Below are 57671 nucleotides of genomic sequence, written 5' to 3' on the forward strand. Positions count from 1 at the left end.
TTCGATAAGTTTCTAGCACTGTTAGCATTTCCAGAACGAGTCGCATACTGATAACCTTCCAATGACTCTTGATAAAGACCTAAGACCTTCGAATAACTTGCGTAATCTCTTCCCGCCAATGGATGGCCCTGCTCCATAGCACACTTGTACATCGCCCTCATGATATCGCCACCATTGGGCACATACGAAAGCAGTTTACCAATGTAGTATTGGGCGTCCGGATTCCCCATGTCGGCAGACCGGCGAAAATACGCTCTGGACGCAGCGACGTCCTTCTTCACGCCATAACCCAATTCTAGATAATGTGCCATATCGTAGTAAGCACCAGGAATTCCCATTGCAATAAAATGTTCGGCCAAATCGATAGTTTCCTTGCTGGTATCTGGGGAAGTGGCTTGTCCAACTGACAGAATATATTGCAAATTAGTCGCCGCTTTGTAATGGTCGTGAGCAGCAGCGATGCGATAATAGCGCGCAATTTCGTCGTAGTCCTTCTTACCTTTTAGTTTCTCCAAATAGAGAGAATAACGATAGAAAAGATCTGCGTCTTTTTTCAATGGAGGCAGAAACTTCACCTCGTGCACACATTTAAATTCTAATCTCGAGTAAGCAAAATCCACCTGTGATGCGTCTGGCATATCTTTCTCCTTTTCTGAGCACGCAGCCACAACAAAACATAAAAATAAAATAACCCATAATTTTTTCATATTTGCCCAAATTTTTCCTGGCTGAACTTTCCTGCAAAAACTCAACCACCGAAGCGGTGGGAGACAGTGGAGTTGCACCGCTATTTCTTTGCGAGCCTGACCCTTTTTTAATTACATTTCGCACCTTCAGGCCGTTAATGTCCGCACTGGAAATACCCGCGTTATCCTTATCCGGAAATTCCCTTTCCAACTGCGCCACCTTGGCGCCGCCTTGGCTAAATCATGCACAAAGGTTTGGTAGTAGTGAGCAGCCGCTACATCGCGATCGACATCCCGCACTTTCTTGAAGATCCCCGCATTGACGCTGGCCAACCGCTCGGTTTGCCTGGCCTGCTCAAGCGCGGCGATGGGTTGACGAGGGGCTAGCAGGTCGACATGGGTTTCTTTGTGCCAGGCCTCGCAAAAGTTGTGGTTCATTTCGGGGAGATCTGTTGTGAGTGGGCTTGGCGAAAACTGGCTAGGGTTTTCTATCAGACAGGGATAATCCGGTGGAGGGAGCAAGCCCCTTCTCGGCGCTGAGTTTTTCGATCAGTTCGGAAGACGGAATGACTGGAACAGCAGAGTCGCGTTCACGTTTCCATTGGAAAGTGCCATCCCATTCGGGGAGGACTGCTGGTGGAAGTGGGACGATTTTATCCAAGTCTGGAACCTTAGCCCCTAGATGTTCGTGACGCGTCAGGAAATCACTGATTTTGTTATATCGGCTGACTCGTTCGAGATCTCTTTCAAGTGCGAGGTAATAGAGCCTCGTAGAAGCGGGCGGCCCCTCGAAAGCGTTCGCCAGAGTATTTGCACTTGTGTCGCTTCCATTTCGAATTGCAGTCTGATAACTTTTTACGGACTCACTATAAAGACCCGAAACCTTTAAGTAAGACGCATAGTACATCCCCGCAGACCGATGACCTTGCTCCATCGCACACTTATACATTGCAAGCATGACATCTGCGGTATTTGGAACGCTAGAAAGAAGCCTGCCTATGTAATACTGAGCTTCAGGACTGCCCATATCAGCAGCCCTTCTAAAGCAAGCTTTGGAAGCAACAACATCTTGTTTAACGCCATAACCTACCTCAAGGTAATGCGCCATATCGTAGTAGGCGCCCGGAATTCCTTTTTCTACAAAATACTCTGCTAGATCGATAGTTTCCTTACTGGCATGAGGCGAACTGGCTTGACCTGTCGACAGTAAGAGTTGCAAATTAGTGGCAGCTTTGTAGTGATCATTCGCAGCGGCGATTCGATAGTAGCGTGCAATATCGTCATAATTTTTCTTCCCCTTGAGTTTTTCCAGATAAACACCATACCGGTAGAGATTATCCGCATCCTTGTTCAATGCAGGTAAAGAGCCCTCCTCATGTACACAGTGAAATTTTAACCGCGCGTAAGCAAAGTCTAGCTGCGAGACATCAGGCATGTCTTCTTCCTTTTTTGAACAAGCCGAAATCAATAAATACAGACAAATCAAAATATAAGCTTTCTTCATGATCAATCCAAGTTCTTCCTAACAGGACTGGACTGTAAAAACTCAACCACCGATGCAACAGGAGAACTTGATGACACTGAAGAATCTTCCGTCGAACTATTCATGCGCGCACTATTATTCTCCACGAGAATTTCCTCCCAACTTTTGTACACTGTTGACATCTGACCTCCAATGACACTACCCCCCGTATGCACCCCAAACAAATGCTCCCGCAACGGCCGAGTAATCGCCGGACCCTCAATACAAATATTCAACTCACTGTCCACCTGCATACTGCGCGTATTAATGTTCGCCGACCCCAGCGTGGTAAAGACGTCATCAACAATCATCAACTTGCTGTGCACATAGACATCCATCCAGTTGTCCGGCGGTGAGTCCGGCGCAACCAAGGTACAGATGTGCACCTTGAGTCCATTAATTTCTGTATTGGAAATACCCGCGCTGTCCTTATCCGGAAACTCCTTTTCCAACAGCACCACTTGGGCGCGTGCCTTGGCCAGATCGTCCAATAAGGTTTTGTAATAGTGAGCCGCCGCTACATCGCGATCGACATCCCGCACTTTCTTGAAGATCCCCGCATTGACGCTGGCCAACCGCTCGGTTTGCCTCGCCTGCTCAAGCGCGGCGATGGGTTGACGAGGGGCTAGCAGGTCGACATGGGTTTCTTTGTGCCAGGTCTCGCAAAAGTTGTGGTTCATTTCAGGAAGATCTGTTGTGAGTGGGCTTGGCGAAAACTGGCTAGGGTTTTCTAACCGTCAGGGGTAATCCGGTGGAGGGATCAAGCCCCTTCTCGGCGCTGAGTTTTTCGATCAGCTCTGGAGACGGAATGACTGGAACAGCAGAGTCGCGTTCACGTTTCCATTGGAAAGTGCCATCCCATTCGGGGAGGACCGCGGGCGGAAGTGGGACGATTTCATCCAAGTCTGGAACCTTAGCCCCAAGATGTTCGTGACGCGTCAGGAAATCACTAATACTGCTATACCGAGCCACTCTCTCTGTATCTTTTTCAAGACCAAGGTAGTACAAATCATCGGAAGCAGGTGGTCCTTTGAATGCACCAGCCAGACTATAAGCGCTCATATCATCGCCGTTTTTAATTGCTATTTGATAGCTCTGTAGAGATCCGTGATAACGCTCCAATTCCTTCAGGTAATTCGCGTGCTTCCTTCCAGCTTCTTTATTACCCTGATCCATCGCGCACTTGTACATCGCAAGCATCACATCGGCGGCATTGGGCACAGAGGTTAACAGTTCAGCAATATAGTACTGTGCGTCCGGGCTGCCCATATCGGCAGCTCTTCGAAAATAGGCTCTGGACGCAGCAACGTCTTGTTTAACACCGTAACCCATTTCGAGATAATGCGCCATGTCGTAGTAAGCCCCTGGAATTCCTAAGGCAATATAGTATTCGACCAAATCGATAGTTTCCGTGCTCGCGTCAGGGGACCGCGCCTGTCCAGTAGACAGTAAATATTGCAGGTTGGTTGCGGCTTTAAAGTGATCATGTACCGCAGCTATACGGTAATACCGTGCGATCTCATCATAGTTTTTCTTACCTCTGAGCTTCTCCAAGTAAAGGCTATAGCGAAAGAAAATATCTGCTTCCTTGTTCAGTACAGGTAGCGAACTATCCTCATGCACGCAATGAAATTCAAGTCTCGAATAGGCGAAGTCAATCTGCGAAGCATCAGGCATAGCTTCTTCCTTTTCTGAACAGGCCGAGGTAAAAAACAATAAAATAAAACATAGTTTCTTCATCTTAATCCAAGTTTTTTCTGGCCGGGCTTTCCTGCATAAACTCAACCAGTGAAGCAACAGGAGATTTTAGTTTCTGTGCAGTTTCTTTCTGCAAACCAAGCCCCCTCCTTGCTTTATTCTGCTCTATAATTTTCTTCCATTTCTTATAGATTTCTGACAACTCCTCCCCACCCCCAACCTCCCCGGTATGCACCCCAAACAAATGCTCCCGCAACGGCCGTGTAATCGCCGGATCCTCAATACAAATATTCAACTCACTGTCCACCTGCATACTGCGCGTATTAATGTTCGCCGACCCCAGCGTGGTAAAGACGTCATCAACAATCATCAACTTGCTGTGCACATAGACATCCATCCAGTTGTCCGGCGGTGAGTCCGGCGCAACCAAGGTACAGATATGCACCTTCAGGCCGTTAATGTCCGTACTGGAAATACCCGCGCTGTCCTTATCCGGAAACTCCTTTTCCAACAGCGCCACTTGGGCGCGTGCCTTGGCCAGATCGTCCAATAAGGTTTTGTAGTAGTGAGCCGCCGCTACATCGCGATCGACATCCCGCACTTTCTTGAAGACCCCCGCATTCACGCTGGCCAACCGCTCGGTTTGCCGGGCCTGCTCAAGTTCGGCGAGCAGGTCGTCGCGCCGCTCGGCCCTGGCCACTTCCGGCATCAGTTGTGGGCGCCCCAACTGCTTCAACATTCGGAACGTATTGACCGAGCCATCGCCCATGGCTTCCTGAGAGGAATTGGTCACGACAAAGAGGTAAAGCGGTCCGTCCGTCTCAAGGTCGCGGCCACCGTCGAGGAGGTTTTGCACCACGCTTTTGATCTTTTCCGCCAGCGGTGGCCAGCGGAAATACTGATTCTCGATGTAGATGAACTGGGTCATGTTGTTGACGGACTTCAGGTAGAGCTGCTCGATGTCTCTCTTACCTTCCTGGCTTTGGGTCCGGAGTACCTGCGCCATGACTGGTACGCCATGCCCTGGCCGTACGTGCAGTTGAGCGGCAATGGGTTGACGCGGGGTCAGCAGGTCGACATGGGTTTCTTTGTGCCAGGCCTCGCAAAAGTTGTGGTTCAGAAATTCCAGCACCGGGCCGGTGACTCGACTGGAAATGTCCTGCCGGGGCGTGGCGCCGTTGCGGCCGAACTGTGCGTGGTGACGTTCGTGACTGTGACGGTCATTGTCCCAATAGGCATCCAGGGTGTTATGCCCCATCACGAACCCCACGGCGATCTCCGGTTTTTCATAATCCACCAGGACCATTTTCTGGTGGTGGGTCGGCTCGGCAACCATCGCCACCGTACCCATGACTTTGTTGGTGGTGCTGCGCTCCTGATCCAACGCGTTCATCGCCAGCCGCCAGGCAATTTCTGCACGGTCCAGCAAGCCGAAGTCGCGGGTGACGAATTCGATGTTCCTGATGCCCAGGGAGGGATCATTGCCCCACATCAGCATGCGAAAGAAACGTTGCCCCAGCTCGATCGGACCGGTCTCCGCCCCGGTGTAGGCAAGCCTGATCTGGCGATACCACAACTTGTCATATTCGACTTGCTCGTCGTTGCGGTTCTGCTTGTACTTGCCGAACCAGTTCGTGACGTTGTCGCCGGGGGTCATGTTCTCTGAAGTCTGGGCGACGCGCAGCGAGTCGTACCAGCACAGGATTCGGACCTGGACACCTTCATTGGCTTTCTTGATCAGCAGATCACCGATGCGCAACGAGCTGGTGTCGCCCCGCTTGAAATACATCGACGGCTGAAAACCCCAGCAGATGATTTCCACGCTGCTTTTGGCCGCCATGATGGCGTCATACACCGCGCCGAACGCACGTTCGCCATTCACCAGCGGCTCGAAGGTGGCCGGAACAGGTGGGTACTCGGTGCATTCCACGAACCAGGGTAAATTGAGCTGGCACGAGTCGGTCTGGCGGGTGGCGATCGGGGTGGTGATTGAGGGTGTGGCCATGGTCAAGCCTCCGGTTTCGGCGAGTTCAGTTGGGTGTAGGCCTGGCGAAACCGGCTACGTTCTTTCTGCGCGGAGATGTCCGGATGAGGCTGACTTTCGTGTCGATGGAAGCCTTGATTGGCACGTTCGGCGTTGTCCGGATCACCCAGGTACTCACCGCCCACCGGCACGTCGTAGCTGACGCCGTTAGCGAGTTCGATGCGGTAGCGGGAGGTGGTGACATGATGCTCGACTGCGAACCGGCCGCTGGCATCCATGACGCCTTTGCCTACCTGCGCACCGTCGGCGAAGACCGTGTACGGCATGCCCTTCCACGACTGATAACCTGCGGCGCTGCTTTGCCCAGCCAGCAACGTGAGGGTCTTGCTGATCGAGGCTGTCGGCCACGCCGGGTTATCGCGGTTGAGTTGCGCCGGCCCACCAATGGTTTTTTTCACGCCCTTGACATCGACGGTGCCGGGCGCATGGATATCGATGTTGCCGTCTTTGATACGGATGTAGGCGCCACCGCTGGTGAGCAGGATCTCATCCTGCGCGGCAATCTCGACGGTCCGGGCGGTGGACGTAATGCGCACGCTGTCCCTGGCGGTGAGCTCGATGCGATCGTTCTGGGCCTGGATTTCGATATTGCCTTTGGCCGCAAACAATTTGGCGCCAGCGGCTTGGGCGAACAGGCTGATACTTTCAGCCACGCTGGCCAGCAATGATTTGCCGCTGGCGAGGTTGATGTCCTCCCCTGTCGAGAGGGTCAATTGCTTGCCGCTATGCAGGTGGGTGTTTTGCGGCGTGGCGGTGGCGATGTCGGCCGGGGCCGAGGCGATCAGCAGCGGTTGGCGGTAACCGGTCGTCTGGCCACGGCCACCGTTGCTGATCGCCGCCTCGGTGTCGCCCGCATTGCGCAATTGCCCTGTGGTGCCGGCCATGCCTTTTGCTGCGCTGCCATAGTTCAGCTGAGTGTCGGCGTTCAGTTGTTCGAGGCTGTCGACGCCTCCTTGCATCGGCAAGGCATTGTGCTGCCGAGCGGCCTCGGACAATGACTTGACCCGCTCTTGTGCGTTCGTCAGTTGCTGCCGGGCTTCTTGAACATCGAGCTGACCGCCTTGCGCGTTGTTGCGCGGCCATGTGCTGAGGTACAACCCTTGCTGTGCGCGCAAGGCGCCATAGGCATCGGTGCGCAGTTCAAAACCGGCGCCACGCAAGGCGCCACGCTGATTGCCCTGCTGGTCGATCAGATAGCCGAGGTTCAACTGGCTGTGCCCGTGACTGCTGTGGATCTGGGTACGGACCTGGCCCGTGGAATCGTCCATGACCCACTGGTTGTAACCCCGCCCCTGAATTTCCTGGCTTTTATAACCACTCATCAAACCGCTCGAGTGCCAGGCGGGCTTATGCCCGCCATAGACCTGACCCATCACCAGGGGGCGGTCGATGTCATTATCCAGGAAAGTGATCACGACCTCTTCCCCTGAGCGTGGCACGTTCACACTGCCCCATCCTTCGCCACTGCTGGCCTGCATCATGCGCAGCCAGCATGAGCCCAGCTCACCGTCCTTCACCAGACGATCCCAATGAAAACGCACGCAGATTCGATTGAGGTTGTCGGTAAAAACTTCGCGACCGCTCGGGGTCACGACCACTGCGGTCTGCGGCCCGGGATTGGCTGGCTTGGCATGAGCGAACGGGCTGCGATAGGCCATGTCCAGGCGCTGGGTCTCGAATCGGTTTTGATAAATACCCTCACCGCCCGCAGCCAGCATCGACTTCCCTTGCCCCGTCTCGAAAAGCGCTCTCAGGCTACCGGGTGGATTGATCCGTTGCGTGCCGACTGGCAGGTTGCTCTGGGCGAAGAACTCGACGGCGATGATCAGGAATTGGCGGTCCTTGCGCGTCTTCATTTCATACAACGGATGTTGGGTCAGCTCGAAGCCATGGCCTGGTTGCATCTGGCGTACGCCACCCTGGCCATGAATGCGTCTGGCAGCGGATTCGTCCTGTTCGATCTGCACACGGCTGAGCCAGTCGCCACGGTCGAGGTTCTGCCAGGCATATTGCCCACGGTATTGATAACGTTCGAGATCCGCCGGCGCCGATGCGGCAGGCAACGCCAGCGCTTGTGCGACTTGTGATCGGGCATGACAGAAATAGTCGTTGCTGCTGGATTGCACTACGCCATTGAGCAAGCGAGTACCGGGGCTCCATTGGGTAATGCTGTCTTGCTGGGCGGCGGCTTGTTGGGTGTGAAATCTCAAGGTTGGCGGGTTCAGGGTCGGCAAGAACAGGACACTGTCGGTGAACACGATGCAGTGGCTGTCGACTTGATGTTCCACATACCAGAACAGGCCTTCTTGCTCGCACCAGCGCTGGACGAAGTGCGCGTCGCTCTCGTTGAACTGGGTGACATAGGACAGCAGCGGATAGTCCCGTGACAAATCAAAGCGGTAGGCACCATGAGCCTGGCTGTAGCGTTGGAACACCTGGGCGAGGATGTCCGGGAGATTCACCTCCTGCCAGATCCGGCAATCCACCCGGTATTCCAGCAGGCTGAACCAGGGCGCGAAGACCAATTGCCAGTCGTCAAGACCGCCATCGCTGCCCAGGTAACGCACGCTGTCCACCCAGCCATGCCTGGGACTCAAAGTGCCGTCGTCGAGCTTGATGCTCAGTTGGACGGCCTGGCCAATGAGTTGCTCCGGGTCGAAAGCCGGGGTCTGGTTGATCACATCGACCGTATAGCGAGGCACCTGGCTCAGTCGCTCTTGGGCATGGGCTCGCAGGGCGAACAGTTCTTGCCCTTGGGGCGTCGTCAGTTGCAACAAGCGTTCGGCCTGGCTCAGCGGCTGGCCGTACGGGGCCGTCACGGTGTCAGTGATTGAATCCACCTTTCAAAACTCCTTGTTTTCATTAGTCCCTGATGCTTGCGCCGATCAGCCAGCCTTGAGTCTGGTCGGCCTGGGTGCGATCCAATATCCAGACGGCACTGTCGGAGTCAGCGCTGGCGGTCAGCCAGGCGAGGCCTATCTGCACCCATTGCTCGGTCACAGGCCCGAACCGTGCGCCGATGAGGCTGAGGCGAATCTGTCGCTCGAGGTCCAGGGCCGGCAGAAAACCCCGGGCGTATCGGTTGAGCTGGTTGAGGCGTTGACCCTCCAGCGCGCCATCGCCGATCAACCCCTTCACTCGCGATGGATCAATGGCCGTACGCTGGCTGAGTGCTGTCATCAACTGTTCAAGTGTCTGCGTGTCGTTGCGATCCTGCGCGGTGCGCGGGGCGTGGCTCAGACTGATTGGAGCAAACAGCTTCAGAAGACTGTCGGGCTGCAGCTGCGCTGTTTTGGATTCGCGGCGCAGCAACACCGCGCTAACCGCTTCGCCAGCCAGCTGATCAGGCAAACACGCCGATAGCTGCTCCTTGCAGGCCCAGGTGTCCAGGCTCAGGCACAACAGGTATTGCGCGCCGGCACTGCGGGCAAGCACCTCGGGCAACCACAGCGCCGGGACTTGCGTTTGCAGGTCGAAACCACGGTGTGGCAATAGCGCACGGGGCCATAGGCTCACGACTCGATCAAGCCAGTCCATTGCGCGGACAGCACTTGGCACGAACAACACAACCTGCGTGTTGGGCCAATCAATGGAATCCCGGAAGGCCGGTGCCCATTGTTTCAAAGCCGCCTGCAGGATTTCGCTGGAGCGGCCCGGCGCGTTGATGTCTGGACGCTCGGCTGCCGGGGTCGCGAGTCGGCGAACAGGCCGGCGCAGCCCGCGCTCATCGAGCAGGCGTGGGTCGTGAGAAAAGTCGGAGGGTAAACCGGCCAGCTCGCTCGCTGACAACGGTGCTTCAAAGGCGCCACAAGGTAGCCAGACCCAGGCTCGCACAATGCTGGCGCAGGTAGAGGCAAAATCACCCTTGGGACATCCTGCTTCTGCCAGGCGTTGCTTTTCCTGCTCGGCCAGGCGTCGCTCGGATATTCGATCGAAAAGACTGGTACGGGTTGTCATCTCTGATCCTTAGAGAACGCCGGTGTCCTTTTGCGTAGCAACCAACCGCGCACCGCAGGCAGTCAGGTCCCCGTCACGCGCGACCGCCCTGTCATCGTCCAGCAGGGTTTCGTCGCCACTGCCAATCGTGCATTCCCCATGGGGGCAAGACACGCGATCGCCGACTCGCGCAATCGCGAGACCATTGATAAAAGTAGAGGGGGATCCTTCAACCACCCGGCCCCCATCAGAGGTCGGGTCGTTGAAAACGATGATGGGTTGCATGATGGACGTCCGTGTTTGAACAGGCGCGAGTCGATTCGCGGAACCACACCGTACTAACGGCCAACCAGTGTCACAAGTCGGCACATTCCGTAAATCTTGTAGCCTGGGTCCTAGGACGGCGTAGTCCGCGTCCTAGGACCATCAACGCCGCCTCAGCCGGGGTCAGGCCGCACACCCGAAAGTGTTCCGCCCCAGAAAGACGTCACGGTACGCAGTGATGATTATTGATCGGCAAACTTGATTGCGCGGCGCATTCGGTTCAGGTGCTTCAACCCTTCGATGATCAATACCACCACGGCCAGCCAGATCGGCAGGTAGGTCATCCACTGCCCCGGTTTCAGGCTGTCACCGAGCAACAGCGCCACGGCGACCAGCAGCACCGGTTCGGCGTAGCTGAGCAGCCCGAACAGACTGAAAGGCAGCAGCCGACTGGCGAGGATATAAGCATACCCAGCCGCCGCACTGACGATGCCCATGAGCGGAACCAGCCAGTACAGCGCCGGCCGTTGCGCGCCGATGTCGGCCAACGGCTCGCCGCTGAGCACAAACCACAGCGCCGCCGGGATCATCAGCAGCATGTCCAGCCACAACCCGCCCAGGTTGTCCGTGCCGAGGCGCCGACGCAATACGAAGTACAGCGGATAGCCAAGCGCTACGACCAGCGTGGTCCAGGAAAATCCGCCGGTGCGGTACAGCTCGTTGATCACACCGATGGCGGCGAATACCGCTGCGATTTTTTGCAGGTGCGACATGCGCTCGCCATACACGATGCGCCCGGTGATCACCATCGTCAGCGGCAACAGGAAGTAGCCCAGCGACACGTCCAGACCATGGCCATTGAGCGGCCCCCACATGAAGATCCACAGTTGCACCGCGACCAGCGCACTGGTGAGCAGCACGCCGACAATCAGCCTGGGTTTTTCACGCACGCGCCGATAGATCTGCGGGACCCATTTCCAGTCGCCGGACAGGCAGATGAACAAGGTCATGAAAGGCAGCGAAATGAGCATTCGCCAGCCGAAGATTTCCTGACCGTTCAGCGGGGAAAGAAGAGACGTAAAGTAATACAGAACGCCAAACAGAAATGATGCGGATACCGCAAAAACAACACCTTTAGACACAACAGCCTCGACAAAAACCGCATGAATCGAATTGAAATCGAGATCACTTAAAAGTGCGAGATTACTGATAGGCAAGCATTAAACGCGACAAGGCAGTCATTGCCATACTTCAACTTTACGGTTGGTATTTTCAGCAACAAGAATCAGGCACAGTTATATGTTTTTTATTATATTGCGCAAAGTTCATCCGGCACGTTATCGAACCCGACTTCGGTTATTGATAGAAGAACACCCAGTACGAGTGCTTCCAGGTAAAACGCTGCAATCGCGCAAAATGCTCGCTGCGATTGAGTTAGAGCCCTGATTTTAAGGGCTTTCGCCTGCACCAGAGCGGGACAGGACGAATGGTTTGTTACGGTTGACGCTTATTCACAGGCCAATAGATTGCCAGTTGGCCTGACGACAGAGAATATAGAAAATGACCGAATTAGTCCAATAAAAAATCGTAGCCTGCGCAAGCGTTGACTCGCGCCTGCACCCTGCGATTTTGAACTTGTTGCTGATCGCTTAAAATGGCTCAGCTGTTTTTATGCAACTTACTCATCAACTCCGCCTCGGCCTGGGTCAAGCCGCAGGACTGAGTCAGTTCATTGACGCTCGCCCCCATGCCCACCAGGCGCGCCGCCTGGGCGAACGACAGGCTCGATGGGTCACGCTGTTCCAGCTGCGTCAGTTTGTCCGGCAACGGCCCGACCACCGCGCGCAATTCCTGCAGGTCCTGCCCCATGCGCACGTTGCTGTTCTGGTAGTCGTCGACGCGCTTGGCCAGGTCCTTGATGCGTTGATCGCGCAGCGCATCGCCCCCGGCCTGTTGCGCGGCGACCAGCTTTTGCGCGCGAACGTAGGCCAGGAACATCGCCAGCGTGCCTGCCCACAAGAGGAACAGGACAACGACCGCCACCTCAAGCATCAATCAGATGTTCTCCAGGTCCGACCATTCTTCTTCGCTCATCATCTTGTCCAGTTCGACCAGGATCAGCAATTCGTTGTTCTTGTTGCACACGCCTTGAATGAACTTGGCGGACTCGTCGTTACCGACGTTCGGCGCGGTTTCGATTTCCGACTGACGCAGGTAAACCACTTCGGCCACGCTGTCGACCATGATCCCGACCACTTGCTTGTCGGCTTCGATGATGACGATACGGGTGTTGTCGCTGATCTCGGCGTTCATCAGGCCGAAGCGCTGACGGGTGTCGATCACGGTAACCACGTTGCCGCGCAGGTTGATGATGCCCAGCACGTAGCTCGGCGCGCCCGGGACCGGGGCGATTTCGGTGTAGCGCAGGACTTCCTGAACGCGCATCACGTTGATGCCGTAGGTTTCATTGTCCAGCTTGAAGGTGACCCATTGCAGGATCGGATCTTCGGAACCTTTTGCGGACGACGCCTTATCATTCATACCCTGATCCCTCGATAAACCGCCCTGGCGGTGTGTGTTCTGTGCGGCGGCATGCAGTGCCGCCTTCTGTTGTCATGTAGTTTCTAGGTCGGGCCGGCTTTGCTGCCGCCCATGTGCTTTGCCCCGCCGCTGGCAATCAACTCGGCCAGTTCGGTAACGTCGAGCAACGCACACATGTGTTCAATCACCGTGCCTGCCAGCCACGGCCGCTGACCGCGGTGGCTGCGCCATTTGATTTCGTTCGGGTCCAGGCGCAGCGAACGGCTGACCTGATGCACCGCCAGTCCCCACTCGTAGCCCTGCACCGAAATGACGTATTGCAGGCCCTGGCGGAAGTCATCGCGATAACGGTCGGGCATGACCCAGCGCGCGGTATCCAGCACCTTCAGGTTGCCGGCCTGGCTCGGCAGGATCCCGAGGAACCAGTCCGGCTGACCGAACAGCGGTGTCAGTTCGTGACCGGCCAACGAATAGATCGAACCCAGGCACACCAGCGGCACCGCCAGGGTCAACCCGGCGACATCGAACAACAGGCATTCGAATGGCTCGGCGGCCCATGAAGGACGACCGTTTGCTCCAACCGTTGGTGGCGTGGTACCGGGCGCCTGATGGACGTCGACTACCGGCGGTACCAGGGTTTGCGGTGGTGGCGCGAGGCTCGATACGGCTGCCGGCACCGCTGTTGGCGCGGCATCGATCATGACCGGCGTATTTGCGAGCGCGGCAAGCACTGGCGTGGCGGCCACAACGGCTTTCTGCGCATCAAGCGCCTGCTCTTCAAGCACTGCCGCCTGGAATTCATCCAGCGCACTGTCGTCTTCGACCACCTCGGGGACGTCTGCCGTGAGCTCGTCGGTCGCGTCCATCAGCAAGTTGTCCAGATAGGACTGTAGCGCCAGTTGCGGACGTGAAGTGATCTTTGCCGGCCTGTTCACTAACGCCCACCCATTGTAGGAGCGAGCTTGCTCGCGAAAAACCTAAGCGCGCCGCGGGGTGTCAGGTTTCCAGCGTTATCGTTGACGACCATCGCGAGCAAGCTTGCTCCTACAGCGAAGAACCTGAGCGCGCCGCGGGGTGTCAGGTTTTTTGCGTTATCGTTGACGACCATCGCGAGCAAGCTTGCTCCTACAGGACTCGGGCTCATCTCAGGCAACCTGCGGGACGAGTTGTGCCGCCAACAGGTGCTTGAGCAAGGCGCGATAAGCGAGGACGCCGCGGCTCTTGCCGTCGAATTGCGAAGGCGTCATGCCGGCAAGGCTGGCATCGCGCAAGCGGGTGTCGACCGGGATGTGGCCCTGCCAGATTTCCTCGGGGTACCTGTCGCGCAACAGCCGCAGCGTCCCGAGGGAGGCCTGGGTGCGACGATCGAACAAGGTCGGCACGATGCTGTACGGCAGCGCCTGGTTGCGTGAGCGGTTGATCATCGTCAGGGTGCTGACCATGCGCTCCAGGCCTTTGACCGCCAGGTGCTCGGTCTGCACCGGGATCACCAGCTGCTGGCTCGCCGCCAAGGCATTGACCATCAGCACGCCGAGCAACGGCGGGCTGTCGATCACGGCGTAATCGTAGTCCTGCCACAACTGCGCCAGGCTCTTGGCAATCACCAGGCCCAGGCCGCTCTGGCCCGGCGACTGGCGCTCGAGGGTCGCCAGGGCGGTGCTCGAGGGCAGCAGCGAAATGTGTTCATGGCTGGTGGACAACAACAGCTGACCGGGCAACCCCGCGGGCACGCTGCCCTTGTGCAGGAACAGGTCGTAGACGCTGTGTTCCAGCTTATCGGGGTCATAACCGAAGTAACTGGTCATGGAGCCGTGGGGGTCGAGATCGACCACGACCACGCGCTTGCCCGCCTCGGCCAGTAACCCGGCTAAAGCGATGGAGGAAGTGGTTTTACCGACACCACCCTTTTGATTGGCGACTGCCCAGACTCTCATTGGATTGTTCCTCCCGGCCGAGCGGCTCGACCGAGAAATAGCTCAGGGTATTAATGCGGGTGACGGAGAATTGACGGCACTCTCTCGTCCCGGCGACTTGATCGGGGTCGGTGCAGTTTGTGTGCCAGCACGCCTCAATGCGGCATCCGGTTTGGCATGGGCGGTTCCGGTGCCGGTCAGGCTGCGACGTATATCGAGATTTCGCGACACCACCAACACCACGCGACGGTTGCGCGCCCGCCCCTCGGCGGTCGCGTTATTGGCCACCGGCTGGAACTCACCGTAACCCACCGACGCCAGACGACCGGGGTTCACCCCCTGCATCGCCAGCATGCGCACGATGCTCGCCGACCGGGCCGAGGACAGCTCCCAGTTGGTCGGGTATTGCGCGGTGCGGATCGGTCGATCGTCGGTGAAACCTTCGACATGGATCGGGTTGTCGAACGGCTTCAGGATCGCCGCGACCTTGTCGATGATGCTGAACGCGATATCGCTGGGCATGGCGTCGCCGCTGCCGAACAACAGGCTGGAATTGAGCTCGATCTCCACCCACAGTTCATTGCCGCGCACGGTCATCTGGTTGGCGCTGATCAGGTCGCCGAACGCCGCGCTGATGTCAGCGCCGATGCTTTTCAGCGGATCGTTGGCGGCCGGGGCGATGCCCGCGTCGATCTGCTCGCTGTCCTTGACCAGCGGCTTGGCCGGGTTCATGGTCCTCGGTCGTTCGTCGCCGATGGGGATCGGCGTGAGCGCGCGATCGGCGTCGGTGAAGACGCCGATCAACGCTTCGGAAATAACCTTGTACTTGCCTTCGTTGATCGAAGAAATCGAGTACATCACCACGAAAAAGGCGAACAGCAAGGTGATGAAGTCCGCATAGGACACCAGCCAGCGTTCGCGATTAACGGGCTCTTCAGGTCGCCGGCGACGCGCCATTGTCCATGACCTCCCTCAATCCATGAAGCCGTGAAGCTTCAACTCGATCGAGCGAGGGTTCTCACCTTCGGCGATCGACAGGATGCCTTCCAGCAGCATTTCGCGGTATCGCGACTGGCGCAGGGCGACGGACTTGAGCTTGGCGGCAATCGGCAGCAGGACCAGGTTGGCACTGGCCACGCCATAGATGGTGGCGACGAAGGCCACGGCAATGCCGCTGCCCAATTGTGACGGATCGGCCAGGTTGCCCATGACGTGGATCAGGCCCATCACCGCACCGATGATGCCGATGGTCGGCGCGTAGCCGCCCATGCTTTCGAAGACTTTGGCGGCCTCGATGTCGCGGTTTTCCTGGGTGTAGAAATCCACTTCCAGAATGCTGCGGATCGATTCCGGCTCGATGCCGTCCACTAGCAGTTGCAGGCCTTTGCGCGAGTAGGTGTCGGGTTCGGCGTCGGCCACCCCTTCCAGGCCGAGCAGACCTTCCTTGCGTGCGGTCATGCTCCAGCCCACCACGCGATCGATACCGCCGGCCAGGTCCAGCCGCGGCGGGAACAGGATCCAGACCAGAATCTGCAGGGCGCGCTTGAAAGCGCTCATCGGCGACTGCAGCAACGCCGCACCGACGGTCCCGCCGATGACAATCAATGCCGCCGGGCCGTTGGCCAGTGCGCCGAGGTGACCGCCTTCAAGGTAGTTGCCGCCGATGATCGCGACGAACGCCATGATGATCCCGATCAGGCTCAGAACATCCATCAGACACACGCCTCGACCAGGTGCCTGCCAATCTCGTCCAGGCCATACACCGCGTCGGCCAGTTCGGCTTTGACGATGGCCATCGGCATGCCGTAGATCACGCAGCTGGCTTCATCCTGCGCCCAGATCGAGCTGCCGCTCTGCTTGAGCAGGCGCGCACCTTCGCGACCGTCGGCGCCCATGCCGGTCAATACCACCGCCAGAACTTTGTCGCCGTAGGACTTGGCCGCCGAACCGAAGGTGATGTCCACGCACGGCCGGTAGTTCAGGCGTTCGTCACCCGGGAGGATTTTCACCGCGCCACGCCCGTCGATCATCATCTGCTTGCCACCCGGGGCCAGCAGCGCGAGCCCCGGACGCAGCAGGTCGCCATCCTCGGCTTCCTTGACGTGGATGCGGCAGAGCTTGTCCAGACGCTCGGCGAACGCCTTGGTGAAGGCTGCCGGCATGTGCTGGATCAACACGATCGGTGCCGGGAAGTTGGCCGGCAACTGGGTCAGCACCCGCTGCAGGGCCACCGGGCCGCCGGTGGACGTGCCGATCGCGACCAGTTTGTAGGCTTTACGCTTAGGCGCCGGCGACGACGATGCCGGGGCGTACGCACGTGCCGGAACCGGAGCTGGAGCCGGTGCCGGACGCGCAGGCGCGCTGCTGCTATAACTGCTGACGCTGGAAGGCGCAGGCGTCGGCGCTGCGACCGGAGCCGGAGCGCTATAGGCGCCGACACGCCGGTTACTGCGCGAGATGCTCAGGATCTTCTCGCACAGCAGCTGCTTGACCTTCTCCGGGTTGCGCGAGATGTCTTCGAAATTCTTCGGCAGGAAATCCACCGCGCCGGCGTCCAGCGCATCCAGGGTGACCCGGGCGCCTTCATGGGTCAGCGAGGAGAACATCAACACCGGGGTCGGGCAGCGTTGCATGATGTGCCGCACGGCGGTGATGCCATCCATCATCGGCATCTCGTAGTCCATGGTGATCACGTCCGGCTTGAGGGCCAGCGCCTGATCGATCGCCTCTTTGCCGTTGGTCGCCGTGCCGACCACCTGGATATTCGGATCGGCTGCAAGAATTTCCGAGACGCGGCGGCGGAAAAACCCCGAATCGTCCACCACCAGGACTTTGACTGCCATAAACACTCCATATGGACGGAGCAAGGCTCAGTCGCCCCGCCCCGCCAGAATCAAATACGCCGCGTGGCGTAACGCTTGAGCATGCTCGGAACATCGAGAATCAGCGCGATGCGGCCGTCACCGGTGATGGTGGCGCCCGACATGCCCGGGGTTCCCTGGAGCATTTTGCCCAATGGCTTGATCACCACTTCTTCCTGGCCCACCAGTTGATCGACGACGAAGCCGATCCGCTGGGTGCCCACCGAAACGATCACCACATGGCCTTCGCGCTGCTCTTCGTAAGCGGCGGAGCGGACCAGCCAGCGCTTGAGGTAGAACAGTGGCAGCGCCTTGTCGCGCACGATCACCACTTCCTGGCCGTCCACCACGTTGGTGCGCGACAGGTCGAGGTGGAAGATCTCGTTGACGTTCACCAGCGGGAAGGCGAACGCCTGGTTGGCGAGCATGACCATCAGCGTCGGCATGATCGCCAGGGTCAGCGGCACCTTGATGACGATCTTCGAGCCCTGGCCCTTGGCCGAGTAGATGTTGATCGAACCGTTGAGCTGGGAGATCTTGGTTTTCACCACGTCCATGCCCACGCCACGACCCGACACGTCGGAGATCTCGGTCTTGGTCGAGAACCCCGGGGCGAAGATCAGGTTGTAGCACTCGGTGTCGCTCAGGCGCTCGGCCGCGTCCTTGTCCATCACCCCGCGTTTTACCGCGATGGCACGCAGGACGTGCGGGTCCATGCCTTTGCCGTCATCGGAGATCGACAGCAGGATGTGGTCGCCTTCCTGCTCGGCCGCCAGAATCACCCTGCCGCCACGGGACTTGCCCGCGGCTTCGCGTTCTTCCGGCGATTCGATGCCGTGGTCGACGGCGTTGCGCACCAAGTGCACCAGCGGATCGGCCAGGGCCTCGACGAGGTTCTTGTCGAGGTCGGTTTCTTCGCCGACCAGCTCCAGGTTGATCTCTTTCTTGAGCTGGCGCGCCAGGTCGCGAACCAGGCGCGGGAAGCGTCCGAAAACCTTCTTGATCGGTTGCATCCGGGTCTTCATGACCGCGGTTTGCAGGTCGGCCGTGACCACATCGAGGTTGGACACGGCCTTGGACATGGCCTCATCGGCGCTGTTGGCGCCCAGGCGAACCAGGCGGTTTCGCACCAGCACCAACTCGCCGACCATGTTCATGATTTCATCGAGCCGCGCGGTGTCGACCCGCACGGTCGTCTCGGCTTCGCTGGCGTGTTTCTCGGCCGGCGGCGCCACCGGGGCACGCGCAGGCGCTGGGGCGGCCTTCACGGCTTCGGCTTGTGGCCCGGGAGCTTGTGGCTCGACGGCTTTGGCGACCGGTTTGGGCGCTGCAGCCTTGGCGACCGGTGTGGCCACCGATGCACTGGCACCGGCAGCGATGCCGATCTCAGAAAACTTGCCTTTGCCGTGCAGCTCGTCGAGCAGCGCTTCGAACTCGTGATCGGAGATCAGTTCGCTGCCCACCGCTACGGCCGTTGGCGCCGCCGGGACTGGAGCCGCAGCGATCGCCGATTCCAGCGCCTCGACCGCGAAGTTGCCCTTGCCGTGCAGTTGATCGAGCAGTGCTTCGAACTCTTCGTCGGTGATGTCGGAGCTGTCGCCTGCCGCTTTCGGCGCGGCCGCTGCGGCAGGCACTGCTGGCGCTGTGGGCGCAACCACGGCGTCGACGGCGAACCGGCCTTTACCGTGCAATTGATCGAGCAATGACTCGAACTCGGCATCGGTGATTTCGTCGCTGACCGGCGCAGTGTTGCTGACCGGTGCCGGAACGGAAGGCGCCGCCTCGGCCTGCGCCTTGATCGCGTTCAGCGAGTCCAGCAGTTGTTCGAATTCATTGTCGGTGATGTCATCCGGCACGCTGTCAGCCACAGGCGCCACGGCGGCAACCGGTGCCGCTGCGTCAGCCGATTGCGGCTCGGCCAGACGCGCCAGGGCCGCCAGCAACTCAGGCGTGGCGGCCGTGACCGGGCTGCGTTCGCGGACCTCGGTGAACATGCCGTTCACCGCGTCCAGCGCTTCGAGAACCACGTCCATCAATTCCGAGTCGACGCGACGCTCACCCTTGCGCAGGATGTCGAACACGTTCTCGGCGATGTGACAGCACTCCACCAGCTCGTGGAGCTGGAGGAAGCCGGCGCCTCCTTTTACAGTGTGAAAACCGCGAAAAATTGCATTGAGCAAGTCCGCATCATCCGGTCGGCTTTCAAGCTCGACCAGTTGTTCGGACAGCAGCTCTAGAATCTCGCCGGCTTCAACCAGGAAATCCTGAAGGATCTCTTCATCGGCGCCGAAGCTCATTAATGGGGTGCTCCTAACAGGTCTTAAAATCCAAGGCTGGAAAGCAAATCGTCCACATCGTCCTGACCGGACATGACGTCTTCTCTTTTATCGGCATGAATCTGCGGACCTTCACCCTGAGAGAGCTGTTTTTGCGGATCTTTTTCTGCCCGCATCGCTTCACGGTCATGTTCGATGCCCGCAAAGCGGTCCACCTGGCTGGCCATCAGCACGAGTTTGAGCAGATTGCTTTCAACTTCGGTGACCAATTGAGTCACACGCTTGATCACTTGACCGGTGAGGTCCTGATAATCCTGGGCGAGCAGGATATCGTTGAGGTTGCTCGACACAATGCGGTTGTCGGCACTGCTGCGTGTCAGGAAACCGTCGACCCGCCGGGCCAGTTCGCGGAACTCTTCAGCCCCGACTTCACGACGCATGAACCGTCCCCAGTCCGTGCTCAGCGCCTGGGCTTCCTGGCTCAGGCTGTTGACCAGCGGCGTGGCGTTCTCTACCAGGTCCATGGTGCGGTTGGCCGCGGCCTCGGTCAGCCTGACCACATAGCCCAGGCGCTCGGTGGCGTCCGTGATCTGGGACACTTCCTCGGCTTGCGGCATGTGCGGGTCAATCTGGAAATTGACGATCGCGTTATGCAACTCGCGGGTGAGCTTGCCCACCTCCTGGTACAGGCCGCGGTCACGGGTCTGGTTGAGCTCATGGATCAGTTGCACCGCGTCGCCGAACTTGCCTTTTTCAAGGCTTGCGACCAGTTCGACCGCGTGTTTTTTCAGGGTCGATTCGAAATCGCCCTGTGAAGATTCTTTTTGCTCCATAGCTCCCCCGTGGCGCCGTTGCTCAACCAATGCGTTCGAAAATCTTCTCGATTTTTTCTTTCAACGCCTGGGCCGTGAAGGGTTTGACCACATAGCCGTTGACACCGGCCTGGGCCGCTTCGATGATCTGCTCGCGCTTGGCTTCAGCGGTCACCATCAGCACCGGCAGGTGCTTGAGCTTTTCATCGGCACGCACGTGGCGCAGCAGATCGATGCCGGTCATGCCAGGCATGTTCCAGTCGGTGACCAGAAAGTCAATGCTGCCGCTGTTGAGCATCGGAATGGCCGTGGTGCCATCATCCGCCTCGACCGTGTTGGTGAACCCAAGGTCACGCAACAGGTTTTTAATGATCCGCCGCATCGTTGAGAAGTCATCAACGATGAGGATTTTCATGTTCTTGTCCAATTCGACCTCCAAGCAGTCTTAAACGCGCCCAGCACCTGGACGCGCCATTTCAATCAATCCGGCGATGCACTCGATGACTGTCTGGAACACAACAGATCGCGACCGGCGCAGTTGAACACCGCACCAGCCACGTTCGCAGTGTCCCCAACACTGCCTTCAGCGCGCTCGCCACTCCCCCAAACGCGCCCGCAAACGGGCCGCGCACTGGCTGTGTAACTGGCTGACCCGGGATTCGCTGACCCCCAGGACCTCGCCGATTTCCTTGAGATTGAGCTCTTCGTCGTAGTACAGCGCCAACACCAGTCGCTCACGCTCAGGCAAATTGGCAATCGCGTCCGCCAGCGCCGCCTGGAAGCGTTCATCTTCCAGGTCGCGCGACGGCTCCGGATGTGCACTCGCGCCGTCCTCGTGCAGCCCTTCGTGTTCGCCGTCCTGCAACAGATCGTCGAAACTGAATAACCGGCTGCCCAGGGTGTCGTTCAAAATCCCGTAATAATCGTCGAGACTCAATTGGAGTTCGGCCGCAACTTCGTGATCTTTAGCGTCGCGACCGGTTTTAGCTTCAATCGAGCGAATCGCGTCGCTGACCATGCGGGTATTGCGGTGGACCGAACGGGGCGCCCAGTCCCCCTTGCGCACCTCATCGAGCATCGCGCCGCGGATTCGGATGCCCGCGTACGTCTCGAAGCTGGCGCCTTTGCTGGCGTCATATTTGGTCGACACTTCCAGCAGGCCGATCATCCCGGCCTGGATCAGGTCTTCGACCTGGACACTGGCCGGCAGACGCGCCAGCAAGTGGTAAGCAATGCGTTTGACCAGTGGCGCGTAACGCTCGATCAGCTCGTACTGCACGTCACGCGCCGACTGCTTGTAAAAGTTGTAGCCACTGGCTGTCATAGCACCGGTCCTGCGGTTTGTTGCACCAGGCGTTCGACGAAAAACTCCAGGTGCCCGCGGGGGTTGGCCGGCAACGGCCAGGTATCGACCTTCTGTGCAATGGCCTTGAAGGCCAGGGAGCACTTGGAACGCGGGAAGGCTTCATACACGGCGCGCTGCTTCTGTACGGCCTTGCGCACGCTTTCGTCGTACGGCACGGCGCCGACGTATTGCAAGGCGACGTCGAGGAAGCGATCCGTGACCTTGGTCAGCTTGGCGAACAGGTTGCGACCTTCCTGCGGGCTCTGGGCCATGTTGGCCAGGACGCGGAAGCGGTTCATCCCGTAATCGCGGTTGAGCAACTTGATCAGGGCGTAGGCGTCGGTGATCGAGGTCGGTTCGTCGCAGACCACCAGCAACACTTCCTGGGCGGCGCGCACGAAACTGACGACCGACTCGCCGATGCCCGCCGCGGTGTCGATCACCAAGACGTCGAGGTTATCGCCGATATCGCTGAAGGCCTGGATCAGGCCGGCATGTTGCGCCGGGCTCAGATGCACCATGCTCTGCGTGCCGGACGCGGCCGGGACGATACGAATGCCGCCGGGGCCTTGCAACAGGACGTCGCGCAGCTCGCAGCGGCCTTCGATCACGTCGGCCAGGGTCCGTTTCGGTGTCAGTCCCAGCAGGACGTCGACGTTCGCCAGCCCCAGATCGGCGTCCAGCAGCATGACTCGCCGGCCGAGCTCCGCTAGAGCCAGGGACAAGTTCACTGACACGTTAGTTTTCCCGACGCCACCTTTGCCGCCGGTCACCGCGATCACCTGTACGGGATGCATGCTGCCCATGTTATTTCTTTACCTTGTCTTGCATAGACGGAGGCCACATTACTGGCTGCGCGTTCACCAACGGAACAATGCATGGCAGACCATCGATGTAGGTACAAAAACTATTCATTAATACCTCAGCCGACCCGCTTGGTCGGGCTGTGATAAATATCAGCGAACATATCAGCCATGGCTTCCTCGCTAGGTTCTTCCTGCATTTGCACGCTTACTGCGCGGCTGACCAACTGATGACGCCGCGGCAGATGCAAATCATCGGGAATCCGCGGGCCATCGGTCAGGTAAGCCACCGGTAAATCATGGCTGATGGCCAGGCTCAACACCTCGCCCAGGCTGGCCGTTTCATCCAGTTTAGTCAGGATGCAGCCGGCGAGCCCGCAGCGCTTGTAACTGTGATAAGCGGCCGTCAGCACCTGTTTCTGGCTGGTGGTGGCCAGGACCAGATAATTTTTTGACTTGATGCCGCGCACGGCCAGGCTTTCGAGCTGCATGCGCAATGCCGGGTCGCTGGCCTGCAGGCCGGCGGTATCGATCAGCACCACACGCTTGCGCAGCAAGGGATCGAGCGCCTGCACCAACGATTGCCCCGGGTCGACGTGCGTCACCGGCACATTGAGGATGCGGCCGAGGGTCTTGAGCTGTTCCTGGGCACCGATCCGGTAGCTGTCCATGCTCACCAGCGCGATATGCTGCGCGCCGTACTTGAGCACGTAACGGGCCGCGAGTTTGGCCAGGGTGGTGGTCTTGCCCATGCCCGCAGGGCCGACCATGGCAATCACACCGCCCTCTTCCAAGGGTTCGATCTCCGGTATGTTGATCATCCGCGCCAGGTGCGCCAGCAACATGCGCCAGGCCTGACGGGGCTCTTCGATGTCGGGAATCATGTCCAGCAGATCCCGGGACAACGGGCCGGACAGGCCGATGCGCTGCATGCGCCGCCAGAGGCTGGCCTGGGCCGGACGGCTGCCTTGCAGCTGGTTCCAGGCCAGGGAGCCGAGTTGCACTTCCATCAGTTCGCGCAGGCTGTTGAGCTCGAAACGCATCGAGTCGAACGCACGTGGGTCGACGCCGCCGGATGCAGGCGCGGCAGGCGCGGGTTCAGGGCGCGCAGGCTCGGCGAAAGTCGGTTCGACCAGCGGCTCGGCGGCAGTCAATGGCAGGCCGGCGAACAACTGGCGATTGGTGCCCTTGTCGCTCTCGCCTTCGCTGCGCAGGCTCAGTTCGGCCTGGGCGGTGACGATCCGCGACTGGGTCTTGCGCAGCTCGTCTTCGAGCTCCATGTTCGGCACGCGCGGCGCCAGCGCCGACAGCTTGTAATCCAGGGCAGCCGTCAGCTCGACACCACCGGCGATCCGGCGGTTGCCGATGATGGCGGCGTCAGCGCCCAGTTCATCACGAACCAGCTTCATGGCCTGACGCATATCGGCGGCGAAAAAACGCTTAACTTGCATGAACCCTTACCTCAGCCGTTGGGCCCTACTGTCGCAACGATGGTCACTTGCTTGTTGTCAGGGATTTCCTGATACGCCAACACATGCAAACCCGGGACGGCGAGTCGGCCAAATCGCGAGAGCATCGCGCGAACCGGGCCGGCTACCAGCAGAATCACCGGTTGACCTTGCATTTCCTGGCGCTGCGCCGCTTCGATCAACGAACGCTGCAGCTTTTCAGCCATGCTTGGTTCCAGCAGAACACCCTCTTCCGAGCCTTGTCCCGCCTTCTGCAGACTATTGAGCAATATCTGTTCCAACCTTGGCTCCAGCGTGATCACTGGCAGCTCGGAGTCAGTGCCTACAATGCTTTGGACGATTGCGCGGGACACGCCAACCCGCACGGCAGCCACCAGCGCGGCGGTATCTTGACTCTTGGCCGCGTTGTTCGCGATGGCCTCGGCAATGCTGCGAATGTCCCGCACCGGCACCTGTTCGGCCAGCAATGCCTGCAACACCTTGAGCAACTGCGACAGCGAAACCACGCCCGGCACCAGCTCTTCGGCCAGTTTTGGCGAGCTTTTTGCCAGCAATAGCATGAGTTGTTGCACTTCTTCGTGGCCGATCAGCTCACTGGAGTGCTTGTACAGAATCTGGTTCAAGTGGGTTGCCACCACGGTACTGGCGTCGACCACGGTGTAACCGAGGGATTGCGCCTGGGCACGCTGGCTGACTTCGATCCAGACCGCTTCCAGGCCGAAAGCCGGATCTTTGGCGTTTATGCCGTTCAACGTACCGTAGACCTGCCCCGGGTTGATCGCCAGCTCCCGATCCGGGTAAATCTCCGCTTCGGCCAGGATCACCCCCATCAGGGTCAGGCGATAGGCGCTCGGCGCCAGGTCGAGGTTGTCACGGATATGCACCGTCGGCATGAGGAAGCCGAGGTCCTGGGACAGCTTCTTGCGCACGCCCTTGATTCGCGCCAGCAACTGCCCACCCTGGTTGCGATCCACCAGCGGAATCAGGCGGTAGCCGACTTCCAGGCCGATCATGTCGATCGGGGTGACGTCGTCCCAGCCCAGCTCCTTGGTTTCCTGGGCGCGGGCCGGCGATGGCAGCAGCTCCTGCTGACGCTGCACCTCTTGCAGGGCCTGCACCTTGACCGTGTTCTGCTTCTTCCAGAACAGGTACGCGCCGCCGCCGGCCAGGGCCGCCATGCTGAGAAAGGAGAAGTGCGGCATGCCCGGCACCAGGCCCATCACTGCCATCAGACCGGCCGCGACCGCCAAGGCTTTCGGCGAGGCGAACATCTGGCGATTGATCTGCTTGCCCATGTCTTCGGAACCGGACGCACGGGTCACCATGATCGCGGCGGCTGTCGATAACAACAGTGATGGCAATTGCGCCACCAAACCGTCACCGATGGTCAACAACGCGTAGACCTTGCCGGCTTCGCCGAAGGTCATGCCGTGCTGGAAGATCCCGACCGCCACGCCGCCGATCAGGTTGATGAACAGAATCAACAGGCCGGCGATGGCGTCACCGCGCACGAACTTGCTGGCACCGTCCATGGAACCGTAGAACTCGGCTTCCTGGGCCACTTCGGAACGTCGGGCCTTGGCCTGGTTCTGGTCGATCAAACCGGCGTTCAAGTCGGCGTCGATCGCCATCTGTTTACCGGGCATGGCATCGAGGGTGAAACGCGCGCTGACCTCGGAAATCCGCCCGGCACCCTTGGTCACCACGACGAAGTTGATGATCATCAAGATCGCGAAGACCACGATACCGACCACGTAGTTACCGCCGATCACCACCTCGCCGAAGGCCTGGATCACCTTGCCGGCGGCGGCGTGGCCGTCCTGGCCGTGGAGCATCACCACCCGCGTCGAGGCCACGTTCAACGCCAGCCGCAGCAGCGTCGCCACCAGCAGGATGGTCGGGAACACCGCGAAATCCAGCGGGCGCAAGGCGTAGACGCAGACCAGCAGGACCACGATCGACAGCGCAATGTTGAACGTGAAAAACACGTCCAGCAGGAACGGCGGCATCGGCAACATCATCATCGCCAGCATGACCAGCAACAACAACGGCACGCCCAGATTGCCCCGACTCAGGTCGGCAACGTTCGTGCGAGCAGTGTTGAGTAACTGAGAGCGATCCACCGGTTTTTCCCCGTGCCTTTGAAGCAAACTTTTGACGCCAGATGCAGGCGCAGAGCGGCTACTGCAAGAAACCTTCCAACTTTTGCGGAGGGTTGAAACAGAGGGGTTTAATCGGGATTTTTTAGTGTCAGGGCCGACCTCTTCGCGGGCAAGCCCGCTCCCACAAGGTTCTGTGTCGACCGGTGATTTTGCGGTGGTCCCCGATCCTGTGGGAGCCGGGCTTGCTTGCGATGAGGCCGGCACTGCTGCCACCCATCTCCCGAAAAATACAAAATCTGAGCGGCTGAAGGCTGCGATCTTTTGATCTTAAACATCCGTGTTTAAACGACATCTCCAGACACTTACAGAGCCTACACATTCTTGCGCCGCAGCCTACGACTGCATCAGAATCCGCCGGCTTGTGCGCCTGAGGGCCGGGCTCTATCGTTTCTCGGTCGCTGAAAAGCAGCGATCGGGTTTGGTAGCCCGCCGCTCACACATGGCGCACAGCGTCACCTTGTCCAAGTGCTTTATCGGCACTTGTTTTTATGGTGGCTGTGCGCAGGGCGCCCTCGGGCGCGCCGGTTTTTCCATGTGGGCCGGTCTACCAACCTGCGTATGGCCGCCGCCTCTCGTTTGGTAGCGAAGGTGATGGCTCTTCCCATTACATATGGAGTTCCATCTATGTTCAAAGTAACGCCCAACCCGCCGGAAACCGATGCCGTTTCCCCAGACACCTCGATCGACTCGCAAAAACTCCACGAAGCCGCCGACCGAGCCCTCGATGAGTACATCAATCTATCCGCCCGCATAAACGCCACGGAGCGCAAGCCCAGCACGATGTTTGTGATTGCGCCCGGCATCGACACCGAAAGCCTGTTGGCCCACGCCTGCGAGTCGCTGGCGTCGGCCAGGGTCGTGGCGGATGACTTTGCTGCAGGGCTGAAAGGTTCACAGCGCCATACGATGCTGGCCATTTCGCAGATGATCATGCTCGGCGAATTGGCGGTGAATCGCGCGCTGGATAACCTCGATCCGCAGGGTTAGACAGAGTGATGCGGGCTTGAGTCAAAGCGCAATCCCTGTGGGAGCGGGCTTGCTCGCGAAGAGGGAGTGTCAGGCGGCACTGATTGCGCCTGACACTCCGCTTTCGCGAGCAAGCCCGCTCCCACAGGTTTTTGTGTATGGCTGACTGGTTTGGGGCTGGTCAGGAATCGCGGCGCAGGTCCGGCGGAATCGGCAGGTCATCCTTGAGCGGATCCGGGCGTTTGCCCTTGCCTGCGCGGTGCTGGCGGATCTGGTAGACGTAGGCCAATACCTGCGCGACGGCCAGATACAGCCCGCCCGGGATCTCTTGCTCAAGCTCGGTGGAGTAGTAGATCGACCGCGCCAGCGCCGGGGATTCGAGCAGCATCACCTCGTTGGCCACGGCAATCTCGCGCATCTTCAACGCGAGGAAATCACTGCCCTTGGCCACCAGCGTCGGCGCCCCGCCTTTGTCCGGGTCGTATTTGAGCGCCACGGCGTAGTGGGTCGGGTTGGTGATGACCACATCCGCATCAGGGATTGCCGCCATCATCCGCCGCTGGGACATTTCGCGCTGCAACTGGCGAATCCGTTGCTTGACCTCCGGCCGCCCTTCCTGGTCCTTGTGCTCGTCGCGAATTTCCTGCTTGGTCATCTTCAGTTTCTTGGCGGTTTCCCACAGCTGCACCGGCACGTCCACCGCGGCGATGATGATCAGGCCGCAGGCCATCCATAACGTGCTCCAGCCGACCACTTGCAGGCTATGGATGATCGCCATGTCCAGCGGTTCATGGGCGATGCGCAGCAGGTCGTCGATGTCCGAGGACAACACCGCCAGCGCCACGAACAGGATGATGAAAAACTTGGCCAGGGCCTTGAGCAGTTCCACCACGGCCTTGGCCGAGAACATGCGCTTGAGGCCGGCGCCGGGGTTCATCCGGCTGAACTTGGGCGCCATGGTGCCGGCGGAGAACAACCAGCCGCCCAGGGAAATCGGACCGATCACCGCCGCCAGCAACAAGGTGATCATTACCGGCTGGATCGCCAGCAAGGCAATCAGCCCCGAGTGCAGCAGGTAGGTGCCCATGGCGCCCTGGTCCAGCACCACCTCCCGCGGCAGCGTGAAGTTCATGCGCATCAGTTCCATCAGTTCCTGGGCCAGTGCACCGCCGAAAATCAGCAGTGCGCTGGCACCGGCGAGCATGATCGCCAGGGTGTTGAGTTCCTTGGAGCGGGCAATCTCGCCCTTCTCCCGGGCGTCCTTTTTCTTTTTCTCCGTGGGGTCTTCTGTTTTGTCCTGACCGCTTTCGCTCTCTGCCATGACTCAGCGCGCCCGTGCCAGTTCGCGTAACCACTGCAAGGCCTCGGAGGCCAGCGGTTGGTACTGATTGATGATGTCCGCCAGCCCGACCCAGACGATGAACAGCCCGAGCACCAGGGTCAGCGGGAAGCCGATGGAGAAGATGTTCAGTTGCGGCGCCGCCCGGGTCATCACGCCAAACGCGATGTTGACCACCAGCAACGCGGTGATCGCCGGCAGCACCAGCAACAGCGCAGCGCCCAGGACCCAGCCGAGCTTGCCGGCCAGCTCCCAGAAATGATTGACCACCAACCCGCTGCCGACCGGCAAGGTGGTGAAGCTCTCAGTGAGGATTTCGAACACCACCAGGTGGCCGTTCATGGACAGGAACAGCAGCGTGACCAGCATGGTGAAGAACTGCCCGATCACCGCCACCGACACGCCGTTGGTGGGATCGACCATCGAGGCGAAGCCCATGCCCATCTGAATGGAAACGATCTGCCCGGCAATGACGAAGGCCTGGAAAAACAGCTGCAAGGCGAACCCCAGCACCGCGCCGATCAGGATCTGCTCGGCAATCAGCAACAGCCCGCTCAAGTCCAGCGCATTGACCGGCGGCATCGGCGGCAGGCCCGGGACGATCACCACCGTGATGGCCAGCGCGAAGTACAGGCGCACGCGCAGGGGCACCAGGGTCGTGCCCACGATCGGCATCACCATCAGCAACGCCCCCACGCGAAAGAGCGGCAACATGAACGTCGCCACCCAGGTGCTGATCTGGGTATCGGTCAGCTGCAGCAGCGACATGGTCTAGCCGATGACCTGGGGAATACTGCCGTACAACTGCAGGATGTATTCCATGAAGGTCTGCACCAGCCACGGGCCGGCGACGATCAGCGTCACCAGCATCACCAGCAGGCGCGGCAAAAAGCTCAGGGTCTGTTCGTTGATCTGGGTGGCGGCCTGGAACATCGCCACCAGCAGGCCCACCAGCAGACTCGGGATCACCAGCACGGCCACCATCATGGTGGTCAGCCACAGCGCTTCGCGGAAGATGTCGACCGCCACTTCCGGGGTCATGGCGACACACCGCCGAAGCTGCTGGCCAAGGTGCCGATGATCAACGCCCAGCCATCCACCAGCACGAACAACATGATCTTGAACGGCAGGGAAATGATCAGCGGCGACAGCATCATCATGCCCATGGCCATCAACACACTGGCCACGACCAGGTCGATGATCAGGAAAGGAATGAAGATCATGAAGCCGATCTGGAACGCGGTTTTCAGCTCAGAGGTGACAAAGGCCGGCACCAGAATGGTCAACGGCGCCTGATCCGGCGAAGCGATGTCGGTGCGCTTGGACAGGCGCATGAACAGCTCCAGATCGCTGCTGCGGGTCTGGGCCAGCATGAAGTCCTTGATCGGCACCTGGGCCTTGGCCACGGCATCCTGGGCCGAGAGTTTTTCCGCCAGGTAGGGTTGCAAGGCATCCTGATTCACCCGGTCGAACACCGGCGCCATGATGAACAGGGTCAGGAACAGCGCCATGCCCGTGAGGATCTGGTTCGACGGCGTCTGCTGCAGGCCCAGGGCCTGGCGCAGGATCGAGAAGACGATGATGATCCGGGTGAAACTGGTCATCAGCATGACGAACGCCGGGATGAAACTCAGCGCAGTCATGATCAGCAGGATCTGCAGGCTGACCGAGTATTCCTGGGCACCCTCGGCATTGGTGCCCAGGGTAATTGCCGAGATCGACAACGGGTCGGCGGCGAACGCCAGCGGCGCGGCCAGCATCAGGGCCAGCGTCAAGACGATACGTAACGCAGCCATTACTGCTTATCCTTCTGATCCTTGCCCATCAGCTCCATCAGGCGCAGGGCAAATTCGGGGGTGGTCTTCTCGGTGCTCGGCACCTGCACCGGCTCCTTGAGCACATGCAAGGCGGTGATGCTGCCGGGGCTGAGGCCGAGCAGAATCTGCTCGTTGCCGACCTGCACCAGCATCAGCCGGTCCCGCGGGCCGAGCGCGCGGGAACCGATCAGCTCGATCACCTGCCCCTTGCCGGCCGGCCCGGCCTGCTGCACCCGGCGCAGCAGCCAGGCGAGGAAGAAAATCAACCCCAGCACCAGCAGCAAGCCGAACACCAGCTGGGTCAATTGCCCGGCCACGCCGCTGCTGACCGCCGGTGCCGCCGTCGTGGCAGCCGCCACCGGCTCGGCCGCCAGCACATTGAACGGCAAGGCCAGCGCTGCCCCTAGAAGAACCCCAAGAACCTTTTTCACTCAGCGCAGCTTCTTGATGCGTTCGCTTGGGCTGATCACGTCGGTCAGGCGGATGCCGAACTTCTCGTTGACCACCACCACTTCGCCGTGGGCGATGAGCGTGCCGTTGACCAGGACGTCCAGCGGCTCACCGGCCAGGCGATCGAGCTCGATCACCGAACCCTGGTTGAGTTGCAGCAGGTTGCGGATGCTGATATCGGTGCTGCCGACTTCCATGGAGATCGACACCGGGATATCGAGGATCACGTCCAGGTTCGGACCGTCCAGGGTGACCGGATTGGTGTTTTTCGGCACGCCGCCGAACTCTTCCATCCGCAGGCGGTTGGACGACGAATTGACCGCATCGGCGGCCAGCAAGGCGTCGATGTCGTCCTGCCCGTCACCGGCTTCTTCGAGGGCCGCAGCCCATTCATCAGCCAGTGCCTGGTCGTCCTGGGTATGCATATCGTTAGCCATCATGTGTCCTCGGCGTGCACCCCTTTCAACGGGATGCCGTCAGTTAAAAGCGAATGTGCTGCGCGCCGGTCAACGGCGCTCGATCGGCTCGATCACCTGCAACGCGAGGTTGCCTTTGTGCGAGCCCATCTTGACCTTGAATGCAGGCACGCCGTTGGCGCGCATGATCATTTCTTCCGGCATCTCGACCGGGATGATGTCCCCCGGCTGCATGTGCAGGATGTCCCGCAGGCGCAACTGGCGACGGGCAACCGTGGCCCCGATCGGCACGTCGACATCCAGCACGTCCTGGCGCAGGGCGTTGACCCAGCGCTCGTCCTGATCGTCGAGGTCCGACTGGAAGCCGGCGTCGAGCATTTCGCGCACCGGCTCGATCATCGAATAGGGCATGGTCACGTGCAGGTCGCCGCCGCCGCCATCGAGTTCGATGTGGAAGGTCGACACCACCACGGCCTCGCTCGGGCCGACGATGTTGGCCATGGCCGGGTTCACTTCCGAGTTGATGTACTCGAAGTTGACTTCCATGATCGCCTGCCAGGCTTCCTTCAAATCGACGAAGGCCTGCTCGAGCACCATGCGCACCACGCGCAGTTCGGTTGGGGTGAACTCTCGCCCTTCGATCTTGGCGTGACGGCCGTCGCCGCCGAAGAAGTTATCCACCAGCTTGAACACCAGCTTGGCGTCGAGGATGAACAGCGCGGTGCCGCGCAACGGTTTGATCTTGACCAGGTTGAGGCTGGTCGGCACGTACAGCGAGTGCACGTATTCGCCGAACTTCGTCACCTGCACTCCACCGACGGCGACATCCGCCGAGCGGCGCAGCAGGTTGAACATGCTGATGCGGGTGTAGCGGGCGAAGCGTTCGTTGATCATCTCCAGGGTCGGCATGCGTCCACGGACGATGCGATCCTGGCTGGTCAGGTCATAGCTTTTGACGGTGCCGGGTTCGGCAGCGATATCGGCCTGTACCAGGCCATCGTCGACACCGTGCAACAGCGCGTCGATCTCATCCTGGGACAGCAGGTCCTGCACGGCCATGTCGTGTTCCTACTGCAGTACGAAATTAGTGAACAGCAATTGTTCGATGACCACTTTGCCGAGTTCTTTGTGCGCCACTTCCTGGACGCTGGCCGTGGCTTTCTGCCGCAACATTTCCTGGCCGACCGGCGAGGCCAGGGTGGCGAAGTCCTGCCCGGAGAACAGCATGACCAGGTTATTGCGGATCACCGGCATGTGCGCCTTGAGTGCTTCCAGATCGGCCTGGTCGCGGCCGAGCATGGTGATGCTCACCTGCATGTAGCGCTGACGGCCGTTCTGGTTGTAGTTGGCAATGAAGGCCGGCAGCAGGGGCACGAAAATCGCCGGCTGCTTGCCGCTGTCCACGGTTTGCGGCGCGGCGACCGGCGTGCTCCGGGGGCTGTGCATGAAGTACCAGGTGGCCCCCACGGACAAGCCGATCGCCAGCAGCAGGGCAACCACTGTCACGATGATCAGCTTGATCTTGCGTTTGGTTGCGGGGTCTTTAACCGCGTCTTCGCTATTCGCCATGCCAATAATCCGTCACTAATCGGGGTTTCACAGTTGCAGGCTTGGCAAGAGCAAGTGTTATGCCATGTAGGAGCTGGCTTGCCAGCGAAGGCGGCACGTCAGTCGATACGTGTATCAGCTGACACACCGCGCACGCCCCTGTAGGAGCTGGCTTGCCAGCGAAGGCGGTGTGTCAGTCGATAGATGTATTGGCTGGTATACCGTCTTCGCTGGCAAGCCAGCTCCTACAGGGGGGGGTGGGCTTGATCAGGCGTAGTAGTCGACTGCGCTGGAGCCGATGATGCTGGTCGTGCTGGCCGCCACTTCGGCGACTGTTGGCGCACGCTCGTCATCCATGGCATCGAGGCGACCATCGCTGGCGCCGGTCCGCCCGCCGTGACTTTGCCGGGCCTGGTCCTGCCCTTGCTGCGAACCACGGGACTGGTCGGACACGTTGACATCCACCTGGCCCATGCCCTGCTGCGCAAACATGTCGCGCAGGCGATGCATCTGCCCGTCGAGCGCTTCGCGGACGCTGGGATGCGCGCTCATGAAGGTGATCTGGGTCTGCTGGTCCGGCACCATGTTCACCCGAATGTCGAGGCGCCCGAGTTCGGCCGGTTGCAACTGGATGTCGGCCGCCTTGAGGTTGGCGCTGGACAGGTACATGACCCGGTTCACCACCTCTTCGGTCCAGCCACTTTGATGCAGGGCGATCGGCTGGTTCACCGGCAAGGCGTTAGCGGTTTTCGGCGTGGCCGCCTGGGTCAGCGCCGCCAGTCGGTTGGCGAAATCGTCGACCCGGGTATCGCTGCTGGCGGTCTTCAAGTCTTTCAAGCCGTCATCGAGCAGGCCGCTGAAGGTCTTGTCCCCGCCCTCGGTGCTGTCCTTTTCCGCCTGCACGTCCAGCATGCTCGCCGTGCCGGCGACCAGGTTTTGCGCCGCGGCGGGCTCGCCGTCAGCCTCGGCCGAGGCCGGCAGCGCTGGCGGCTTGGCCTGGCTCGAAGCGGAAACGTGCCCACCCTGCTCCATGGCCAGGCGCAAGGCTGGCAGGGCATCAAGGGGGTCGGCCTGGGGATCGAACGTGGCGTCGACGGGGGCGGCCGGAATCGTTGCCGCAACCACCGGCTGTTCGCCCAGGGGCGGCACGGCGTCTACCGCTGGCGGAGTTTGCGCGACAAGGGTCGGCCCTGCGGGATCGGCGGCTGGCTCGCCCGTCGCCTCGGCGACAGAGGCGTCAACGGCATCCGACCCCTCGTCGGCGATCGGGTCGTCGGCCGCCGGTTTATCGGCGGGCAAGGATTTGCCGCTATCGGCAACGGCCGGCTTCGCGGCGGCAGCCTTGTCGTGGCCGAGGTCCTTTTTACCCGGCCCTTCAGCGGCGGTGTCGCGCACGGGCTTGGCCGGCCCGTCGTTCCCTGCAGAACGTGGGTTGCGAGCCTGGTTGGCGTAGACATCGGCGAAGCTGGAGGCCTTGTCCGCGGGCTCGGCGACCTGCGCCGGTGGATTGGCGGATACCGCCTTGGCCTTGGTCTGGGCGGCGGCCTGCAGAAGCATATTGGGGGTCACGGGCATGAAACGGTCTCCGCCGCACTGGGATCGTAGGTACAGTTGACGGAGATCAAAGCAAGGGTCGCGCCAGGTTCAAGTGCGCGGTGCGAAAAGCGCCAACACAGTTGTCCTAGTCGGCAAGCGCGCGCTGACGTTCGGCCTCATACAGCGGACGGACCAGGGCGAATTCGCTGTCGATTTCGCCCACCAGTCCTTCAACGCCGGCGAGGCGTTTCTGCTTGGCGCATTGCTCCAGCTCATGGCACAACCGGGCCAGGCGAATGGCGCCCATGTTGCTGCTGCTGCCCTTGAAACTGTGGGCAGCATTCATCAGTTGCTGGGCATCGTCTGCCTTGTGCAACAGGACCAGGCGTTCTTCAGCGTCGGCGAGAAAGGTATCCAGCAACATCGGATACTCATCCTCCATGACTTCTTGCAACGCGCTCAGCACGTCGAAGTCCAGATGTGTGTCAGCCACTTGCTCACTCCTTGATCAAGAATGCGTGGATTATGCCAGAGCCTCCCAGAAAAATTCCACGCGGGCACTTCGACCCTCGTCGGACCAGTGGGCATTACGGCTCAATTGACGGATCAGGCCGATGCCACGTCCCGACAGACGGGCTCCATCAGCGGGCAGCTGCAGCACCCGATCGACATCAAACCCCTTGCCACTGTCTTCGACGCGAACCGTCAGGCAACCGCCCTTGCCCTGCGGTGTCACCTGCAGATGTATCCGGATGAAGCCACCCTGCAACTCATCCAGGCGAGTATTGCGCTGTTGATAATAGCGGGTAAAACCCGCGGCATCCCGTTTGAGGCTGGAATCCAGGCCCAGTACGCCATGCTCCAGGGCGTTGGAATAGAGTTCCGCCAGCACACTGTAGAGCGCCCCGCTTTGCGCCCGCAGCCCATGGACCTCCAGCAGCAACTGCAACAGATAAGGCAGCGGGTTGAAGCGCTTGAGCGTGGCCGCGCGAAACTCGAAACTCACCGACCAGTCCAGCGGGCAGGACTGGCCACTGTCGGAATATACCAACGCCGGCGGGCTGACCTGCTCCCCCTCCAGAAAGCTGACCTCGACCATGCTGACGTCGTCACGGGCTTCACCGCGAAATTCCCGCAGCGCCTGCTCGATCTCGGCGAACAACTCATCAGGCTGCCGATTGGCGGCAAACACCCGCTGCAGCCGCTCGACACCAAACAGTTGTTCGTTGGCATCGCAGGTTTCGACCACACCGTCGGATAACAGAAACACCCGATCGCCGACCGCCATCGGAAACACTTCGGTGCGATCGTCGAAGGCTTGCGGGCTCAGCACGCCCAGCGGCAAGTGCCGAGCCTGCAGCGGCGTGCGCTCACCCTTGGCGACGCTGTGCAGGTAACCATCCGGCATCCCGCCGTTCCACACCTCCACCGAACACCGCTGAAAACTCAGGCGCAGCAGCGTGGCACAGCAGAACATGCCCACCGGCAGGATGCGCTTGAGCTTGGCATTCATCTCGCGCAGGGTTTCGGCCAGGCCGTAACCCTTGGCCGTCATGCCATAGAAGACTTCAGCCAGGGGCATGGCCCCGACAGCCGCCGGTAAACCATGGCCGGTGAAGTCCCCGAGCAATACGTGCATGTCGCCGGCAGGCGTATACGCGGCCAGCAACAGATCGCCGTTGAACAGCGCGTAGGGCGATTGCAGGTAGTGGATATTCAGGGCATTCAGGCAACCGGAATGGGCCACCTTGTCGAATACGGCCTTGGCCACCCGCTGCTCGTTGAGCAGGTGCTGGTGGTGCCTGGCGATCTGGTCTCGCTGCTGCAACACGGTGGCCTGCAACCGGCGCAAGCGGTCCATCGCCTTGATTTTGGCGGCGAGGATCACCTGGTTGTAGGGCTTTGCCAGAAAGTCGTCGCCCCCGGCTTCCAGACAGCGCGCCAGGGCTTCGCTTTCGGTGAGCGATGTCAGAAAGATGATCGGCACCAGGGTTTCGCCGGCCAACGCCTTGATCTGCCGTGCCGCCTCGAAGCCGTCCATCACCGGCATCATCGCGTCCATCAACACCAGCTGCGGGCGTTGCTGACGGAACGCTTCGACCGCCTCGGCACCGTTGGCGGCCGTCAGCACCGCATGGCCCTGGCGCCGGACGATGCTCGACAGCAGCATGCGATCGGCCGCGCTGTCTTCGGCGATCAGGACCGTCAGTGATTCGAGCGGCGGCTGCATGCCGCTCAACTGATGTCGAACAGTTTGTCGAAATTGGAGATGGCGAGGATCTTCTTCACGTCGGAACTGCTGTTGACCACGCGAATGTCGGACTCGTCGCCACCGGCGTGATCGCGCAGCAAGAGCAACATGCCCAGGGCCGAACTGTCGAGGTAGGTGGCTTCTTTCAAGTCGACGACGACGGCGGAGAGTTCCTTGTCCTCGTAGGACTCACGAAATTCCTGATGCTTGGCGAAATCGAATCGTCCCTTGATCGATATCGTCAGCTTTTGTCCATCCGGGGATATTTCTGTAACGACTGACATGAACGGCTTCCTTGTCATTGGGGAACGTAGGTGTGGAAGGTTTAGCACTTGGCGGGGATGGGGGCAAGGCTGGTAGTGGTGGTGGGGCCGAGGACGCCTGATTCAATACGGATCCTGCCGCGGCAGCCGCTGCGACAATTCATCCAGCAGCTTCTGCTCGCGCTTGTCTTCCAGTCGTCGCGCCTCATCCATGTAACGCTGAACCAGTTTGCGCAAGCCTTCGACCCGGGCATACGCCTGCTGCCAGGTTTCCCGTGCCTTGTTCAGATTGTTCTGATGCCAGGTCAGGCTTTGTCGTTGCTGATCGATGGCCGTGCCCAGTTGCGCGAGGAAGCCTTGATACCCCAGCAACCATTGCCCGGAAACGCCGCTGCTGCCGCGCACGATCCATTGCTCCTGGTAGTCGAGCCGAAACGCTTCGAGGTCGGCGAGTTTGCTTTCGGCCAGGCGGACCTGCCCCTGGAAGTGCCCCAGGCGCTGGACCGCGGCTTTCTCGACCTTTTCCGCCATGTCCACCACCGGGGCCAGGCGGGCTGCGCGACTCTGGGCCATGGCCGGTTAGCCGCCGGCCGCAGGGGCAAAAATCGAACCCAGGTAGGCTTCGCTTTCACCCAGGCTGATGCTGTCGTTCAGGCCCTGGCGCTGGTATTTGACCAACTGCGGCTGCAGGGCAATCGCCAGGTCGGTTTCCCGGTCACCGCCGGCGACGTAGGCGCCGACGCTGATCAGGTCGCGACTCTGCTGATACCGCGACCACAATTGCTTGAAGTACTGGGCGCGGGCCATGTGTTCCTTCGACACCACCGACGGCATGACCCGGCTGATGGACGCTTCGATATCGATCGCCGGGTAGTGACCTTCCTCGGCCAGGCGCCGGGACAGCACGATGTGCCCGTCGAGCACGCCGCGCGCCGAGTCGGCAATCGGATCCTGCTGGTCGTCGCCTTCGGACAACACGGTGTAGAACGCGGTGATCGAACCGCCGCCCTTCTCGGCATTGCCCGCGCGCTCCACCAGTTTCGGCAACTTGGCGAACACCGACGGCGGATACCCCTTGGTCGCGGGCGGTTCGCCGATGGCCAGGGCGATTTCCCGCTGGGCCTGGGCGAAACGGGTCAGGGAGTCCATGAGCAACAGCACGTTCTTGCCCTTGTCGCGGAAATATTCGGCGATGCGCGTGCAGTACATGGCCGCGCGCAGACGCATCAGCGGCGCATCGTCCGCGGGCGATGCCACCACCACCGAACGCTTGAGGCCTTCTTCGCCGAGGATGTGCTCGATGAATTCCTTGACCTCACGCCCACGTTCGCCGATCAGCCCGACCACGATGATGTCGGCCTCGGTGAAGCGGGTCATCATGCCCAGCAGTACACTCTTGCCCACGCCGGTACCGGCGAACAACCCGAGGCGCTGGCCGCGACCGACCGTCAACAAGCCGTTGATGCAACGAATGCCCACGTCCAGCGGTTCGCTGATCGGTTCACGCTTGAGCGGGTTGATGGTCGGGCCGTCCATCGGCACCCAGTCTTCGGCCTTCATCCCGCCCTTCCCGTCCAACGCCCGACCGGCGCCATCGAGTACCCGCCCGAGCATGCTCATGCCCATCGGCAGGCGACCACTGTCCGCCAGCGGCACCACGCGCGCACCGGGGGCGATACCGGCGACGCTGCCGACCGGCATCAGAAAGATTTTGTTGCCGGAGAAGCCCATGACTTCGGCTTCGACCTGCACCGGGTGGTAACTGTCGTCGTTGATCACCATGCAGCGGCTGCCCATGGCGGCGCGCAAGCCTTCGGCTTCGAGGGTCAGGCCGACCATGCGCAGCAGGCGGCCTTCGAGGATCGGCGCGCCGGCCAGCGTGGTGGCCTCGGCGTAACTGCCCAGGCGCTTGGCAAAGCTGGTGCGGTCAAGGCGCATCGGGCACATCCGGTGCGGGGGCGGCTGGCGCTGTGTTGCCCGTCGGCAGCTCCAGGCTCAGGTCCGGCGCCGCCGGGTGCAGTACCTGTTCGTGCAGTTGATCGAACAGCTTGTCCATGACCCGCGTCACCCGGGTTTCAATCGACGCGTCAATGCGACTGTGCTCGGTCTCGACCCGGCACCCGCCCGGCAACAATGCCTCGTCCTCGACGATGCGCCAGGTTTCTTCATGACGCTCGCGCAGGGCTTTGACCTGGGCGAAATCTTGCGGATTGATGTACAGCCGCACGTTGCCCACGCCCAACGGCAACAGCTTGAGGGCATCGCGCATGACGTGTTCGATCTGTGTCGAGTCGATGGCCAGTTCGCGCTGGATCACCTGGCGGGTGATGTGCTGCACGAGGTCGACCAGGGACTTCTCGATCTCGGTGTCCTGCTCGGCAATCGGCTCCAACAGGTGGCCCATCAGCTTTTCCAGCGCGGCAAGTTTCGCCGCCAGCGCCACTTCGGCTTCCTGGCGGACCTTGAGCGTGGTGCTGTGGAAGCCCTCCCGCTCGCCGGTGGCGAAACCTTCGTTGTAGGCTTCCTGGCGAATGCTTTCGAGCTCTTCGAGGGTCAGCGGCTGGACTTCCTCCAGCGGCACTTCCTGCATGGCCGGCGGCTCGGGTTCAGGCTCCGGTTCGGGCTCGGGGACGTACGGATCGAAACTGGGCAACGACCAGATATCGACACCCCTGACGTCCTTGGCTCGGATCAGGTCGGTCTGGGACTCATCATGTTCAGTCGACATAGTGATGTCAGATCATCTCTTCGCCGCCCTTCCCGCCGAGAACGATTTCTCCGGCTTCGGCCATACGGCGGGCAATGGTGAGGATTTCTTTCTGCGCGGTTTCCACGTCGCTGACGCGCACCGGGCCCTTGGCCTCGAGGTCGTCGCGCAACAGTTCGGCCGCGCGCTTGGACATGTTCTTGAAGATCTTGTCCTTGACGTTTTCGTCCGAGCCCTTGAGGGCCAGCACCAGCACATCGGAGGACACTTCGCGCAGCAATGCCTGGATTCCGCGGTCGTCGACATCGGCCAGGTTGTTGAACACGAACATCAGGTCTTCGATCCGGCCGGACAGGTCTTCGTCGACTTCGCGGATCGAGTCCATCAACTGGCCTTCCACCGAGCTGTCGAGGAAGTTCATGATGTCGGCCGCGCGCTTGATGCCCCCCAGGTTGGTACGCGAGGCATTCGAGGCGCCGGAGAACTGCTTCTCGAGAATCTGGTTGAGCTCTTTCAGGGCGGCTGGCTGCACGGTGTTGAGCGCAGACACGCGCAAGATAATGTCCAGGCGCACCTTGTGGTCGAAATTGCCCAGCACCTCACCGGCCTGGTCCGGGTCGAGGTAGGCGACCACGATGGCCTGGATCTGCGGGTGCTCATAACGGATCACGTCGGCGACGGCACGCGGCTCCATCCATTTCAGGCTGTCAAGGCCACTGGTGTTGCCGCCCAGCAGGATGCGGTCGATCAGGCCGTTGGCCTTTTCTTCGCCCAGGGCCTGGGTCAGCATTTTGCGCACGTAGTCGTCGGAGCCGACGCCCAGGCTGGTCTGGTCGCCGACGATCTCGACGAACTCGCTCATCACCTGCTCGACCTGCTCGCGGTGCACGTTGCCCATCTGCGCCATGGCCACGCCCACGCGCTGCACCTCTTTCGGGCCCATGTGGCGCAACACCTGGGCGGCGTCGGTGGAGCCCAGGGACAGCAGCAGGATCGCGGCTTTGTCGACCTTGGACAGTTTGTCGGCAGCGGCTCTATCATTCATCTGCGTTAATCCACTCTTTCACGACCTGGGCCACACGACCCGGGTCTTCTGCCACCAGGCTCTTGATTGCATTCAACTGGGCGTCATAGCCTTCGCTCGGGCTTGGCAGCAGGATGCTGGTCGGCCCGCCAAGGCTGACGCGATCGTTGGCCAGTTCGCCATCCAGACCGCCCATGCCACCCAATTCGACATCGTTGCCGACGCCGACCAGCTGCCGGCCTTTACCGCCGTTGGTGATGTTGTTGAGCACCGGACGCAGCACACCGAACACCAGCACCAGGATGAACAGGATGCCCAGCACTTGCTTGACCACATCCCAGAACCACGGCTGGGAGTAGAACGGCACATCGGCAATCACTTCGGCACGTTCGGCGGAGAACGGCATGTTGATCACGCTGACGCTGTCGCCACGGCTGGCGTCGAAACCGACGGCGTCCTGCACCAGACGGGTGAAGCGCGACAATTCATCGGCGGTCCACGGCGCGCGGGTGGTTTCACCGTTGGCCGGGTTGATCCGGACCTGATCGTCCACCACCACCGACACCGACAGGCGATTCAACCGGCCCTGCTGCTGTTTGGTGTGGCTGATGGAACGGTCGAGCTCGAAGTTTTTGGTGGACTGCGAGCGCTTGTCCGCCGGGTACGGGGCGAGCATCGGCTGGCCGGTGGCCGGGTCCATGATTTGCTGACCGTTGGCGTCCAGCAGCGGCTGCCCAGGCTGGACCATGCCGGCCGACGCGGTGCCGCCACCGGTGGTTGCAGGCGCGGACGCCGGCGATGGCGGCTGGTTGCTCAGGGCACCCGGCACGCCTTGCGGGCCATTGCTGGTAGTGCGTTGTTCGTTCACCGATTGTTCGCTGCGCAACGCCGGCTGGTCCGGGTTGAACTGCTCGGAGGTCGATTCGACGGCACTGAAATCCACATCGGCCGAGACTTCGGCCTTGTAGCGATCGTTGCCCAGCACCGGTTGCAGGATGTTATGCACGCGCTGGGTGAGCATGCTTTCCATGCGGCGGCTGTAGTCGAACTGTTTGCCGGCCATGGTCAGCTCGGAATTTTCCGCCTGATCGGACAGCAGGTTGCCCTTCTGATCGACCACGGTGACCTGGGATTTGCTCAGTTCAGGCACGCTGGTGGCGACCAGATTGATGATCGCCAAGACCTGGCCAGGTTCCAGGGAACGGCCGGAATACAGCTCGATCAGCACCGACGCGCTGGGCTTGCGCTCATCGCGCACGAACACCGAGCTTTTCGGAATGGCCAGGTGCACGCGGGCACCCTTGACGTTGTTCAGGCTGGAGATGGTCCGGGCCAGTTCGCCTTCGAGGCCGCGCCGATAGCGGGTCGCTTCCATGAACTGGCTGGTGCCCAGGCCCTGGTCCTTGTCGAGGATTTCAAAACCGATATTGCCGTCGCTGGGCGTGACACCCGCGCCCGCGAGCTTGAGGCGCGCGCGCGACAGGTCTTCGGCCTTGACCAGCAAGGCGCCGGAATTGGGTTCGACGGAGTAGGCGATATCGGCGGCCGCCAGGGTATCCATGACCTGCTTGGCGTCCATCCCGGCGAGGCTGCCATACAGCGGCCGGTAGTCCGGTTGCTGGGACCACAACACCACGGCAAAGCCAATCGCCACGCTCGCCGCCAGACCGACCAACAGGCCCACCTGACGCAGCATGGTCATCTCGGAGAGATTTTCCAGAAAGGACAAGCCGAACAGCGGCGCTTTGCCGCCTATCGGAGTGGCCCTGGCCGGAACGTTATCAGCGCCTGGTTCTGCCATGACTCAATACCGCCCTTAAACCGGCATCTGCATGATGTCTTGGTAAGCCTGAACCAGCTTGTTACGGACTTGGGTGATCGCCTGGAACGACACACCGGCTTTTTCCTTGGCAATCATCACGTCGGTCAGATCGACACCGCTTTTGCCGATCTCGAACGCCGTGGACAACTGGCTGGAGGCCTGCTGGGTTTCGTTCACTTTATTGACGGCCTGACCGAGCATGTCGGCAAAGCTGCTGCCCGGCAGTTGCGGGACGGCAGCCGTCGGTTTCGACGCAGACATGGCATCCATTTGCATGGCCCGCATGTCCAGCATCAACCGATTGAATTCAATACCTTGGCTCATCGTCTACTCTCTTTGGCGACCCGCAATTTTTTGACGCTCACTCAGCGGGTAGTCAGGTGTTAGCAACAAGGGTGCCAGCTTCTCTGTAGGAGCTGGCTTGCCAGCGAAGACGACATGTCAGTCACTACATAAATCGCCTGACACACCGCTACCCCTGTAGGAGCTGGCTTGCCAGCGAAGACGGCCTATCGGCCAATACATGTATCGCCTGACACACCGCTACCCCCCCTGTAGGAGCTGGCTTGCCAGCGAAGACGGTCTATCGGCCAATACATGTATCGCCTGACACACCGCTACCCCCCCTGTAGGAGCTGGCTTGCCAGCGAAGACGGTCTATCGGCCAATACATGTATCGCCTGACACACCGCCTTCGCTGGCAAGCCAGCTCCTACAGGGGTTGTGTTGCGGCGGGATGGGGTGGATCAGGTGGCGAACAGGCAGGCTTCGACGTCCATCCCGGCATCACGCATCTGCGCCAGCTTGTAACGCAAGGTGCGCGGACTGATGCCCAGGCGTTCGGCGGCTTCCTTGCGTCGGCCACGCTCGGCACGCAAGGTATCGATGATCATCTGGAACTCCCGGCGCCGCAGATCATCGCCCAAGGCCCCGGTAGAATCCGCTTCGACCTCCACCGCGCGCACCGTAGCCGGCGCCAGGGCCGGCAACGGCGCACAGGCCACCGGCCCCGTCAGGCAAAAATCCTGAGGCTGAATCAACCCGCCCTGCTGCAGAATCAGCGCGCGCTGAATCGCATTATCCAGCTCACGCACATTGCCGGGCCATGGATACCCGATCAGACACGCCTGCGCCTCGGGCGATAGACGTGCCGCGGCATGCTTCATCTTGTGCACGTGCTTGGCCAGCAAACGCTCGGCCAGCGGCAGGATATCCGCAGTACGCTCGCGCAACGGACGCCAGGCCAGCGGAAACACCGACAGCCGATAATACAGGTCCTCACGAAACCGCCCCGCCGCCACTTCAGCGGCCAGGTCACGGTTGGTGGTGGCAACCACGCGAATATCCAGAATGATCGGCTTGCGCGCCCCCACCCGCTCGACCTCCCGCTCTTGCAACACCCGCAACAGCTTGGCCTGCAGGCCCAGGGGCATTTCGGAAATTTCGTCAAGCAGGATGGTCCCGCCGTCCGCCTGCTCGAACTTGCCGGCCTGCGCCGCGATGGCACCGGTGAACGAACCCTTCTCGTGACCGAATAGCGTGGCCTCGAGCATGTTGTCGGGAATGGCTGCGCAATTGATCGCAATAAACGGCTGACTGGCGCGCCGGGAGTGCTGGTGGATGTAGCGCGCCAGCACTTCCTTGCCGGTCCCGGACTCCCCGGAGATCAGCACCGTGGAGTCACTGCGCGCGACCCGCGCGGCCAATTCCAGCAACTGTGCGCTGGCCGGCTCGAACGCGATCGGCCCCTCGCCTTCGCTCGCGCCGAGACTGCCAAGCGCATGCCGCGCCACCAGGTCGAGCAAGGTTTTGGGTTCGAACGGTTTGACCAGGTAATCCGCCGCGCCCTGACGCATCGCATCGACCGCCCGCTCCACCGCGCCGTGGGCCGTCATCAACAACACCGGCAATTGCGGCTGGCGCGCCCGCAGCAAGCCGAGCAGTTGATGGCCATCCATGCCCGGCATGTTGACGTCGCTGAGCACCAGATTGAACGCCTCGACGCTGACGGCGGCCAGCGCCTCCTCCGCCGACCCCACCGCGGTGTAAGCGTGACCGCCGAGCAACAGCGTATCCGCCAAGGCTTCGCGCAACGCGCGGTCGTCCTCGACCAGCAACACCTTGATCGCCATGTTGTTCATTGCCCCCCCTGAACGCGGGGTTTATCCGCCGAGAAAAGCGGCAGGCTCACCAGCGCGCAGGTGCCACGACCCAGCCGCGAGCGCAGCTGCAATTCGCCCTGGTGGGCCCGCGCCACCGCCTTGACCACGGTCAGGCCGAGGCCGGTGCCAGTGGCCTTGGTGGTGAAAAACGGCTCGCCCAGGCGGGCCAGCACCTGGCTGTCGATGCCACTGCCGCTGTCACTGACCGCTACGCGCAAGCAGTTGTCGCGGCTATACAGATGGACCTTCAAACGCACGTCACCGGCACTGGCCTGAATCGCGTTTTCGATCAGGTTGAGGATGGCGCCGACCAGGGTGTCGCGATTGCACAGCAGCTCGCCCGAATGGCTGTCGCACTGCCAACGGATCGGCAACCCCTGCACCTGGGTCAGCGCCGCCGCCTGCAGCGACTGCAAGAGCATTTTCGGGGTGATGCGATCGGTCAGCGGCAGCTCGCCGCGGGCGAACACCAGCATGTCGCGCACCTGATGCTCGAGCTCGTGCAAACGCTCCTTGAGGCGCCCGGCAAACCGTTGCTGGGTCTCGACCGGCAGCGTCTGCTCAGTCAAATGACTGGCGTAGAGCAAGGCCGCGGACAACGGCGTGCGAATCTGATGGGCCAGCGAGGCGACCATGCGCCCCAGGGACGACAGGCGTTCGTGGCGCGCCAGTTGATCCTGCAGGTGCCGGGTTTCAGTCAGGTCGTTGAGCAACACCAACTGCCCCGGCTCGGCATCCAGCGAGCGCGTGGCGATCGACAGGCGCCGGCCATCCTTCAGGGAGATTTCATGGCCATCGTCCTCCCGGGGCGCGAAGCAGCGGGCAATGACCTGCCGCCACAGCTCGCCTTCGAGGGGCAACCCCAGCAACTCGCAGGCCGCGGGATTGGCTTCGCGCACGATGCCCTGCGCATCGATAACGATGACGCCGCCGGGCAACAGATCGAGGAGGTTTTGCAGGCGGTTGGCCAGGCGTTCTTTTTCCGCCAGTTCCTGCATGCGCTGGGCGCTGACCACTTCCAGCTCACCCTTGAGCTCGGTGACCCGGGCTTCGAGCATGCTGTAGGAGTCAGTCAATTGACTCGACATCTGGTTGAACAGCGCAAACGACTGCTCAAGGCCCAGCCGGCTGGCCTGCTCTACGGACGACGGGGACCCCGAAGCGTCAGGGACAGGAGACAACTGGGCGGCTTGGGGCATCGTGTGCTCACTCGCTGGGCTGACCGTCAGTTAAACGGAAGGTTGCGAGAGCTATAGCAATACCCGTGCCTGAAAACAGTTAAGGAAACTGTAGGAGCTGGCTTGTCCGATCGCCGCACCGCTGCGAAGGCGGCGTGTCAGGCGATACATAAACCGGCTGCTGCATCGCGCACGTGTAGGCGCTGGCTTGCCAGCGAAAGCGGTCTATCGGCCAATACATGTGTTGACTGACATACCGCCTTCGCTGGCAAGCCAGCTCCTACAGTTGATTTTCAGCGAACATAAAATCGCTAAACAACACCAATCCCCTGTAGGAGCCGGCTTGCCGGCGAAGGCGTCATCACCGCCGCCACAAGACTAGCGGCCGCCTTCGCTGGCAAGCCAGCTCCTACAGGGGGGGCAGAACAGGCGTCAATCCTCCGCCTGTTCATCACCCTCGCGCCGGCTCATGCCGTACTTGCGCATCTTCTCCACCAGGGTGGTGCGACGAATACGCAGGCGTTCCGCGGCGCGCGCCACGATGCCATTGGCATCATCCAGCGCCTGCTGAATCAGCCCCTGCTCCAGACCACCCAGGTAGTCCTTCAGGTCCAGGCCTTCCGGCGGCAGCAGCGCGTTGGCGCTGAAGTCCGGGGTATGGCCGTTGATGGCCACCCGCTCTTCGAGATCGCTGCGCAGGCTGTCGACCAGTTGCTCGTCTTCATCGTCCACGTAGCGGAATTTCTTCGGCAGCTCGACCACGCCGATCACCCCGTAGGGATGCATGATCGCCATGCGCTCCACCAGGTTGGCCAGCTCACGGACGTTGCCCGGCCAGCCGTGACGGCACAGCGACATGATCGCCGCGGAGTTGAAACGGATCGAACCGCGCTTCTCGTGCTCCATGCGCGAGATCAGCTCGTTCATCAGCAGCGGGATGTCTTCGACACGCTCGCGCAGCGGCGCCATTTCGATCGGGAACACGTTCAAGCGGTAATACAGGTCTTCGCGGAACGAGCCGATCTCGATCATGCTTTCGAGATTCTTGTGGGTCGCCGCGATGATGCGCACATCGACGCTCTGGGTCTTGTTGCTGCCCACGCGCTCGAAGGTGCGCTCCTGCAACACGCGCAACAGCTTGACCTGCATCGGCAGCGGCATGTCGCCGATTTCATCGAGAAACAGGGTGCCGCCATTGGCCAGCTCAAAGCGCCCGGCCCGGCTGGTGATGGCCCCGGTAAAGGCGCCCTTCTCATGCCCGAACAGTTCGCTTTCCAGCAACTCGGCCGGAATCGCCCCGCAGTTAACGGGCACGAACGGCGCGTCACGCCGCTTGGAATGGTAGTGCAGGTTACGCGCGACCACTTCCTTGCCGGTGCCGGACTCACCGAGAATCAGCACGCTGGCATCGGTGTCGGCGACCTGCTGCATCATCTGCCGCACGTGCTGAATCGCCCGGCTGGTGCCGACCAGACTGCGGAAAAGATTGGGTTCACGATGCCGACCGCGCTCGCGCGCCTGATCATACATCTCGCGATAGACCTGGGCACGGTGCAACGAGTCGAGCAATTTGCTGTAGCTGGGGGGCATTTCCAGGGTCGACAGCACGCGGCGACGCATGTCTTCCGGCAAGTCTGCGGAAGAATTATCGCCCATCAACAACACCGGAAGGAACTCATCCCAGGTCGAGAGTGTCTTTAACAGGGCCAGAAGTGCGCCAGGCGCACTGACCGTGCCGATGAGGACACAGATTACTTCACGACTTGACGACAACGAGCCGACCGCCTGCTGCCAGTCATGGCTGCCGCAGGGTAAATTTTCTTCGCCAAGAAAATTCAAAATCACCGCCAGATCCCGGCGGCGAACGCTATCGTCATCGATCAGCAGAATTTTGGTTTCACGCCACATGCAATAGCTACTTCCCTAGTCAACCCGGTGCCCGAAATCAGTGGGCAAGCCAGACGCACGCAGACAGAAAAGCCTGTACACGCCTGAAATCTGGAAACAGCCACTAGTTAAGTCAAAAAACCGTGAACAGTCAAATTTATGGCGCAGTACAATTTGGACTAGTCGGTTTTTCAACCGAACAGATGGTAAACCTTTGCCGCGTTCTTCGCTTGGGTCATCTGGGACATTTCGTCGACTATCGATTGGCGCTCGCCGGTCGTAACTTGTAACAATTCCTGGTAAACAATCAGCAGGCTCTCCAGCTTCTCCCGCACAGCCTTCTCATCCAGTGGCGCCTCGCTCAGCACTTCATCGATGCAGACGCGGCACGTCTCGTCCAGCTTGCCAATCGCATCCCAATCCCGTTCGCTCAAAGCGCTGACCAGGGCTTCACGGGTATCATCAATTCGTTGCAGTGCATGGCTCATGACATCATCCTCGGCCGCAGGCCTATTCAGCTTTACCAATTGCATCCCAGCCACTTTTGACAGTGACCAGCAATCCCAGTACCTCATCCATGATCGTGACGTCGTTCTTGACGTTGGCTTCCATCAAGCGATTGGTCATGTACACATAGAGGCTTTCCAGTTGCTGCACGTACGCCGGGTCTTCGCTTTTCTCGGCATCCAGGCCGTCACGCAGACCAATGATGATGTCGATCGCTTTACCCAGCATCAGGCCTTTTCCCGCGATATCACCCCGAGCCAGGGCGCCCTTGGCCTGGGCGATGCGATCCAGCCCGCCTTCCATCAGCATCTGCACCAGGCGATGGGGATTGGCTTCCGAGATCTGCGCATGGGAATTGACCTTCTGGTATTGGCGAAGGGCTCTCATGGGATTCATGTTTCTACCTCGTGACAGACAACAGCTTGAATAGGTGTGCTCTGATCTTTATGTCGACTGGTCGACAGAAAACTTTAATGCGGGGTTCATTCCCAAGAAAAAACATAGGCGCTGTTCTAACAGCGAGCCCGGAGGTTTAAGCCTGACTTGGATCAGTTGTCTTTCGGATTGTTGAGCGCGTTCAGCGTGGTCATGATGCTGTCGCTCTGGGCACGCAGCTTGGCGACCAGGGAGTCCATGGCGTTGTACTTAGCCGAGAGACTGCTCTGCAACAACGTCATGCGCTCATCCAGGGAGTCCTGCTGCTTTTTCAGGTCGTTCAGGCTATCGCTCAGCGATTTAGTACGCTCTGCCAGCGTTCCGGTACTCGCCTTGGCATAACCCTCCGTGGCAGTCGTCAGGCGCGCCAGCAGGCCAGTCTTGCCGTTAAAGATACTGCCGATGTCCGCCGAGTTGGTGGTCATCGCCTTGTCCCATTTCTTGTCGTCAAGCGTCAGCAGGCCTGTTGTCGAATCGGTGCTGACACCAAACTGTGCCAAGGATTTCAGGGTGCCAGTACCGGACATTGCGTTCAACTCATTGCGGATCGAACTCATCAAAGTACGCATAGACGCATCACCCGTCAGCGCGCCCGCTGTCGGCGTGCCGTCCGCGTTCATGGTGACTTTGGTCTCCGCGCTGATCGCCTTCATCAGCGCATTATAGGTATCGACAAAACCTTTAACCCCGGACTTCATCACCGCGTTGTTGGTGCTCACGGCAATAGTGGTCGCTGTAGGATCGGTGGCACCCGCTGCCGTCGGCGAGACAGATATCAGCTTGATGCTCACGCCACTGACCGCTTCGGCAATCGTGTTCGTCCTGGATTCCATCGCGATTCCGTCGATGGTGTACTTGGCGTTCTTCGGCACCTCTACCACCGTTGAGCCGGTATTGATGCCGGAGTCGCCCGACATGGTCAGGTCCGAACCGACCCCGCCATTGGTAGAGGTCAGGACCAAGCGCGAACCCGTGGAGTCACTCAGGATGTTGGCGCTCAACCCTGCCGTGGAAAATTGAGTGTTGATCGAATCTCGCACTTGTTGCAGCGTCGCCCCTGGGGGCACGCTCAAGTCGTAGTTCTTGCCGGATTGCGTAATTGTCAATGTGGTTGGGTTGGCGCTGGCATTAACCACCGACGAGGCACCACCGGTAAAGTTTCTGGTGGATAACTTCGAAGCGCTGGCCAACTGCGAGACCACTAATCTGAAGGTGCCAGTGGAGGCGCCATTGCCCGCCGTCATCGTAGCGACTTTTTCGTCAGTCGAAGAACCCGTCAACCCGGTGAAGCTGCTGCCAGTACTCATTGTCGTCAAGGCGCCACGAAAGGCATCCAACGCCGCCTGGATTTTGCCGATAGACGATAGCGAGGTGGTTGCCTTGAGCGTTTGGGTGTTGATCTGTGCTTGCTTCGGCGCTTTTTCTGCGTCAACCAAGGACTTCACAATCGCTTGGGTATCGATGTTCGAACCAATACCGCTAACCGTTGAACCCGCCATCAACTTTCTCCTTATCCAGTGGCTGCCGCTTTCTTGACGAAGTGCGCCTCAAGCGCAGGACAGCAACAAAATTCATGCCAGCTCAGGCTTTGTCATCAAACAACAAACTGCCGGCCTGGCTCAGGCTTTGTGCCAGTTTCAGCGCAGTTTCCGACGGAATCTGGCGAATCACCTCACCGTTCTCGGTGGCAATGACCTTGACCACGACCCGGCCGCTGGAATCATCAATTGAAAAGTCCAGCTGGCGCTGGCTTGCTTGAACGAACTCGCGAATACCGGAGACGGCCTGTTCCAGTTCTTCACGCTTGGGTTCTGTGGCTGTCGTTTCTATCGCTTCGACTTTGGGCTTGGGCTTGGGCTTGTCCGTCAGATCGGCAAGAGCAGCCGGGCTTTGAGGTGCAAGTGCTGGATAAGACAAGTTCAACTTGACGCTCATATCCATGTCCGAATTTCCTCATCACGGAAAAGACGAAAGGGCACGTAAACGCGCCCTTCCGTCAGTGACCAAGCGCCTTTTTTACTGAAGCAGTTTCAGAACAGAGGATGGCAGTTGGTTCGCTTGCGACAGGATCGCGGTCGACGCCGATTGCAGGGTTTGTTGCTTGGTCAGCTCTGCAGTTTCAGCAGCAAAGTCCACATCTTGTATGGTGCTACGAGCAGCAGTTGAGTTCTTCTGGATGTTTTGCAGGTTGTCGGCAGTTGTGGTCAGACGGTTTTGGGTAGCACCCAAGTTCGAACGAGTACTGTCGATGGTGCCAATAGCCTTATCAATCACAGCTAGAGCGTTTTGTGCGTTAGTAGCGTCTGTTACATTGGTATCAGAAATCGAGGTTTTTTGGGAGGAGATAGAGGGACCGCCAAACAGATCACTGACGGCAGTGCCAGTATCACCATTTGCCAAAGAATAGCCTTTGGCAGAGTCCAGCGCAATCTGGCCAGTCACTGTAGCAACTGCATCAGCAGTACTGGAAAGCGCAGTAGGAGTTTCTAAGCCATCGACATCGGCAGAGTATTTGCCATCACCATTCTTGGAGTTGACAGAGATCGAATCAGCACCCGCGCCACTGGTAAACACCAGGTTTTCGCCGGAATCGGATTTGACTTCCAAGGTATTATTGAGTTCGTCGTAATTGACGCTAATGCCCAGTTTTGCAGCATTGGACTTCAACTGATCAGCCAAGCTTGCTGTTGTAGTGACACCTATGAAGCTGACCTCTTTACCATCGCCCACTGTCAATTTAAAGTTAGCCGGAACCCCAGCAACAGGGGTGGCGTTTAAAGGATCACCAAGAGTAACATCCTCATTTACAGTGAACTTCACTTCAGTGCTGGCGGCTGCACTCAAACCACCAATGGAACCATTGAGTTTGGCCGCGATATCTTTTGCTGAAGCACCAAGATCATAGTCGATAGTTTTAGTTTGACCGTTACCGGTTACAACGATGTTTCCAGCAGCAAGACCGTCTGCAGAAATTGCAACGGCGGAGCTTTTGACTTGCTGCGATCCAATCTTGTTGGCCGCTACGTTTTCCAGGCTCAGGTTGATGGTTTCATTAGCGTTGGCGCCAACTTGAATAGCCTTAGTACCGTACGAACCGTTAAGCAGCTTCTGGCCACCGAAAGTAGTGGTTTCAGCGATACGGGTCAATTCAGAAGTGAGCGCTTGGTACTCGTCATTGTTCGACTTACGGTCGTCAGCGCTCAAGGAGCCGGTAGCCGAGGACAGTGCCAGAGTACGCATTTTCTGCAGGATGTCGGTCGAAGCCTGCATCGCACCTTCAGCTGTTTGCGCGATGGAGATGCCATCGTTCACGTTCTTGACTGCTTGACCCAGGCCGTTGATCTGGCTGGTCAGACGGTTGGAGATCTGCAGGCCGGCAGCGTCGTCTTTAGCGCTGTTGATGCGCAGGCCAGAAGAAAGGCGCTGCATGGAAGTGGCCAGGGCGCCGCTGGCTTTGTTCAGGTTGCCCTGAGTGCTGACGGAGGCAATGTTGGTGTTAACAGATAAAGCCATGACGAAATCCTCACTGGATGGATACTGCGGCTTCCGGCCCTGGCAACCGCCGGGTGTGGCCTAGAGAACCTTCGTAATAGTTATCGTCGTGAAAACGCTTTGCTTGAGGGTTTTTTTCGAAATGTTTAGTGGCAGGGTGCCAGCCCTTTATTTTCAAGGTGTTAGAGATAGAACCCCGGCGCCAGAAAACGCAAAACGCCCGGCAACTGTGGTTACCGGGCGTTTTTATGCAAGATCGCTAAGGCGAAGTCAGTCAGCCGCGAAAAAGAATCGCCGAGCCCCACGACAGGCCTACACCGAACCCGCTGATGGCAACCCGCGTCCACTTGGAATCGAACACGTGGTTCTGCAGCAACAGCGGAATGCTGGAAGACACCGTGTTACCGGTCTCGAGCATGTCCTTGATGAACTTCTCCGGCTCGCCTTCTTCAAAGCGCCGCGCCACGGCGTCGACAATCGCCGCGCTGCCCTGGTGAATGCAGAAGGCATCGATGTCACCGGCCTGCAAATTGGACTCGTCCAGCAACTCATGCAAATGCGCCGGGACTTTCAGCAGTGCGAAGTTGAACACCTGGCGACCGTTCATGAAGAACACGCCGTCGGTGACCTTGAGGTGCGGTGCTCCGGAACCGTCGGTGCCGAACTTCGATTTGCCCAGCTGCCAGACAGCGTTTTCGCCCATCCAGGTCGCGGTAGCGGCATCGCCGAACAGCATGGTGGTGTTGCGATCTTCCGGGTCGACGATTTTCGAGTACGGGTCGGCGGTGACCAGCAGGCCGTTCTTCAGCCCCGTCGCCTCCATGAACCCCTTGAGGGCATAGATGCCGTAGACGTAGCCGGAGCAGCCCAGGGAGATATCGAACGCAGCCACGTGCGTCGGCAGGCCCAGTTTGTCCTGAACGATTGCAGCGGTGTGCGGCAAGCCTTCCTCATCGCCGTTCTGGGTCACGACGATCAGGCAGTCGATGGATTCACGCTTCAGCTCGGGACTGGCGGCGAACAGCGCATTGACCGCTTCGACGCACAGATCGGAGGTTTCCTGGTCGGCGCCCTTGCGCGGCAGGAACGCCGAGCCGATCTTGCCAAGGATAAAGGTTTCGTCCTTGTCGAACTTTGCACCCTGGGCGTAGTTGTCAACCCCGGCTGTCGGCACATAACTCGCTATATTTTTTATGCCAATCATTATGGCTTCCCAATAATAAACAGCTGAATATCACCGCTCGCAGCAGCGAGGGCGTCTACAGTCAGGGCTTGGCCCCCAGTGGAGGCACCGTCGGAACTCAAGGGCCCGCCACCTTCACCGCCCGCAGACAGGATACAGTGAAGATGCGCGTTTTGACTGACGGGTCACTTAGAGTTCGCGGCTTTATTTGATTTTGTGGCCGACCCGCCTTCTCTTACCAACTAAAAAGAAGCAAAAAAAAGCCCAGCTTCCTTGACGGGAGCTGGCCGCGAGCGGTCAAGACGACTCAAAGCTTGTTGAACAGCCCCAGCTGGGAAATTTTCGAGAACGCCAGTTGCGCCGCTTGCAGCATGGTCTGTTGCAAGGTCAACCGCGTCAGCACCTCCGCCGGGTCCGTATCTTCGATCGAGGCCTGGGCAGCGGTATTGAGCAGTTTGGTGCTTTGAATCTGATCACGCTGCATATCCATCACGTTGCCCCGGGCGCCGATCGCGCCACGTGCCAGGTCAACCTGATTTTTGGCATTACTCAGGTTGGAAATGGTGGAGGCCACCACATTGTCCAGATTGCGCTGGGCAACGGGATCGCCCTGGACCGGTGTTTCGAGGGCCTTGCGCAGTTGACTGAGTGTATCCAGTGGGCTTTGGGTCTGATGCGAGTTGACCGCAATATCAAACTGATCGTTCGCCGCCGGCGTGCCATCCAGGGTAAAGCTGACACCGGCAGCCGTGGCCACGCCGCCTGCCACAGATCCGGCAGTGACTACCGGCACGCTGTCAGGGGTCAATGGTCGAGCGTACAGATCAAAGGTCGTCGGGCTGGTGAACTTCAGCACCGCCCCGCCTTCAGGGAAAAAGCTTTGGTATTTCGCCGCATTGGTAACCGACGCCTGGCTGACCAAAGCGGTCGAGCTGTTGCCCGGCGAGCGCGAGCTTACGAAGCTATCCGGCTTGGCCTCCAATTTAAAGCTGTGGCCGGTGATCACGGTATCGGCGTTAGCCGGGTCGTCACCTGCCTTATAGGTGATATCCAACGCGAAGGTCACCCCACGGAAAGTGATATCGGAACCGCCCTTGGCATCGGGGTCGAACTTGCCACCCTGGCTCGCCTCCGCGGTCACGTCATTACCCACCGAATCCTTGATCGAGAACTGAGTGCTGCTGGTGAACGACAGGGTGTAGGGCCCGCCGCTGCGGAAGCTCGAATCAAAAGACGGGCCTGAGTTCACCACGCCGGGCGACAGCGAGACCCGTCCGTCATCGACCGCTGGCGCCGTCAGGGTAGTCGAACTGCGACTGGAGTTGATCGCCTGCTGGAAAACCTCCCAGCCCGTGTCGTTGAGCCCCAGCGCCATCGAGTCGCCGATTTTCAGTTGCAGCTGGGTCTGGTCACCCTGATAGCTGTAGGTGCCATCGCTATTGCGTGCAAAAGGCGGGGTGTTGTTGCTGGCGCCGGAAAAGATGTACTTGCCGTTGGCGTCCTTGCTGTTCATCAAGCTCAGCAACTGCTCCTCGGCCTGCCCGACTTCCGCGCCGATGGTTTTGCGGTCGTCGTCGCTCAAGGAGGCACTGCCGGCACGCACCGTCAGCTCGCTGACTTTTTGCAGCAAGTCATTGATGCTGTTCAGCACGCTTTCTTCCTGAGCCTGGGCCGTGCCCAGCGCGCTGATGTTGCTGGAATATTGATCCAGCATCGATTTCTGCTGATCAAGCTGCATCAACCGCGCCGCACCCACAGGATCATCCGCGGCCGTCGTCAGCTTCACACCGCTGCTGGCCTGCTCGGCCGACTTCATCAGGTTATTGAGGTTGCGCTGATAGTTGGCGGCCGTTGTCGCATAGTACTGTGCAGTAGAAATACGCATGTTCTACGGCTCCTTAAAGGGCATTGAGCAGAGTGCTGAAGATTTCCTGCGCAGACTTGATGATCTGCGATGAGGCCGAGTAGTACTGCTGGAATTTGATCAAATTGCCGGTCTCTTCATCGAGATCGACACCCGACAGCGAATCCCGCGAATCCCTGGCCTGGGTCAGGATGGCGCCGGTGGCGGTGGCGTCCATCTGACCTTGCTTGGTCTTGGAGCCGACCGTCGACACCAGGCCGCCATAGGCGTCGGTCAAACTGACGCCCGGGCTGGTGGTAGTAGCACCGACCGTGGCCTTGGTTTGCAGACCGAGCAGCGCTTGAGTGTTGCGGTTGTCGGTGCTGCCCGGGGCGGTCATCGCGATATTGAAACTGTCGCCTTCGGCCGGGCTGCCACTAACGGTCATGGCCACACCAAAGGTTTTCGCCGCGCCGGAACCGTCGGTGAAGGGCACCTGGATATCCAGCCCATTGTTCTGGCCGGGCACGATATTGCCTTTGCCGATGCTGCCGCCCTTGGCGTCGAATACCTCGTACGCGGTGCTGCTGGTCATCAGCAAGCGTATTGGCATTGCCGCCTTGACCGCATTTTGCACGTCCTGACGCTGCACCGGATTGTAGATGTCCAGGCTGGTGCTCAGGTTCGGCTGGCTGACCGCACCGGTACCGTCATTGCCCTGGGCATTCGTAGAGGTCAGTGGTGCGGCCGTGGCCAGACGCTTGATGTCGGTCATGACAGTGGTCATGTCAGCCGCTGCACCGCGGGTCGGGGTGACCTTAAAAGTGTCGCCGGCACTGACCGAACCGTTGAGGCTCAGGCTGAAACCATCAATCACCGGTACCGGGGACTTATCGAAAGTGAAGTTGCCCATGTCGGTGTTGTCCGACAGACGACGAACGCTGTAGCCCTTGTCGGTGACGGTCACTTGGTAATCGCTGGCCACCAGCTTGCTGGTGTCTTTGATGGTCACGTCCAGATTGCCGGACGCCGGTTTGTTGTTGCCATTGGCAATGCTGCGCTGGCTGATGGCGAGAGCACTGTTGATGTCGTTGAATAATGCCGAGCCGAAATTGCCGCTCTGATCCAGCCCCTGCCCCAACTGCTTGTTGACCTGGTCGGCCACTACCATGGCGATCCGACCCAGCCCATTGACTGCCGGCGACAGCACATCGTCGCGGTAACGCAACAGGCCGCCCATCTCGCCGCCGCTGACCACGTTGGTGATATCGATCGTGGAAGAGCCACGATCCATGATGATCGCGGAACGAGTCGGGTCAGCCTTGTCGGCCTCTACGCGTAACGCATTGACAGTATTGCCGATGACCAGCGGCTGGCCGCTGCCCAGGTAAATATCCAGGCTGCCGTTGTTTTCGGTGACCTGGGTGCCGACCAGTTCGGAGAGCTGGCGCACGGTTTCGTTGCGTTGGTCCAGCAACTCATTGGGTGTACCACCGGAACCGCTGACTTCGCTGATTTTCTTGTTGTAGGAGGCAACGGTAGCAGCCAGCTTGTTGACCTGTTCGGCCATCGCACCCAACTGATCGTTGATGTACGAGCCCTGCTGACTCAGTTGCTGCGAGATGGCATTGAAGCGGCTGCTCAACCCCTGCGCGTTGGTCAACAGCGCTTGGCGCGCGGCGGTGTCGTTGGCGTTGCCGGACAGCGTCTGCAAGGACGCGAAGAACGATTGCAGCGACTTGGTGATGCCAGTGCTGCCATCGGACAGCAGCTTGTCCACCTGGGTTGCCTGGCCCAGATAAGCCTGTGCATCGCTATTTAGCGAAGTGGTGGTCTGCAACTGCGCGCCGAGGTAACTGTTGTAGACCCGACGTACGTCAGACAACGTCGTACCGGAGCCGATGAATACATTGCCGTACTGATTGGAGCCTTTGCTGCTCTGCACAGTTTGCTGGCGTGAATACCCGGCGGTGTCGACGTTGGCAATGTTATTGCCAGTCGTCAGCAACGAAGAATGGCCTGCAGCCAGCCCCGACATCCCGATATTGAGCAAACTCATGATTCAGACCCTTATGCCTATAAAGGCGTGGTGGAAACGCCCGCCGCAGCGTAGTTCTGGTAACTGGTCATCTGCCTGGCTATCTGCGAAATCTTGCTGGCGTAGTCCGGGTCGGTGGCGTAACCGGCCTTCTGCAACTCGCGCACAAATTGTTCCGGGTTATCGGCGGATTTCACCACGTCTTGATAACGATTGTTCGATTGCAGCAAGGTCACCAGGTCATGGAAGCTGTCCTTGTACGAGGCGTAGGAACGGAACTGCGCCGTTTCCTTGACCATTGCGCCATTTCTGAATTCGCTGGTGATCGCCCGCGCCGAGTCGCCCTGCCAGCTGCTGCCGGCCTTGATGCCGAACAGGTTGTGGCTGCTGCTGCCGTCCTGGGCGCGCATGACCGATTTGCCCCAACCGGTTTCCAGGGCGGCCTGGGCCACCAGGTAACGCGGATCGACGCCGA

The 57671-nt window shown here is 59.9% G+C and carries 55 protein-coding genes (2 of these 55 cut by a window edge); 1 reads left to right on the forward strand and 54 read right to left on the reverse strand.

The genetic code is table 11. The features are described 5' to 3' along the window. The 24 genes from ELQ88_RS25740 to flhA form a co-directional block, all read right to left on the reverse strand. Positions 1-707: the 5' portion of a DUF6396 domain-containing protein gene (locus ELQ88_RS25740; protein WP_228761565.1), read on the reverse strand. Its footprint begins 319 nt before the window's first position; only the first 707 of its 1026 coding nucleotides appear in the window; it begins with the start codon at positions 705-707; the stop codon falls past the left edge of the window. 126 nt (positions 708-833) lie between these two features. Then, entirely contained in the window at positions 834-1124 is a 291-nt protein-coding gene (locus ELQ88_RS25745) for a hypothetical protein (protein ID WP_128869331.1), read from the reverse strand. A gap of 40 nt (positions 1125-1164) precedes the next feature. Beyond that, complete coding sequence (locus ELQ88_RS25750; RefSeq protein WP_228761566.1) at positions 1165-2190, reverse strand: DUF6396 domain-containing protein; 1026 nt, start codon at positions 2188-2190, stop codon at positions 1165-1167. A gap of 2 nt (positions 2191-2192) precedes the next feature. Then, the gene (locus ELQ88_RS35075) at positions 2193-2888 is read right to left on the reverse strand and encodes a phospholipase D-like domain-containing protein (protein ID WP_138968583.1); all 696 of its coding nucleotides are present in this window, start codon (positions 2886-2888) and stop codon (positions 2193-2195) included. Between the two features lie 40 nt (positions 2889-2928). Beyond that, a complete protein-coding gene (locus tag ELQ88_RS25760) occupies positions 2929-3948 on the reverse strand; it encodes a sel1 repeat family protein (RefSeq protein ID WP_228761567.1) in 1020 nt (339 codons plus the stop codon). 1 nt (position 3949) lies between these two features. Next, positions 3950-5911 carry a phospholipase D-like domain-containing protein gene (locus tag ELQ88_RS25765; RefSeq protein ID WP_138968585.1) on the reverse strand — a complete coding sequence of 654 codons (1962 nt, stop codon included), beginning with the start codon at positions 5909-5911 and terminating at the stop codon, positions 3950-3952. Between the two features lie 2 nt (positions 5912-5913). Further along, positions 5914-8769 carry a type VI secretion system Vgr family protein gene (locus ELQ88_RS25770; RefSeq protein WP_178084772.1) on the reverse strand — a complete coding sequence of 952 codons (2856 nt, stop codon included), beginning with the start codon at positions 8767-8769 and terminating at the stop codon, positions 5914-5916. Between the two features lie 43 nt (positions 8770-8812). Further along, on the reverse strand, positions 8813-9907 hold the full coding sequence (locus ELQ88_RS25775; protein WP_138968588.1) for a hypothetical protein: 1095 nt from the start codon (positions 9905-9907) through the stop codon (positions 8813-8815). Positions 9908-9916: 9 nt separating this feature from the next. Next, positions 9917-10171 carry a PAAR domain-containing protein gene (locus tag ELQ88_RS25780; RefSeq protein ID WP_128869461.1) on the reverse strand — a complete coding sequence of 85 codons (255 nt, stop codon included), beginning with the start codon at positions 10169-10171 and terminating at the stop codon, positions 9917-9919. 221 nt (positions 10172-10392) lie between these two features. Next, positions 10393-11292, reverse strand: coding sequence for an EamA family transporter RarD (gene rarD / locus ELQ88_RS25785; RefSeq protein WP_138968590.1), 900 nt, complete (start codon positions 11290-11292; stop codon positions 10393-10395). Between the two features lie 517 nt (positions 11293-11809). Beyond that, positions 11810-12205, reverse strand: coding sequence for a DUF2802 domain-containing protein (locus ELQ88_RS25790; RefSeq protein WP_138968592.1), 396 nt, complete (start codon positions 12203-12205; stop codon positions 11810-11812). Next, a complete protein-coding gene (locus ELQ88_RS25795) occupies positions 12206-12691 on the reverse strand; it encodes a chemotaxis protein CheW (RefSeq protein ID WP_128869458.1) in 486 nt (161 codons plus the stop codon). It lies immediately after the preceding gene. 83 nt (positions 12692-12774) lie between these two features. Beyond that, on the reverse strand, positions 12775-13626 hold the full coding sequence (locus ELQ88_RS25800) for a CheW domain-containing protein (protein WP_138968594.1): 852 nt from the start codon (positions 13624-13626) through the stop codon (positions 12775-12777). 210 nt (positions 13627-13836) lie between these two features. After that, positions 13837-14625, reverse strand: coding sequence for a ParA family protein (locus tag ELQ88_RS25810; protein WP_128869741.1), 789 nt, complete (start codon positions 14623-14625; stop codon positions 13837-13839). Between the two features lie 42 nt (positions 14626-14667). Next, a complete protein-coding gene (motD, locus tag ELQ88_RS25815; protein WP_128869740.1) occupies positions 14668-15561 on the reverse strand; it encodes a flagellar motor protein MotD in 894 nt (297 codons plus the stop codon). Between the two features lie 15 nt (positions 15562-15576). Continuing rightward, positions 15577-16317, reverse strand: coding sequence for a flagellar motor protein (locus ELQ88_RS25820; RefSeq protein WP_138968597.1), 741 nt, complete (start codon positions 16315-16317; stop codon positions 15577-15579). Then, entirely contained in the window at positions 16317-17447 is a 1131-nt protein-coding gene (locus tag ELQ88_RS25825) for a chemotaxis response regulator protein-glutamate methylesterase (RefSeq protein WP_138968599.1), read from the reverse strand. Before ELQ88_RS25825 ends, ELQ88_RS25820 begins: the two co-directional genes overlap by 1 nt. 50 nt (positions 17448-17497) lie before the next feature. Then, positions 17498-19762, reverse strand: coding sequence for a chemotaxis protein CheA (locus ELQ88_RS25830; protein ID WP_138968601.1), 2265 nt, complete (start codon positions 19760-19762; stop codon positions 17498-17500). Positions 19763-19785: 23 nt separating this feature from the next. Further along, a complete protein-coding gene (locus ELQ88_RS25835) occupies positions 19786-20574 on the reverse strand; it encodes a protein phosphatase CheZ (protein WP_128869738.1) in 789 nt (262 codons plus the stop codon). A 22-nt stretch (positions 20575-20596) separates the two neighbouring features. Continuing rightward, complete coding sequence (locus ELQ88_RS25840) at positions 20597-20968, reverse strand: chemotaxis response regulator CheY (protein ID WP_162493647.1); 372 nt, start codon at positions 20966-20968, stop codon at positions 20597-20599. Positions 20969-21136: 168 nt separating this feature from the next. Continuing rightward, on the reverse strand, positions 21137-21877 hold the full coding sequence (fliA, locus tag ELQ88_RS25845; protein ID WP_128869737.1) for an RNA polymerase sigma factor FliA: 741 nt from the start codon (positions 21875-21877) through the stop codon (positions 21137-21139). Beyond that, entirely contained in the window at positions 21874-22704 is an 831-nt protein-coding gene (gene fleN / locus ELQ88_RS25850; protein WP_007975361.1) for a flagellar synthesis regulator FleN, read from the reverse strand. The genes fliA and fleN overlap by 4 nt, the downstream gene beginning before the upstream one ends. A gap of 116 nt (positions 22705-22820) precedes the next feature. Further along, positions 22821-24152 carry a flagellar biosynthesis protein FlhF gene (gene flhF, locus ELQ88_RS25855; RefSeq protein WP_128869736.1) on the reverse strand — a complete coding sequence of 444 codons (1332 nt, stop codon included), beginning with the start codon at positions 24150-24152 and terminating at the stop codon, positions 22821-22823. 11 nt (positions 24153-24163) lie between these two features. Continuing rightward, positions 24164-26293 (reverse strand): flagellar biosynthesis protein FlhA, encoded by a 2130-nt coding sequence (gene flhA, locus ELQ88_RS25860; protein ID WP_138968603.1) that lies wholly within the window; start codon positions 26291-26293, stop codon positions 24164-24166. A gap of 663 nt (positions 26294-26956) precedes the next feature. Here flhA and ELQ88_RS25865 point away from each other — a divergent pair. Then, on the forward strand, positions 26957-27319 hold the full coding sequence (locus ELQ88_RS25865; protein ID WP_138968605.1) for a DUF6124 family protein: 363 nt from the start codon (positions 26957-26959) through the stop codon (positions 27317-27319). 160 nt (positions 27320-27479) lie between these two features. On the opposite strand, the gene flhB is transcribed toward ELQ88_RS25865, so the two are convergent. The 30 genes from flhB to flgJ all read right to left on the reverse strand — a co-directional run. Then, the gene (flhB, locus tag ELQ88_RS25870) at positions 27480-28619 is read right to left on the reverse strand and encodes a flagellar biosynthesis protein FlhB (protein ID WP_128869732.1); all 1140 of its coding nucleotides are present in this window, start codon (positions 28617-28619) and stop codon (positions 27480-27482) included. Positions 28620-28622: 3 nt separating this feature from the next. After that, positions 28623-29405 (reverse strand): flagellar biosynthetic protein FliR, encoded by a 783-nt coding sequence (gene fliR / locus ELQ88_RS25875; protein WP_138968607.1) that lies wholly within the window; start codon positions 29403-29405, stop codon positions 28623-28625. A 3-nt stretch (positions 29406-29408) separates the two neighbouring features. Further along, a complete protein-coding gene (gene fliQ, locus ELQ88_RS25880) occupies positions 29409-29678 on the reverse strand; it encodes a flagellar biosynthesis protein FliQ (RefSeq protein WP_007948918.1) in 270 nt (89 codons plus the stop codon). Beyond that, positions 29675-30433: a flagellar type III secretion system pore protein FliP gene (gene fliP / locus ELQ88_RS25885; protein ID WP_128869730.1), complete on the reverse strand. Its 759-nt coding sequence runs from the start codon at positions 30431-30433 to the stop codon at positions 29675-29677. Before fliP ends, fliQ begins: the two co-directional genes overlap by 4 nt. Further along, entirely contained in the window at positions 30433-30885 is a 453-nt protein-coding gene (fliO, locus tag ELQ88_RS25890; RefSeq protein WP_138968609.1) for a flagellar biosynthetic protein FliO, read from the reverse strand. Before fliO ends, fliP begins: the two co-directional genes overlap by 1 nt. Next, entirely contained in the window at positions 30886-31341 is a 456-nt protein-coding gene (gene fliN, locus ELQ88_RS25895; protein WP_128869728.1) for a flagellar motor switch protein FliN, read from the reverse strand. A gap of 69 nt (positions 31342-31410) precedes the next feature. Next, positions 31411-32379 carry a flagellar motor switch protein FliM gene (gene fliM / locus ELQ88_RS25900; RefSeq protein WP_138968611.1) on the reverse strand — a complete coding sequence of 323 codons (969 nt, stop codon included), beginning with the start codon at positions 32377-32379 and terminating at the stop codon, positions 31411-31413. A gap of 9 nt (positions 32380-32388) precedes the next feature. Next, complete coding sequence (fliL, locus tag ELQ88_RS25905; RefSeq protein WP_128869727.1) at positions 32389-32889, reverse strand: flagellar basal body-associated protein FliL; 501 nt, start codon at positions 32887-32889, stop codon at positions 32389-32391. 246 nt (positions 32890-33135) lie between these two features. Continuing rightward, a complete protein-coding gene (locus ELQ88_RS25910; protein ID WP_138968613.1) occupies positions 33136-34443 on the reverse strand; it encodes a flagellar hook-length control protein FliK in 1308 nt (435 codons plus the stop codon). A gap of 106 nt (positions 34444-34549) precedes the next feature. Next, positions 34550-34897 (reverse strand): Hpt domain-containing protein, encoded by a 348-nt coding sequence (locus tag ELQ88_RS25915; RefSeq protein WP_138968615.1) that lies wholly within the window; start codon positions 34895-34897, stop codon positions 34550-34552. A 30-nt stretch (positions 34898-34927) separates the two neighbouring features. Beyond that, positions 34928-36634, reverse strand: a complete 1707-nt coding sequence (locus ELQ88_RS25920; RefSeq protein ID WP_138968617.1) for a fused response regulator/phosphatase — start codon at positions 36632-36634, stop codon at positions 34928-34930. Positions 36635-36639: 5 nt separating this feature from the next. Beyond that, positions 36640-36939: an STAS domain-containing protein gene (locus tag ELQ88_RS25925; protein ID WP_138968619.1), complete on the reverse strand. Its 300-nt coding sequence runs from the start codon at positions 36937-36939 to the stop codon at positions 36640-36642. Positions 36940-37041: 102 nt separating this feature from the next. Then, on the reverse strand, positions 37042-37491 hold the full coding sequence (fliJ, locus tag ELQ88_RS25930) for a flagellar export protein FliJ (RefSeq protein WP_128869447.1): 450 nt from the start codon (positions 37489-37491) through the stop codon (positions 37042-37044). 6 nt (positions 37492-37497) lie between these two features. Then, on the reverse strand, positions 37498-38856 hold the full coding sequence (gene fliI, locus ELQ88_RS25935) for a flagellar protein export ATPase FliI (RefSeq protein WP_128869448.1): 1359 nt from the start codon (positions 38854-38856) through the stop codon (positions 37498-37500). Next, a complete protein-coding gene (gene fliH, locus ELQ88_RS25940) occupies positions 38846-39646 on the reverse strand; it encodes a flagellar assembly protein FliH (RefSeq protein ID WP_138968620.1) in 801 nt (266 codons plus the stop codon). Before fliH ends, fliI begins: the two co-directional genes overlap by 11 nt. 7 nt (positions 39647-39653) lie before the next feature. Then, a complete protein-coding gene (gene fliG / locus ELQ88_RS25945) occupies positions 39654-40670 on the reverse strand; it encodes a flagellar motor switch protein FliG (RefSeq protein WP_128869450.1) in 1017 nt (338 codons plus the stop codon). Continuing rightward, a complete protein-coding gene (fliF, locus tag ELQ88_RS25950; protein WP_138968622.1) occupies positions 40663-42450 on the reverse strand; it encodes a flagellar basal-body MS-ring/collar protein FliF in 1788 nt (595 codons plus the stop codon). The genes fliG and fliF overlap by 8 nt, the downstream gene beginning before the upstream one ends. A 15-nt stretch (positions 42451-42465) precedes the next feature. Beyond that, complete coding sequence (fliE, locus tag ELQ88_RS25955; protein ID WP_128869452.1) at positions 42466-42795, reverse strand: flagellar hook-basal body complex protein FliE; 330 nt, start codon at positions 42793-42795, stop codon at positions 42466-42468. Between the two features lie 422 nt (positions 42796-43217). Continuing rightward, the gene (fleR, locus tag ELQ88_RS25960) at positions 43218-44603 is read right to left on the reverse strand and encodes a sigma-54-dependent response regulator transcription factor FleR (protein WP_138969583.1); all 1386 of its coding nucleotides are present in this window, start codon (positions 44601-44603) and stop codon (positions 43218-43220) included. Between the two features lie 5 nt (positions 44604-44608). Further along, the gene (locus tag ELQ88_RS25965) at positions 44609-45832 is read right to left on the reverse strand and encodes an ATP-binding protein (protein WP_138968624.1); all 1224 of its coding nucleotides are present in this window, start codon (positions 45830-45832) and stop codon (positions 44609-44611) included. 411 nt (positions 45833-46243) lie between these two features. Continuing rightward, positions 46244-47719: a sigma-54 dependent transcriptional regulator gene (locus tag ELQ88_RS25970; RefSeq protein WP_128871727.1), complete on the reverse strand. Its 1476-nt coding sequence runs from the start codon at positions 47717-47719 to the stop codon at positions 46244-46246. Between the two features lie 170 nt (positions 47720-47889). Beyond that, positions 47890-48186, reverse strand: a complete 297-nt coding sequence (fliT, locus tag ELQ88_RS25975) for a flagellar protein FliT (protein ID WP_138968626.1) — start codon at positions 48184-48186, stop codon at positions 47890-47892. 22 nt (positions 48187-48208) lie between these two features. Beyond that, the gene (fliS, locus tag ELQ88_RS25980) at positions 48209-48601 is read right to left on the reverse strand and encodes a flagellar export chaperone FliS (RefSeq protein ID WP_138968628.1); all 393 of its coding nucleotides are present in this window, start codon (positions 48599-48601) and stop codon (positions 48209-48211) included. A gap of 152 nt (positions 48602-48753) precedes the next feature. Further along, a complete protein-coding gene (fliD, locus tag ELQ88_RS25985; protein ID WP_138968630.1) occupies positions 48754-50139 on the reverse strand; it encodes a flagellar filament capping protein FliD in 1386 nt (461 codons plus the stop codon). Positions 50140-50221: 82 nt separating this feature from the next. Continuing rightward, the gene (locus tag ELQ88_RS25990; RefSeq protein ID WP_138968632.1) at positions 50222-50581 is read right to left on the reverse strand and encodes a flagellar protein FlaG; all 360 of its coding nucleotides are present in this window, start codon (positions 50579-50581) and stop codon (positions 50222-50224) included. Positions 50582-50656: 75 nt separating this feature from the next. Then, entirely contained in the window at positions 50657-52153 is a 1497-nt protein-coding gene (locus ELQ88_RS25995; RefSeq protein WP_138968634.1) for a flagellin, read from the reverse strand. 253 nt (positions 52154-52406) lie between these two features. After that, a complete protein-coding gene (locus ELQ88_RS26000; protein ID WP_138968636.1) occupies positions 52407-53336 on the reverse strand; it encodes a ketoacyl-ACP synthase III in 930 nt (309 codons plus the stop codon). Positions 53337-53622: 286 nt separating this feature from the next. Beyond that, positions 53623-55200: a flagellar hook-associated protein 3 gene (locus ELQ88_RS26005; protein WP_138968638.1), complete on the reverse strand. Its 1578-nt coding sequence runs from the start codon at positions 55198-55200 to the stop codon at positions 53623-53625. A gap of 13 nt (positions 55201-55213) precedes the next feature. Continuing rightward, positions 55214-57217 carry a flagellar hook-associated protein FlgK gene (flgK, locus tag ELQ88_RS26010; protein WP_138968640.1) on the reverse strand — a complete coding sequence of 668 codons (2004 nt, stop codon included), beginning with the start codon at positions 57215-57217 and terminating at the stop codon, positions 55214-55216. A gap of 17 nt (positions 57218-57234) precedes the next feature. Further along, positions 57235-57671, reverse strand: the 3' portion of a protein-coding gene (flgJ, locus tag ELQ88_RS26015; protein ID WP_138968642.1) for a flagellar assembly peptidoglycan hydrolase FlgJ. Its footprint extends 877 nt past the window's final position; 437 of the gene's 1314 nt are visible here — the last part of the coding sequence; the start codon falls outside the window, past its right edge; it ends in the stop codon at positions 57235-57237.

Origin of the sequence: Pseudomonas sp. MPC6, assembly GCF_006094435.1 — a bacterium.
Classification (GTDB): domain Bacteria; phylum Pseudomonadota; class Gammaproteobacteria; order Pseudomonadales; family Pseudomonadaceae; genus Aquipseudomonas.

Excerpts from the sequence above, each read along its gene's own strand:
- ELQ88_RS25745 (WP_128869331.1), bottom strand. The coding sequence starts at position 1,124 with ATGAACCACAACTTTTGCGAGGCCTGGCACAAAGAAACCCATGTCGAC.
- ELQ88_RS25750 (WP_228761566.1), bottom strand. The coding sequence starts at position 2,190 with ATGAAGAAAGCTTATATTTTGATTTGTCTGTATTTATTGATTTCGGCT.
- ELQ88_RS35075 (WP_138968583.1), bottom strand. The coding sequence starts at position 2,888 with ATGAACCACAACTTTTGCGAGACCTGGCACAAAGAAACCCATGTCGAC.
- ELQ88_RS25760 (WP_228761567.1), bottom strand. The coding sequence starts at position 3,948 with ATGAAGAAACTATGTTTTATTTTATTGTTTTTTACCTCGGCCTGTTCA.
- ELQ88_RS25765 (WP_138968585.1), bottom strand. The coding sequence starts at position 5,911 with ATGGCCACACCCTCAATCACCACCCCGATCGCCACCCGCCAGACCGAC.
- ELQ88_RS25775 (WP_138968588.1), bottom strand. The coding sequence starts at position 9,907 with ATGACAACCCGTACCAGTCTTTTCGATCGAATATCCGAGCGACGCCTG.
- ELQ88_RS25780 (WP_128869461.1), bottom strand. The coding sequence starts at position 10,171 with ATGCAACCCATCATCGTTTTCAACGACCCGACCTCTGATGGGGGCCGG.
- ELQ88_RS25795 (WP_128869458.1), bottom strand. The coding sequence starts at position 12,691 with ATGAATGATAAGGCGTCGTCCGCAAAAGGTTCCGAAGATCCGATCCTG.
- ELQ88_RS25810 (WP_128869741.1), bottom strand. The coding sequence starts at position 14,625 with ATGAGAGTCTGGGCAGTCGCCAATCAAAAGGGTGGTGTCGGTAAAACC.
- motD (WP_128869740.1), bottom strand. The coding sequence starts at position 15,561 with ATGGCGCGTCGCCGGCGACCTGAAGAGCCCGTTAATCGCGAACGCTGG.
- ELQ88_RS25820 (WP_138968597.1), bottom strand. The coding sequence starts at position 16,317 with ATGGATGTTCTGAGCCTGATCGGGATCATCATGGCGTTCGTCGCGATC.
- ELQ88_RS25825 (WP_138968599.1), bottom strand. The coding sequence starts at position 17,447 with ATGGCAGTCAAAGTCCTGGTGGTGGACGATTCGGGGTTTTTCCGCCGC.
- ELQ88_RS25830 (WP_138968601.1), bottom strand. The coding sequence starts at position 19,762 with ATGAGCTTCGGCGCCGATGAAGAGATCCTTCAGGATTTCCTGGTTGAA.
- ELQ88_RS25835 (WP_128869738.1), bottom strand. The coding sequence starts at position 20,574 with ATGGAGCAAAAAGAATCTTCACAGGGCGATTTCGAATCGACCCTGAAA.
- ELQ88_RS25840 (WP_162493647.1), bottom strand. The coding sequence starts at position 20,968 with ATGAAAATCCTCATCGTTGATGACTTCTCAACGATGCGGCGGATCATT.
- fliA (WP_128869737.1), bottom strand. The coding sequence starts at position 21,877 with ATGACAGCCAGTGGCTACAACTTTTACAAGCAGTCGGCGCGTGACGTG.
- fleN (WP_007975361.1), bottom strand. The coding sequence starts at position 22,704 with ATGGGCAGCATGCATCCCGTACAGGTGATCGCGGTGACCGGCGGCAAA.
- flhF (WP_128869736.1), bottom strand. The coding sequence starts at position 24,152 with ATGCAAGTTAAGCGTTTTTTCGCCGCCGATATGCGTCAGGCCATGAAG.
- ELQ88_RS25865 (WP_138968605.1), top strand. The coding sequence starts at position 26,957 with ATGTTCAAAGTAACGCCCAACCCGCCGGAAACCGATGCCGTTTCCCCA.
- flhB (WP_128869732.1), bottom strand. The coding sequence starts at position 28,619 with ATGGCAGAGAGCGAAAGCGGTCAGGACAAAACAGAAGACCCCACGGAG.
- fliR (WP_138968607.1), bottom strand. The coding sequence starts at position 29,405 with ATGTCGCTGCTGCAGCTGACCGATACCCAGATCAGCACCTGGGTGGCG.
- fliQ (WP_007948918.1), bottom strand. The coding sequence starts at position 29,678 with ATGACCCCGGAAGTGGCGGTCGACATCTTCCGCGAAGCGCTGTGGCTG.
- fliP (WP_128869730.1), bottom strand. The coding sequence starts at position 30,433 with ATGGCTGCGTTACGTATCGTCTTGACGCTGGCCCTGATGCTGGCCGCG.
- fliN (WP_128869728.1), bottom strand. The coding sequence starts at position 31,341 with ATGGCTAACGATATGCATACCCAGGACGACCAGGCACTGGCTGATGAA.
- fliM (WP_138968611.1), bottom strand. The coding sequence starts at position 32,379 with ATGGCCGTGCAGGACCTGCTGTCCCAGGATGAGATCGACGCGCTGTTG.
- fliL (WP_128869727.1), bottom strand. The coding sequence starts at position 32,889 with ATGGCGAATAGCGAAGACGCGGTTAAAGACCCCGCAACCAAACGCAAG.
- ELQ88_RS25910 (WP_138968613.1), bottom strand. The coding sequence starts at position 34,443 with ATGCCCGTGACCCCCAATATGCTTCTGCAGGCCGCCGCCCAGACCAAG.
- ELQ88_RS25920 (WP_138968617.1), bottom strand. The coding sequence starts at position 36,634 with ATGCAGCCGCCGCTCGAATCACTGACGGTCCTGATCGCCGAAGACAGC.
- ELQ88_RS25925 (WP_138968619.1), bottom strand. The coding sequence starts at position 36,939 with ATGTCAGTCGTTACAGAAATATCCCCGGATGGACAAAAGCTGACGATA.
- fliJ (WP_128869447.1), bottom strand. The coding sequence starts at position 37,491 with ATGGCCCAGAGTCGCGCAGCCCGCCTGGCCCCGGTGGTGGACATGGCG.
- fliI (WP_128869448.1), bottom strand. The coding sequence starts at position 38,856 with ATGCGCCTTGACCGCACCAGCTTTGCCAAGCGCCTGGGCAGTTACGCC.
- fliH (WP_138968620.1), bottom strand. The coding sequence starts at position 39,646 with ATGTCGACTGAACATGATGAGTCCCAGACCGACCTGATCCGAGCCAAG.
- fliG (WP_128869450.1), bottom strand. The coding sequence starts at position 40,670 with ATGAATGATAGAGCCGCTGCCGACAAACTGTCCAAGGTCGACAAAGCC.
- fliF (WP_138968622.1), bottom strand. The coding sequence starts at position 42,450 with ATGGCAGAACCAGGCGCTGATAACGTTCCGGCCAGGGCCACTCCGATA.
- fliE (WP_128869452.1), bottom strand. The coding sequence starts at position 42,795 with ATGAGCCAAGGTATTGAATTCAATCGGTTGATGCTGGACATGCGGGCC.
- fleR (WP_138969583.1), bottom strand. The coding sequence starts at position 44,603 with ATGGCGATCAAGGTGTTGCTGGTCGAGGACGACCGCGCGTTGCGCGAA.
- ELQ88_RS25965 (WP_138968624.1), bottom strand. The coding sequence starts at position 45,832 with ATGCCCCAAGCCGCCCAGTTGTCTCCTGTCCCTGACGCTTCGGGGTCC.
- ELQ88_RS25970 (WP_128871727.1), bottom strand. The coding sequence starts at position 47,719 with ATGTGGCGTGAAACCAAAATTCTGCTGATCGATGACGATAGCGTTCGC.
- fliT (WP_138968626.1), bottom strand. The coding sequence starts at position 48,186 with ATGAGCCATGCACTGCAACGAATTGATGATACCCGTGAAGCCCTGGTC.
- fliS (WP_138968628.1), bottom strand. The coding sequence starts at position 48,601 with ATGAATCCCATGAGAGCCCTTCGCCAATACCAGAAGGTCAATTCCCAT.
- fliD (WP_138968630.1), bottom strand. The coding sequence starts at position 50,139 with ATGGCGGGTTCAACGGTTAGCGGTATTGGTTCGAACATCGATACCCAA.
- ELQ88_RS25990 (WP_138968632.1), bottom strand. The coding sequence starts at position 50,581 with ATGGATATGAGCGTCAAGTTGAACTTGTCTTATCCAGCACTTGCACCT.
- ELQ88_RS25995 (WP_138968634.1), bottom strand. The coding sequence starts at position 52,153 with ATGGCTTTATCTGTTAACACCAACATTGCCTCCGTCAGCACTCAGGGC.
- ELQ88_RS26000 (WP_138968636.1), bottom strand. The coding sequence starts at position 53,336 with ATGATTGGCATAAAAAATATAGCGAGTTATGTGCCGACAGCCGGGGTT.
- ELQ88_RS26005 (WP_138968638.1), bottom strand. The coding sequence starts at position 55,200 with ATGCGTATTTCTACTGCACAGTACTATGCGACAACGGCCGCCAACTAT.
- flgK (WP_138968640.1), bottom strand. The coding sequence starts at position 57,217 with ATGAGTTTGCTCAATATCGGGATGTCGGGGCTGGCTGCAGGCCATTCT.